Annotated in this window: 48 protein-coding genes and 1 pseudogene (2 of these 49 cut by a window edge); 25 read left to right on the plus strand and 24 right to left on the minus strand. The window is 65.0% G+C overall.

All coding sequences use genetic code 11. The features are described 5' to 3' along the window. Positions 1-243 carry the 3' portion of an alkaline phosphatase gene (locus tag QCE49_RS25515; RefSeq protein ID WP_250457932.1) on the plus strand. The gene continues 1,374 nt to the left of window position 1, outside the view, so the window shows 243 of its 1,617 coding nt (coding positions 1,375-1,617); the start codon falls outside the window, past its left edge; its stop codon occupies positions 241-243. Positions 244-250: 7 nt separating this feature from the next. Here QCE49_RS25515 and wrbA read toward each other — a convergent pair whose 3' ends face one another. Then, positions 251-853 carry an NAD(P)H:quinone oxidoreductase gene (wrbA, locus tag QCE49_RS25520; RefSeq protein WP_008354244.1) on the minus strand — a complete coding sequence of 201 codons (603 nt, stop codon included), beginning with the start codon at positions 851-853 and terminating at the stop codon, positions 251-253. Positions 854-1,012: 159 nt separating this feature from the next. On the opposite strand from wrbA, the gene QCE49_RS25525 reads away from it, so the two are divergent. Continuing rightward, entirely contained in the window at positions 1,013-1,651 is a 639-nt protein-coding gene (locus QCE49_RS25525; protein WP_175982348.1) for a LysE family translocator, read from the plus strand. A gap of 88 nt (positions 1,652-1,739) precedes the next feature. Beyond that, positions 1,740-3,026, plus strand: a complete 1,287-nt coding sequence (locus QCE49_RS25530; RefSeq protein ID WP_175982347.1) for an FUSC family protein — start codon at positions 1,740-1,742, stop codon at positions 3,024-3,026. A gap of 1 nt (position 3,027) precedes the next feature. On the opposite strand, the gene zwf is transcribed toward QCE49_RS25530, so the two are convergent. The 5 genes from zwf to QCE49_RS25555 all read right to left on the minus strand — a co-directional run bounded on the left by zwf (position 3,028) and on the right by QCE49_RS25555 (position 8,879). Next, complete coding sequence (gene zwf, locus QCE49_RS25535) at positions 3,028-4,503, minus strand: glucose-6-phosphate dehydrogenase (protein WP_033535836.1); 1,476 nt, start codon at positions 4,501-4,503, stop codon at positions 3,028-3,030. A 173-nt stretch (positions 4,504-4,676) separates the two neighbouring features. Continuing rightward, complete coding sequence (locus QCE49_RS25540) at positions 4,677-5,576, minus strand: LysR family transcriptional regulator (RefSeq protein ID WP_008354248.1); 900 nt, start codon at positions 5,574-5,576, stop codon at positions 4,677-4,679. Positions 5,577-5,645: 69 nt separating this feature from the next. After that, positions 5,646-7,730, minus strand: coding sequence for a pyridoxamine 5'-phosphate oxidase family protein (locus QCE49_RS25545; RefSeq protein ID WP_250457934.1), 2,085 nt, complete (start codon positions 7,728-7,730; stop codon positions 5,646-5,648). 61 nt (positions 7,731-7,791) lie between these two features. Next, positions 7,792-8,421, minus strand: a complete 630-nt coding sequence (locus tag QCE49_RS25550; RefSeq protein ID WP_008354250.1) for a glutathione S-transferase family protein — start codon at positions 8,419-8,421, stop codon at positions 7,792-7,794. Between the two features lie 155 nt (positions 8,422-8,576). Then, entirely contained in the window at positions 8,577-8,879 is a 303-nt protein-coding gene (locus QCE49_RS25555; RefSeq protein ID WP_008354251.1) for a hypothetical protein, read from the minus strand. 276 nt (positions 8,880-9,155) lie between these two features. Here QCE49_RS25555 and QCE49_RS25560 point away from each other — a divergent pair, with 276 nt between their 5' ends. After that, on the plus strand, positions 9,156-11,144 hold the full coding sequence (locus QCE49_RS25560) for an AI-2E family transporter (RefSeq protein ID WP_008354253.1): 1,989 nt from the start codon (positions 9,156-9,158) through the stop codon (positions 11,142-11,144). On the opposite strand, the gene QCE49_RS25565 is transcribed toward QCE49_RS25560, so the two are convergent. The 4 genes from QCE49_RS25565 to QCE49_RS25580 form a co-directional block, all read right to left on the minus strand. Then, positions 11,141-11,374 carry a hypothetical protein gene (locus tag QCE49_RS25565; protein WP_008354254.1) on the minus strand — a complete coding sequence of 78 codons (234 nt, stop codon included), beginning with the start codon at positions 11,372-11,374 and terminating at the stop codon, positions 11,141-11,143. The two genes, QCE49_RS25560 and QCE49_RS25565, sit on opposite strands and share 4 nt — an antisense overlap. Positions 11,375-11,418: 44 nt before the next feature. Beyond that, a complete protein-coding gene (locus tag QCE49_RS25570) occupies positions 11,419-12,978 on the minus strand; it encodes a PAS domain-containing methyl-accepting chemotaxis protein (protein WP_250440827.1) in 1,560 nt (519 codons plus the stop codon). A 154-nt stretch (positions 12,979-13,132) separates the two neighbouring features. After that, positions 13,133-13,927, minus strand: a complete 795-nt coding sequence (locus QCE49_RS25575) for a 3-hydroxybutyrate dehydrogenase (protein WP_008354256.1) — start codon at positions 13,925-13,927, stop codon at positions 13,133-13,135. Positions 13,928-14,670: 743 nt separating this feature from the next. Further along, complete coding sequence (locus QCE49_RS25580) at positions 14,671-16,071, minus strand: GntP family permease (protein ID WP_008354257.1); 1,401 nt, start codon at positions 16,069-16,071, stop codon at positions 14,671-14,673. 307 nt (positions 16,072-16,378) lie between these two features. Here QCE49_RS25580 and QCE49_RS34630 point away from each other — a divergent pair, with 307 nt between their 5' ends. The 3 genes from QCE49_RS34630 (at position 16,379) to QCE49_RS25590 (ending at position 18,193) form a co-directional block, all read left to right on the plus strand. After that, positions 16,379-16,894 carry a PAS domain-containing protein gene (locus tag QCE49_RS34630; protein ID WP_409017494.1) on the plus strand — a complete coding sequence of 172 codons (516 nt, stop codon included), beginning with the start codon at positions 16,379-16,381 and terminating at the stop codon, positions 16,892-16,894. 36 nt (positions 16,895-16,930) lie between these two features. Beyond that, the gene (locus tag QCE49_RS34635) at positions 16,931-17,833 is read left to right on the plus strand and encodes a sigma-54 interaction domain-containing protein (RefSeq protein WP_409017496.1); all 903 of its coding nucleotides are present in this window, start codon (positions 16,931-16,933) and stop codon (positions 17,831-17,833) included. Between the two features lie 93 nt (positions 17,834-17,926). After that, positions 17,927-18,193: a hypothetical protein gene (locus QCE49_RS25590; RefSeq protein WP_008354259.1), complete on the plus strand. Its 267-nt coding sequence runs from the start codon at positions 17,927-17,929 to the stop codon at positions 18,191-18,193. 4 nt (positions 18,194-18,197) lie between these two features. Here the strand turns inward: QCE49_RS25590 and QCE49_RS25595 are convergent, their stop codons facing one another. Beyond that, complete coding sequence (locus QCE49_RS25595) at positions 18,198-18,767, minus strand: lipocalin family protein (protein ID WP_008354260.1); 570 nt, start codon at positions 18,765-18,767, stop codon at positions 18,198-18,200. Positions 18,768-19,414: 647 nt separating this feature from the next. Then, the gene (locus QCE49_RS25600) at positions 19,415-19,654 is read right to left on the minus strand and encodes a DUF4148 domain-containing protein (protein ID WP_008354261.1); all 240 of its coding nucleotides are present in this window, start codon (positions 19,652-19,654) and stop codon (positions 19,415-19,417) included. A gap of 500 nt (positions 19,655-20,154) precedes the next feature. Between QCE49_RS25600 and QCE49_RS25605 the strand changes: the two genes are divergently transcribed. Next, on the plus strand, positions 20,155-20,706 hold the full coding sequence (locus QCE49_RS25605; RefSeq protein ID WP_008354262.1) for an NADPH-dependent FMN reductase: 552 nt from the start codon (positions 20,155-20,157) through the stop codon (positions 20,704-20,706). A gap of 65 nt (positions 20,707-20,771) precedes the next feature. On the opposite strand, the gene QCE49_RS25610 is transcribed toward QCE49_RS25605, so the two are convergent. After that, positions 20,772-22,145 (minus strand): hypothetical protein, encoded by a 1,374-nt coding sequence (locus QCE49_RS25610; RefSeq protein WP_250457942.1) that lies wholly within the window; start codon positions 22,143-22,145, stop codon positions 20,772-20,774. 178 nt (positions 22,146-22,323) lie between these two features. Further along, positions 22,324-24,582 carry a hybrid sensor histidine kinase/response regulator gene (locus QCE49_RS25615; RefSeq protein WP_175982388.1) on the minus strand — a complete coding sequence of 753 codons (2,259 nt, stop codon included), beginning with the start codon at positions 24,580-24,582 and terminating at the stop codon, positions 22,324-22,326. A 785-nt stretch (positions 24,583-25,367) separates the two neighbouring features. Between QCE49_RS25615 and QCE49_RS25620 the strand changes: the two genes are divergently transcribed. The 8 genes from QCE49_RS25620 (at position 25,368) to QCE49_RS25655 (ending at position 32,932) form a co-directional block, all read left to right on the plus strand. Further along, on the plus strand, positions 25,368-25,736 hold the full coding sequence (locus QCE49_RS25620) for a response regulator (RefSeq protein ID WP_008354266.1): 369 nt from the start codon (positions 25,368-25,370) through the stop codon (positions 25,734-25,736). Continuing rightward, complete coding sequence (locus QCE49_RS25625; protein WP_008354267.1) at positions 25,729-26,352, plus strand: chemotaxis protein CheC; 624 nt, start codon at positions 25,729-25,731, stop codon at positions 26,350-26,352. Before QCE49_RS25620 ends, QCE49_RS25625 begins: the two co-directional genes overlap by 8 nt. Before the next feature lie 3 nt (positions 26,353-26,355). Further along, positions 26,356-27,297: a diguanylate cyclase gene (locus QCE49_RS25630; protein ID WP_008354268.1), complete on the plus strand. Its 942-nt coding sequence runs from the start codon at positions 26,356-26,358 to the stop codon at positions 27,295-27,297. A 248-nt stretch (positions 27,298-27,545) separates the two neighbouring features. Continuing rightward, positions 27,546-28,394: a presqualene diphosphate synthase HpnD gene (gene hpnD / locus QCE49_RS25635; protein ID WP_250436266.1), complete on the plus strand. Its 849-nt coding sequence runs from the start codon at positions 27,546-27,548 to the stop codon at positions 28,392-28,394. Further along, positions 28,394-29,668 carry a hydroxysqualene dehydroxylase HpnE gene (hpnE, locus tag QCE49_RS25640; protein WP_250457949.1) on the plus strand — a complete coding sequence of 425 codons (1,275 nt, stop codon included), beginning with the start codon at positions 28,394-28,396 and terminating at the stop codon, positions 29,666-29,668. The genes hpnD and hpnE overlap by 1 nt, the downstream gene beginning before the upstream one ends. Beyond that, a complete protein-coding gene (gene shc, locus QCE49_RS25645; RefSeq protein ID WP_250457956.1) occupies positions 29,668-31,647 on the plus strand; it encodes a squalene--hopene cyclase in 1,980 nt (659 codons plus the stop codon). Before hpnE ends, shc begins: the two co-directional genes overlap by 1 nt. Before the next feature lie 26 nt (positions 31,648-31,673). Further along, entirely contained in the window at positions 31,674-32,330 is a 657-nt protein-coding gene (locus tag QCE49_RS25650) for a phosphorylase (protein ID WP_051079095.1), read from the plus strand. Between the two features lie 128 nt (positions 32,331-32,458). Next, on the plus strand, positions 32,459-32,932 hold the full coding sequence (locus QCE49_RS25655) for an acyl-CoA thioesterase (protein ID WP_250457958.1): 474 nt from the start codon (positions 32,459-32,461) through the stop codon (positions 32,930-32,932). A 44-nt stretch (positions 32,933-32,976) separates the two neighbouring features. Here the strand turns inward: QCE49_RS25655 and QCE49_RS25660 are convergent, their stop codons facing one another. Together QCE49_RS25660 and QCE49_RS25665 are read right to left on the minus strand one after the other, a co-directional pair. After that, complete coding sequence (locus QCE49_RS25660) at positions 32,977-33,951, minus strand: VacJ family lipoprotein (protein ID WP_175982338.1); 975 nt, start codon at positions 33,949-33,951, stop codon at positions 32,977-32,979. Further along, positions 33,948-36,608 carry an MMPL family transporter gene (locus tag QCE49_RS25665; protein ID WP_250457959.1) on the minus strand — a complete coding sequence of 887 codons (2,661 nt, stop codon included), beginning with the start codon at positions 36,606-36,608 and terminating at the stop codon, positions 33,948-33,950. Before QCE49_RS25665 ends, QCE49_RS25660 begins: the two co-directional genes overlap by 4 nt. Positions 36,609-36,821: 213 nt before the next feature. Between QCE49_RS25665 and QCE49_RS25670 the strand changes: the two genes are divergently transcribed. Continuing rightward, complete coding sequence (locus QCE49_RS25670; protein WP_175982336.1) at positions 36,822-37,439, plus strand: phospholipid-binding protein MlaC; 618 nt, start codon at positions 36,822-36,824, stop codon at positions 37,437-37,439. A gap of 27 nt (positions 37,440-37,466) precedes the next feature. Here QCE49_RS25670 and QCE49_RS25675 read toward each other — a convergent pair whose 3' ends face one another. Next, the gene (locus tag QCE49_RS25675; protein WP_008354278.1) at positions 37,467-38,105 is read right to left on the minus strand and encodes a response regulator transcription factor; all 639 of its coding nucleotides are present in this window, start codon (positions 38,103-38,105) and stop codon (positions 37,467-37,469) included. Continuing rightward, complete coding sequence (locus QCE49_RS25680; protein WP_008354279.1) at positions 38,095-39,522, minus strand: cache domain-containing protein; 1,428 nt, start codon at positions 39,520-39,522, stop codon at positions 38,095-38,097. Before QCE49_RS25680 ends, QCE49_RS25675 begins: the two co-directional genes overlap by 11 nt. A 195-nt stretch (positions 39,523-39,717) precedes the next feature. Between QCE49_RS25680 and QCE49_RS25685 the strand changes: the two genes are divergently transcribed. The 3 genes and pseudogenes from QCE49_RS25685 to QCE49_RS25695 all read left to right on the plus strand — a co-directional run. After that, positions 39,718-41,802: a carbon starvation CstA family protein gene (locus QCE49_RS25685; protein ID WP_008354280.1), complete on the plus strand. Its 2,085-nt coding sequence runs from the start codon at positions 39,718-39,720 to the stop codon at positions 41,800-41,802. A gap of 11 nt (positions 41,803-41,813) precedes the next feature. Further along, a complete protein-coding gene (locus tag QCE49_RS25690) occupies positions 41,814-42,008 on the plus strand; it encodes a YbdD/YjiX family protein (RefSeq protein ID WP_008354281.1) in 195 nt (64 codons plus the stop codon). A gap of 79 nt (positions 42,009-42,087) precedes the next feature. Next, positions 42,088-42,195: pseudogene (locus tag QCE49_RS25695) on the plus strand (PIN domain nuclease); the annotation flags it as partial. A gap of 66 nt (positions 42,196-42,261) precedes the next feature. Here QCE49_RS25695 and hpnH read toward each other — a convergent pair. Both hpnH and ispH read right to left on the minus strand, forming a co-directional pair. Next, positions 42,262-43,416 (minus strand): adenosyl-hopene transferase HpnH, encoded by a 1,155-nt coding sequence (gene hpnH / locus QCE49_RS25700; protein ID WP_008354282.1) that lies wholly within the window; start codon positions 43,414-43,416, stop codon positions 42,262-42,264. 13 nt (positions 43,417-43,429) lie between these two features. Beyond that, entirely contained in the window at positions 43,430-44,392 is a 963-nt protein-coding gene (ispH, locus tag QCE49_RS25705) for a 4-hydroxy-3-methylbut-2-enyl diphosphate reductase (protein WP_008354283.1), read from the minus strand. 431 nt (positions 44,393-44,823) lie between these two features. Here ispH and QCE49_RS25710 point away from each other — a divergent pair, with 431 nt between their 5' ends. After that, the gene (locus QCE49_RS25710; RefSeq protein ID WP_008354285.1) at positions 44,824-46,026 is read left to right on the plus strand and encodes a glycosyltransferase; all 1,203 of its coding nucleotides are present in this window, start codon (positions 44,824-44,826) and stop codon (positions 46,024-46,026) included. A gap of 10 nt (positions 46,027-46,036) precedes the next feature. Here the strand turns inward: QCE49_RS25710 and QCE49_RS25715 are convergent, their stop codons facing one another. The 4 genes from QCE49_RS25715 to hpnA all read right to left on the minus strand — a co-directional run bounded on the left by QCE49_RS25715 (position 46,037) and on the right by hpnA (position 51,822). Then, entirely contained in the window at positions 46,037-46,555 is a 519-nt protein-coding gene (locus QCE49_RS25715; protein ID WP_250457961.1) for a hypothetical protein, read from the minus strand. 104 nt (positions 46,556-46,659) lie between these two features. Further along, complete coding sequence (locus QCE49_RS25720; protein ID WP_250457963.1) at positions 46,660-48,171, minus strand: tetratricopeptide repeat protein; 1,512 nt, start codon at positions 48,169-48,171, stop codon at positions 46,660-46,662. A 149-nt stretch (positions 48,172-48,320) separates the two neighbouring features. After that, positions 48,321-50,567 carry an NADP-dependent isocitrate dehydrogenase gene (locus tag QCE49_RS25725; RefSeq protein WP_008354288.1) on the minus strand — a complete coding sequence of 749 codons (2,247 nt, stop codon included), beginning with the start codon at positions 50,565-50,567 and terminating at the stop codon, positions 48,321-48,323. A gap of 247 nt (positions 50,568-50,814) precedes the next feature. Further along, entirely contained in the window at positions 50,815-51,822 is a 1,008-nt protein-coding gene (gene hpnA, locus QCE49_RS25730) for a hopanoid-associated sugar epimerase (protein WP_250457965.1), read from the minus strand. Between the two features lie 161 nt (positions 51,823-51,983). Between hpnA and QCE49_RS25735 the strand changes: the two genes are divergently transcribed. The 4 genes in view from QCE49_RS25735 to QCE49_RS25750 are tightly spaced (at most 22 nt apart) and all read left to right on the plus strand, a layout consistent with a single transcriptional unit that may run on beyond the window. Continuing rightward, positions 51,984-55,154 carry a response regulator gene (locus QCE49_RS25735; RefSeq protein ID WP_309806571.1) on the plus strand — a complete coding sequence of 1,057 codons (3,171 nt, stop codon included), beginning with the start codon at positions 51,984-51,986 and terminating at the stop codon, positions 55,152-55,154. Continuing rightward, complete coding sequence (locus QCE49_RS25740) at positions 55,151-55,996, plus strand: protein-glutamate O-methyltransferase CheR (RefSeq protein WP_008354292.1); 846 nt, start codon at positions 55,151-55,153, stop codon at positions 55,994-55,996. Before QCE49_RS25735 ends, QCE49_RS25740 begins: the two co-directional genes overlap by 4 nt. A gap of 2 nt (positions 55,997-55,998) precedes the next feature. Further along, the gene (locus tag QCE49_RS25745; protein ID WP_008354293.1) at positions 55,999-56,595 is read left to right on the plus strand and encodes a chemotaxis protein CheB; all 597 of its coding nucleotides are present in this window, start codon (positions 55,999-56,001) and stop codon (positions 56,593-56,595) included. A gap of 22 nt (positions 56,596-56,617) precedes the next feature. Beyond that, positions 56,618-57,454 carry the 5' portion of a hybrid sensor histidine kinase/response regulator gene (locus QCE49_RS25750; RefSeq protein ID WP_175982330.1) on the plus strand. 303 nt of this gene lie beyond the right edge of the window, so only the first 837 of its 1,140 coding nucleotides appear in the window; the start codon lies at positions 56,618-56,620; its stop codon lies off the right edge, out of view.

Genomic DNA, 57,454 nt, shown 5'->3' on the forward strand with positions numbered 1-57,454 from the left:
GAATTCGTCGGCGGGCCGATCAACGCGGGCACGTTCGGCCCGAACGATCTCGACATGACGTTCGGTCCCGAACTGCGCTATGTCAGCGTGCCGAAGGACAATCCGCAGAACCGTTCGCCCGCGGCCATGCAGCAGTTCTATGGCCGAGCGAAGATCGATCCCGCGAGCCGCGCGCTGACGGTCTCGCTGCACGACCTCAACGGCAAGTCGCTGTACGAAGTGAAGCTCGACGTCGAGGCGTGAGCGTCGCTTAAGCGGCGAGCTTCGCGGCCAGCTCGGCGACGTGCTTGCCCTGATAACGCGCGATATCGAGTTCGTTCTGCGATGGCTGACGGCTGCCGTCGGACGAAGCGAGCGTCGTCGCGCCGTAGGGCGTGCCGCCGGACACCTCGCTCATGTTCGTGAGTCCCGCGCACGCATACGGCACGCCGACGATCACCATGCCGTGATGCAGCAGCGTCGTATGGAACGATGTGATCGTGGTTTCCTGTCCGCCGTGTTGCGAAGCCGTCGATGAAAACACGCTGCCGATCTTGCCGACGAGCGCGCCTTTCACCCAGAGCCCGCCCGTCTGATCGAGAAACGTGCGCATCTGGCCGGCCATGTTGCCGAAGCGCGTCGGCGTGCCGAAGATGATCGCGTCGTAGTCGGCGAGTTCGTCGACGGTCGCGACCGGCGCCTGCTGATCGAGCTTCACGCCGATCTTCGCGGCCTGATCGGCGGGAATCGTTTCGGGCACGCGTTTGAGCGTGACTTCCGTGCCCGCGACGCCGCGCGCGCCTTCGGCTATCGCTTGCGCCATCGTTTCTACGTGGCCGTACATCGAATAATAGAGAACCAGTACTTTCGCCATGATGTGTCCTTGTGAGAGGGGCTTGTGCGCATTCAAAGATAGCACCGGCGAGTGCGTGCGCAAGGAACTGGCCTGCCCGCAAAAATGCGAAGCGTTCATGGACGCGCGCGTCTGCCTTCGACGACACTGCCCGAAACCCGAACCGGAGACGCACACGCCATGAACGGCCACGCCTTGCTCAGCGCGAATCTGCTCATCGCTTATTCGGCGTATTTCGTCGGCACCGCGAGTCCCGGGCCGAGCAATCTCGCGATCATGTCGATCGCGAGCACGTCCGGGCGGCGCGCGGCCTTCGCGTTCGCGGCGGGCGTGATGTCCGGCTCCTTCTTCTGGGCGATGCTCGCCGCGCTCGGCCTCTCCGCCGCGCTGACGGCGTACTCGGGCTTTCTCGTCGGCGTGAAGATCTGCGGCGGGCTGTATCTGTTGTGGCTCGCGTTCAAGTCGGGACGCGCGGCGTTGAAGCCGCCGCTGCGCGCTTCGTCGGCGGATGCGCAAGGGCAGAGCGCGCGCAGGCTCTACGCGCGCGGCGCACTTCTGCATCTCACGAATCCGAAAGCGATTCTCGTGTGGATGTCCGTGGCGGCGCTCGGATCGTCGGCGGGGGAAGGGCCGGGACACATGCTCGTCGTCGTCGCGGGGTGCCTCTGCATCGGCGTATGCGTGTTCGGCGGCTATGCCGCGCTCTTCTCGATGGCCTCCGCGCGGCGCATGTACAAACGCATCCAGCGCGGCCTCGATGCATGTCTCGCGCTCGTGTTCGGCGCGGCGGGCCTGCGTCTGCTCACTTCGCGCGTGTAGCGGATTTGCCGCACTTTCGCGGTTCGGCTTTGCATCCGGACGATCGGCGGCTACGCTCAAGCCAGACGTCCGAACAATCGCGAGAACGATGCCGACCGACGATTCTTCCCGAAGCGCCCGCCCGATCCCGCACGAAACCGCCGCAGCCGCGTTCGTCCACATCGTCCGCGACGCCTTCGCCGCGCTCGGGCGCGAACTCGTCGCGATCAGGCCGACGCCCGCCCGTGCGCTCTTCGCCACGCAGGCGATGCTTTCCGTCGGACTTGCCGTCGCGCTCGCCTACGCTTTCCATTTGAGCAACATCTGGTGGGCCGCGATCAGCGGCTTCGCGGTGATGCAGTCGAAATTCTCGGCGTGCGCGCAACGCGGCGTGCATCGCGTGGTCGGGACGATCGCCGGCGCGCTGATCGGCGCGGTCGCCGGGCCGATCATCGGCGACGTGCCGTGGCTCTTCGTGCCGCTGCTCGGGGCGATCGTCGGGATGTCGGTGTATCGGGCGCTCGTTTCCGATGCGGGCTACGCGTGGGTGCTCGGCGGCGTGACCTCGCTCATGGTCACGTTCGAGGCGCATCGGCTCGAATCCGCGGCGGCGACGGCGTCGTTTGCGCTCTTGCGCGTCGCCGAAGTGATGGTCGGGACGGCCGCGTGCGTGGCCGTGTCGGCGCTTGTGCATGCGGGCGTGCAGCACTATCGCAAGTCGCGCGGCGCGCCGCCGGTGCCGCGCGCGCAGGCGGCATCCACCGTGGATCGCGTCGATGGCGTCAACGCGCAAACCGTCACCGTCATTCCTTCCGATGCCGCCCGCGCCGTGCAGGCGCTCGACGCGACGCACCTCGCGCGCGCCGAGCAGACCGCGCTCGCGATGCGCAAGCGGCTCGCGTGGCAAGGCGCATGGTCGGTGATGATCCTCGCGGCGATCGCGTATGCGTGGAATCTGCCGGGCTTCGCGCAGGCGATGGTGACGGCGGTTGCCGTGCTGATCTTGCCGACATCGGCGCTCGGCAAGCCGACGCGAAAGCCGATCGCCGAGCGCATGATTCAGCGTTTCATCGGCTGTCTGCTGGCGGGCGCGGCGAGTCTCGCGCTGTTGCCGCTACTCGGCGACAACGCGTTCGCCTGCATGATCGCGCTATGCGTGGGCGTGTGGATCGGCTGTCATGTGCAGACGGGCACGCAGGGCGCGAGCTATGTCGGACGGCAGTTCAGCATCGCGTTCATCATGGTGTTCGTGCAGGACCACCATTGGTCGTCGGACCCGATGCCCGCGCTGATGCGGCTCGAAGGCATTCTCGCGGGCATCGTGGTGTTGTCCGCGGTGATGGCCGCGGGCGCGGCGTGGGCCTCGAAACGGGGGCCGCACGCCGCGATGCGGTGAATCAGGCTTCTTCCGCCCAGGCGAGATTCTCGCGCGCCATCAACGCGCTCGAAGCGGCCGGGCCGAACGTTCCCGCCGTATAACCGCGCGGACGGTCGCCGAGTTCCTTCCAGCCGTTGAGAATCGGCTCCACCCAGGTCCATGCGGCTTCCAGTTCGTCGCGCCGCATGAAGTGCGTGAGGCGGCCGCGAATCACGTCGATGAGCAAGCGCTCGTACGCTTCCGCGCGCCGCTGCGTCATGGCCTGCTGCAGGTCGAGATTGAGCGTGACGGGCTGCATGTGCATGCCGCTGCCGGGTTCCTTCGCCATCATCTGGAGTTGGATCGATTCTTCCGGCTGCAGCGTGATCGTCAGGCGGTTGCCGTAATGACGCGGGCCTTCGGGGATGATCGAGAACGGCAGGTCCGCGAAGTCGATGACGATCTCCGAGCGGCGATTCTGCATGCGCTTGCCCGTGCGCAGGAAGAACGGCACGTTGGCCCAGCGCCAGTTGTTGATATGCGCGCGCAGCGCCACGAAGGTTTCCGCGCGGCTGTCGGCGGGCACGTTCTGCTCTTCGAGATAACCCTTCACCGCCTCGCCGCCGACCGCGCCCGCCGTGTACTGGCCGCGCACGGTGTCGCGTGCGATATCGGCGACGGTCATCGGCCGCAGCGACTTCAGCACCTTCAGCTTTTCGTCGCGCACGGCGTCCGGATCGAGCGAGACGGGCGGCTCCATCGCGACAATGCAAAGCAGTTGCAGCAAGTGGTTCTGCACCATGTCGCGCAATGCGCCGGTGTGATCGTAGAAGCCCGCGCGGCTGCCGACGCCCACCGTCTCCGACACCGTGATCTGCACGCTCTTGATGTACGGCGCCTGCCACAGCGGGCCGAAGATCGCGTTGCCGAAGCGCAGCACCATCAGGTTCTGCACGGTTTCCTTGCCGAGATAATGGTCGATGCGATAGATCTGCTCTTCCTTGAAGTGCTTGCCGACCGCATCGTTGATGGCGCGCGCCGATGCGAGATCGTGGCCGAGCGGCTTTTCAAGCACGACGCGGGCGTTTTCGTCGAGAATGCCGGCGTTATCGAGGTTGGTGCAGATCGTCACGAACAGTTCCGGCGACGTCGACAGATACAGCACGCGCTGCGAGCCAGGACGCACGGCCTGTGCGAGACGCTCGAAATCGCCGGGATTCTCGACGTCGATGCGCACGTAATCGAAGAGCGCGAGAAATTTGTCCCACGACTGGGCATCGAAAACCTTGGAATCGATGAAAGGGCGCGCCTGCTCTTCCATGAAATTCTTGAGGTAATCCTCGCGCGTCCAGTCCTTGCGGCCGATGGCGAGAATGCGCGTGTCCGCGGGCAGGTTGCAGTGCGTGTGCGCCATGTAGAGCGCCGGCAGCAGCTTGCGCGCCGCCAGGTCTCCGCCGCCGCCGAAGATGATCATGTCGAGCGGGCGTTCATTCACGGGAGAAGTTGGATTCGTCATGGTGCGTGAGCCGGTAAGGGTCAGATAAGCCGAAAGCGCGGCGATCGAAGCGATCGTTCGAGACAGCTATGTTGCATGTTTTGCCGGCATTTTGCACGGCAGTCGTGCTAACGGCCGTTCGATTCGGCGAGCGATGGACGATTTGTCACCGAAGACGTGTTTGTTTAACGCGCTCAGCGCAACGATTCGTTCGCGCGCAGCGTCGTCACGGCGAGGTCGAGAAATGCGCGGACTTTCTGCGTGACGTGACGCCCTTCGCGATGCACGAGATGGATCGGCAGGGGCGGCGTCTCGAACTCCGGCAGCACGATTGCGAGACGCCCGTCGGCAACGTGTTGCGCGATCTGATACGACAGGAGCCGCGCGATGCCGAAATCCGCGAGCGCGGCGGCGATGGCCGAGTCGTTGGTGGTCGTCGTCAGGCGAGGATGCGAGCGCACGAGAAACTGCCGCTCGCCGTCGGAGAGACGCCATTCCGGGGGCGTCGACGAACCCGTCGACGCAATCACGACATGCTCTGCGAGATCGTCCGGATGACGTGGCGTGCCGTGCTTCGCGAGATAAGCGGGCGAGGCGCACAGCACGCGCCGCACGCGCCCGACGTTGATCGCCTGCAACGACGAGTCCGGCAATTGCGCAATCCGCACCGCCACGTCGATGCCTTCATCGACGAGATTCACCACGCGATCGACGAACCAGCAGCTTGCGTCCGCTTCGGGATAACGGCCCAGATAATCGAGGACGATCGGCGTGACGTGCAGGCGGCCGAACATCACCGGCGCGGTGATCGAAAGCAGTCCGCGCGGCGAGGAATGCGTGCCGGTCGCGGAAAGTTCGGCGTTATCGATTTCGCCGAGAATGCGGCGGCAGTCCTCGAAATAGCCGCTGCCGGCGTCGGTGAGACGCACGACGCGTGTGGTGCGCGTGAGCAGGCGCACGCCGAGATGTTCTTCGAGTTCCGTCACGACGCGGCTCACGACCGACGGCGACACGTCGAGCTTGCGCGCCGCCGATGCGAAGCCGCCGGTTTCGACCACCGTGACGAAGGTCGTCATTGCCTGTAAACGGTCCATGGGAAAGCACGAGACATGCAGGCTTGAGATGCCGTGCATTCTCACGGATATGCGCGCGGGGCACAATCGTTACAGATCGAGTTCGAGCGTGTCTCCATCGGCGGCGGGCATCGCGCAGCAGATCAGCGCTTCGTCATCGCCGACATGAAACGCCGGCTCGCTTTCATACGACACCGCGCCTTTCGCGATGCGCGTCCGGCATGTGCCGCAAGTGCCGCCGCGGCAGTTGAACTCGGGCGACAGACCGCTCGCTTCGGCGAGTTCCAGCAAGGTGCCGCTGCCCGGCTGCCATTGCGCGCTCGCGCCCGACTTCAGGAATTCGATCTTCACGGACTCGGTCGCGGCGGGACGCATCGGCTTGACGTCGGCGCCGCGATCCGCCGTGCGCTTGAGCGCCGATGGACCGAACGCTTCCGCATGCACGCGCGCATCGGCGACATTGAGCGCGCGCAGGCCATCGTAGATCGACTGCATGAACGCGCCCGGCCCGCACAGATAGAAGTCGTAGTCGTTGAAGGGCAGACGGCTCGTCAGCAGATCGATGTCGATGCGCCCGGACACGTCGTAATCGCGGTCCATTTGCGCGCCGTTCGTGTCGCTGAGCACGCGGATCACGGTCACCGCGCCGCCCGCGCTCTGCGCGAGCGCATCGATTTCGCGCGAGAACGCGCGGCTCGCGAGCGAATGCGCCGACACGATCATCCACACCGGCCGCACGCGGCGCTTCCTCAAGCCTTCGTAGACGATGTGCCGCAACATCGCGAGCATCGGCGTGATGCCGACGCCCGCCGCCATCAGCACGGTGGGACGCTGCTCGAACGGATCGATCGTGAAGTCTCCGGCGGGCGCGCGCGCCTCGATGACGTCGCCCGCTTTCAGCGTGTCGTGCAGATGCGCCGACACGCGCCCGTCGCGCTTCACGCTGATGCGATACACGCCGTCCGACGGCGCGACCGACAGCGTGTACGTGCGAATCTGCGGTTTCGCCTCGCCCGGCAGCGTCACGCGCATCGGCAGATGCTGACCGGCCTTGTGCGGAACGATGCCCGCGCCATCGGCGGGTTCGAGATGGAACGAGCGGATCGCATCGCTCTCATCGACGATTCTGCTCACGCGAAACGCGCGCCACACGTTCGCGAGCGTGGACGCCTTCAGGCGCTCGGCCACTTGCGTCCAGTCGCCGGTCATCAGCGAATTGGGCGATGCGCCGTCGCTGCGCGCTTTCCATCGCAAGGGCAGCGCCTCGGCGCGATACACGATGCGGCGCGGCGTGAAGCGCCACAGCCGTTCCGCGCCCTGAAATGCGGCGGTTTCGGGCGAGTCGAGCAGCACTTCCGCGTCGCCCGCGAGCTGCAGCATGTCGCCGGTTTCGAAGTCCGCGAACACGAGTCCCGCGCGAGCGTTCACGAGAATGTTGCCGAGCGTGTTGAAGAAGAGATTGCCGGCGAAATCGGGAATCGTGAGCGAGCCGTCGTCCGACAGACGCACGAAACCCGGTTTGCCGCCGCGATGCGACACGTCCACTTGCCGATGCCCGTCCTCGCGATCGAAATACGACGCGACGAAGAACGTATCCGCGTTCGCGATCATCGCTTTTGCGCGCGGCGAAAGGGCGTCGGATTCGAGCGGCTCGACCGGCGACGGCAAGGAAGGATCGCGCACGAACTCGAAATCGCGCAACTGGATGTACTGCGGGCAATTGCCGAAGCTCTGTTCGACGGCCACGTCGAACGCGAGGTTCGCGCCATCGCGATGAATCACGCCGTTCATCCGATTGCGGCGGCGCGTGTGCATTTCGATGCCGAGCAGGCCGATCGACGCGCCATCGTGCATGCCGGCGTCGGCGGGATCGAGCGGATCGCGGGCGGGGCTCATCGACAGCGTTTTGGCATCGGTCGCGTGCATGAAGCCGGGATGCCCGGCGAGCAGCGTTGCCCACGGATCGCCGCGTTCATCGACGGAACCGGCCACGATGAACGGCAGTTGCCCGAAGAACTGGCGATGCTGATCCGGCATGTAATCGCGCACGACGCGCCGGCCGACGCCGTCCATGCGCTCGTCGACGCCGAAAGCCTTCTGAATGGCGAGTTCGCCGCGATGCCACGGCGAGGGCGTGGCGACCTGTTTGACATTGCCAAGCGCGGAAGCGGACATGATCGTATGCCTCTTCGATTCGGGCGCGGCGGCACGGCGCGAGCCGGCCGCCGCGCTCACTTTACGCCGCGAGACCCGCGGCCGTCTTTTGGAACGGAACGAAACCCTTCAGCGCTTCGACGCGCTTCAGCCACGCGTTCACGTTCGCGTAGGCGGAAAGGTCGACGTTGCCTTCGGGCGCGCTCGAGATATAGCTGTAGAGCGCGACATCCGCGATGGTCGGGTGCGCGGCGGCGGTCTCGTCGATATCGGCGATCCAGTCGCGATTCGCCAGTTCCGCGTCGAGCACCTTGAGGACGTTGTGCGCGCGGGCGATGACTTCGTTCGCGTCGAACTTCGCGCCGAACACGGTGATGAGACGCGCGGCGGCGGGACCGAACGCGATCTGCCCGGCCGCGACGGAGAGCCAGCGCTGCACGGCGGCGGCTTCGGCGGGCGTTTCGGGCAGCCACTTCGTGTTGCCGGCTTTTTTCGCGAGATAGACGAGGATCGCGTTCGAATCGGCGATGACCGTGTCGCCATCGACGAGCACGGGAATCTGGCCGAAGCGGTTCAGCTTCAGATAGTCGGGCGTCTTGTGCGCGGCGGCGGCGAGATCGACGAACGCTTCTTCGTGTTCGACGCCCAGCAGATTCAGGAAGAGACGCGCGCGGTGCGAGTGCCCGGACAGCGGATGGTGATAGATCTTCACGGCAGATTCCCTGATTCGGTTGATGGCCGGGAGACGTCCCGTCCTGTGAATCGAGTATCGGTTCTTGCCGCGATGAGGAGAATCCCGTCGATTTCAAATCACCATTCTCGAAACGAGAATGGTGAGCGCGCTTTCGGTGCGCGGACCCACGTCATTTATTCGCCGCGCGGCACGTTCGCCTTGTTGCCGGCGAGCGGCGAACCGTATCCGCCGCTGTTGGCGTTGTTCGGCAGGCCGTTGACGAGCTGCGCGCGCGGATCGCTCGGATTGAGATTGAGCTCGCCGGCCTGCGCGTTGCCGTGCGTCGGGTATTGACTGCCGAGCGGCGCGTTCGGCATGAGCTTGGTGCTGTTTTGCGGCGCGTACATGTCGGTTTCGGCGCTCGGATGAAGCTGCGCGAACGCCGATGTGACGGCGAATGCTGATATGACTACGACTGAAGCGCGGATCGCGTTCATGGCGGACTCCAATGCAGAGCGTGATTCAGTGTAGTCCGCGCGCCGGTGCATTGGCCGATCACCCTTCTTACAACCAGACCAGCGTTTGTTCCGGCGCGCTCGCCCCCGTATTGCCTCACCATTGAACCGATCGCAGCCGAATTTGAATCCCGGAGGCGCTCACCTTATTCGCGGCGAACGGCTTATCGACGGCACGCGTCTTGCATAATGCAACGTTGCTCCGGCCTGCGCACTGGCCGTTCCACGCCGACCACACACTAAAAGCGAGCCGTTTCCATGCCGCAAGCACCCGGGCCGCGCCGGCCACCCGCGAAGATCCTGCCGCCGGAAGCGCCCGGCGTGCGCGCGCTGGCGTCGCTCGTGACAGGCGTCATCGTCATTTGCGCGCTGTACTTCGGCCGCGCGGTGATGATCCCGATCATCCTCGCGATTCTGCTGAGCTTTCTGCTCGCGCCGTTCGTCGATTTCCTGCGGCGGCTGCGCTTCGGGCAAGTGCCTTCCGTGATCGTCGCCGTAGTGGTCGCGCTGTCGGTGCTGACGGCGGTCGGCGCGCTGATCGGCGCTCAGGTCGCGCAGCTCGCGGGCGATCTGCCGAAGTATCAGGTCGCCGTCGAGCGCAAGATCGATTCCGTGCAGAAGATGACTGTCGGCCGCGCCGATGAGTTTCTCGGCCGCGCATCGCGCGCGCTGAAGCGGATTTCGCCCGCGCGCGAGCAGGAGCCGAAGAACGAGGACAATCCGGCCGCTTCGCCGATCGACCAGCCGATGCCCGTCGAAGTGCACGAGCCCACGCCGACGCCGCTGGAACTCGCGCAGCGCTTTCTGTCGCCGATCATCAGTCCGCTGGAAACCACCGGCATCGTGCTCGTGGTCGCGGTGTTCATCCTGCTTCAGCGCGAAGATCTGCGCGACCGGCTGATACGGCTTTTCGGCTCGCGCGACCTGCATCGGGCGACCACCGCGATGGACGAAGCCGCGCGGCGCCTGTCGCGCTACTTCCTCGCGCAGCTCGGCATCAACGTGGGCGTGGGCATCGTCATTTCGATCGGGCTCGCGATCATCGGCGTGCCGGGCGCGCTGCTCTTCGGCGTGATGACCGCGCTTCTGCGCTTTGTGCCGTATGTCGGAACGTGGATCGCGGCGATCGTCGCGGTCGTGTTCGCGGCGGCCGTCGGTCCCGGCTGGGCGATGCTCGTGTGGACCATCGTGCTCTTCGGCGTGACGGACATCGTCGCGGGTCAAGTCGTCGAGCCGCTGCTGTACGGGCATAGCACGGGCCTGTCGCCGTTCGCGGTGATCGTCGCGGCGATTTTCTGGAGCTGGATCTGGGGGCCGATCGGCCTCGTGCTCTCGACGCCGCTCACGCTCTGCCTCGTGATTCTCGGCCGCCATGTCGATCGCCTCGAATTTCTCGACGTGCTGTTCGGCGACCGGCCCGCGCTCACGCCCGCCGAGAACTTCTATCAGCGCCTGCTCGCGAACGATCCCGACGAGGCGCTCGTGCAGGCCGAGACGTTGCTCAAGGAACGCTCTCTGATCGCGTATTACGACGATGTCGCGCTCGAAGGCTTGCGCTACGCGCATAACGACGTGCTGCGCGGCGTCGTCACGGCGGATCAGTTGCGGCGCATCAACGAGTCGGCGCTCGACATCATCGAAGGGCTGGAGGATGCGGAGGACACGGCCGTCACCGTCGCGCCGAAAGAGGACTTGCCCGCGAGTTTCGAATCGCCCGACGACGGGCCGCGCATCGCGCCCGAGACGCCGCCCGCGCGCTTCGATGCGCAGAAGGAAGGCCACACGGCGTCGGTGCTCTGCATCGCGGGGAGAAGCGAGCTCGACGATCTCGCGGCGACCATCGCCGTGCAGCTGTTTCGCAAGCACGGCCTGTACGCGGACCTCGCGGGCTACGAGCGCTTTTCGCGCGGACGCTTCGGCGAGGTCGATCTCGCCGGCGTGACGATCATCTGCGTCGTGTCGTTCGATGCCGCCGAGTCGCCGCCGTATCTGCGCAACCTGCTGCGGCGTCTGCATCAGCGCGCGCCGTCGGCGGAACTGATCGTCGGCTTGATCTTCCCCGAAAGTTCGCTGCAAGGCGAAGTGCTCGTGCGTACGAGTTCGGCGGCGGTGTCGTTCAGGGAGCTGGTCGAAGCGTGCGTGGCCGCCGCGCGCCGCCAGTCCGCCGACGGCGTGCCGTGGGCGGGCCTCAACGACGCCGGCGATGAAACCGCGCTGAACGGCCCGCGCGAGAACGTGGCGATTTAGCGGTTGCCGTCGAACAGATCGTTGAGCATGGTGTCGAAGGCGGCTTGCGCGTCTTCGAGTTCCTGAAGCGCGGCGTCGAAGGTCTGCAGCGCCATCTGCGAAGGCCGGCCGTCGCCTTCGGGCGGAAACTGCTTTTGCAGCGCCAGGAAAGCGGACTGAACCTGGCGCGTCGCGTTGACGATACGTTCCATCGCTCGCGCTTCTTCCGTGCGATTGTTCTCAGCGGTCATCGGAGACACTCCTCGTGGGCAATGTCCGATAGTACCAAGCGATCCTAAGCCTTCGCCACGGTAAAGAGGCGCACGGCTTCGTCGAGCACGACCGCGCGTTCCGCGAGGCGCTGCGCGGTGGCCGCCGCCTGCTCGACGAGCGCGGCGTTCTGCTGGGTCGAATCGTCGAGATGCGCGACCGCCTGATTCACCTGCGCGATGCCCTCGGCCTGCTCGCCGCTCGCCTTCGCGACTTCCATGATGATCGCCGATACGCGGTTCACCGCTTCGTCGATGGCGCGCATCTGGCTCGTCGTGCGCGCGACGAGGCTCGTGCCTTCCGCGATCTGCGCGACGCTCGTCGCGACGACGCCTTCGATTTCCTTCGCCGATGCCGCGCAGCGCTGCGCCAGATTGCGCACTTCGGTCGCGACGACCGCGAACGAGCGGCCCGCTTCGCCCGCGCGCGCCGCCTCGACGGCCGCGTTGAGCGCGAGGATGTTGGTCTGGAACGCGATGCCGTCGATGACATCGGTGATGTCCGCGATGCGCCGCGACGCCGCCGTGATGCCCGCCATCGTCTGCTCGACCTGGCTCGCGATGCGCCCGCCGTCGTCCGCCGCGGCCTGCGCTTCCTTGACGACTTCCAGCGCGCGCACGGTGGCGTCGGCGTTGCCTTGCACGGTCGTCGTGAGCTGATCCATCGTCGCGGCCGTCTGTTCGAGCGATGCCGCCTGCATCTCCGTGCGGCGCGACAAGTCCGTGTTGCCGCTCGAAATCTCGTTGGCGGCCTCGAGCATGCCGCCGATCTGGCCGCGCACGTCGAAGACGATCGCCGCGAGATTCGCCTTCAACTGCCCGAGCGCGCGCTGCACGTCGCCGAGATCGTCGTGACGCGCATCGGGCATGTCGGCGGTCAGATCGCCCGCGGCCATGCGCGCCGCGAAACCGGACATCGTGCGGACGGGCGCATCGACCTGACGCGAAAGCGCGAGCCAGCCCACGAAGCTCGCAACGGAACTCACGCCGAGCGCGATCCAGAAGGGCAGCGGCGGCGCGCCGCGCCATCCTGCCAGCGCCGCGACCAGCATGCTGACGGGCACGGCGGCGAAAGCCGTGGCGAGACGCGAACTCACCGGCAGGTTCGCGAGCGCCGCGAGCTTGCCCGCGATGCCGTTCTTCACGAGCGCGCCGCGCACGAGGCGTCGCGACGCGTTGCCGGCCTTGATCTGCGCGTAGAGCGCGGTGGCGTCGCGGACTTCATCGCGCGTCGGCTTCACGCGCACGGAGAGATAGCCGACGACCTTGCCGTGGTCCATCACCGGCGTGACGTTCGCGCGCACCCAGTAGTGATCGCCGTTCTTGCGGCGATTCTTGACGAGCGCGGTCCACGAGCGGCCGGCGCGCACGGTCGACCAGAGATCGGCGAACGCTTCGCGCGGCATGTCGGGATGCCGGATGAGGTTGTGCGGCTGGCCGACCAGCTCGTCGCGCGAGAAGCCCGACACCGACACGAAAGCCGGATTGCAGTACTGGATGTTGCCGGAAAGGTCGGTGGCGGAGACGAGCATCGCCGAGGCGGGGAATTCGAACTCTTGCTGGGTTACGGGCTGGTTATTGCGCATGGTGTCCTTGATTCTTCTTCGCGTCGCGCGCCGCTTTTCGAAGGCGGCGCGCGTCTTATTACAAGGACATAACGGCGATTGGCCCCACAATCTTTAGGGGAATCCGACTGAAACGCTCAAGTGTGGCGATTTGTCGCCGATAGGGGCGCGTTAGTTACTGCGCGCTCCATCCGCCGTCGATTTGCAGCGCCGAGCCGCGCATTTCGCTGGCGGCATCGGAGCAGAGGAACACGGCCATATCGCCGATCTGCTGCGCCGTCACGAATTGCGCGGACGGCTGTTTGTCGCCGAGCAGCTTGGCGCGGGCCGCGTCCGGCGTGAGCGAGTCGCGGGCGGCGAGATCGTCGATCTGTTTCTGCACGAGCGGCGTGAGCACGAAGCCTGGGCAGATTGCGTTGACGGTCACGCCGGTGCGGGCGTTTTCGAGCGCGGCGACTTTGGTCAGGCCGAGAATGCCGTGTTTCGCGGCGACGTACGCCGATTTGCCCGCCGAGCCGACGAGCCCGTGCACCGACGCGATATTGATGACGCGGCCCCAGTTGCGCGCGCGCATTTGCGGCAGCGCGACGCGCATCGTGTGGAACGCCGAGCTGAGGTTAATCGCGATGATCGCGTCCCAGCGATCGACCGGGAATTCGTCGATGGTCGCGACGTGCTGTATGCCGGCGTTGTTGACGAGGACATCGACGGCGCCGAATTGCTCGTTTGCGAAGGCGATCATCGCTTCGATTTCTTCGGGCTTCGTCATGTCGGCGGGATGGTGGACCGCTTTCACGCCGGTGGCTTCGATCTGCTTCAGCGCGCCTTCGATATCGCCGAAACCGTTGAGCACGAGATTCGCGCCTGCCTGTGCGAGTGCCGTCGCGATGCCGAGGCCGATGCCGCTCGTCGAGCCGGTGACCAATGCCGTCTTGCCGGCGAGCGCTTTGTTCAATGCGGTTTGGGTCATATGCGGGTTTTTTCCTTCTTTCCGGAGTTTTGATCGGGTTCTGCGGAGTTTGGTGTGTTGGCTTGCTGTGCGTAAATTAGGGTTTTTTCTTTTTTTCGCCGGATCCCGTATTCGTGTCGGTCTATTGGCACTGCCCCTGTGCGGGGCGGCACTCACTTTCTTTGCTGCTGCAAAGAAAGTAAGCAAAGAAAGCAGCTACTGATACGCCCGCGGTCACACGCAATTTGGGTAGTCCTCTCGTCCATCGTGGGCTGCCTAAAGAGTGCCCTCAAACACCTAATCGGGCTTGGCTCGCGCACGGTCTGTAACATCGCACCACATAACAAACTGGTTCAGCACGAAATAGCTCCAGCCCGCTTCGCGGCCGACCGGTCAAGCGGGGATGCATGCGCTTCTTCACTAACGCCTCCATCTCACTGCACTTGCCTTACGTTGGTTTCCCTTGCGGACCCGGCGGCAGCGCGTAGCGCTGTGCCGAAGCCATTTCGTGCTGAACCAGCGTTCTCAACGGTTTCGGGCGGCAGACCGTGCGCGAGCCAAGCCCGGTTAGTCCTTCGAGGGCACTCTTTAGGCGAGTGCCGCCTAGGACGAGAGTACTACCCAACGTGCGTGTGACCGCGGGCTTGAAAAGCTGCTTTCTTTGCCTACTTTCTTTGCAGCAGCAAAGAAAGTAGGTGCCGCCCCGCACAGGGGCAACGCTAATAGACCACTAAGAAAACGGGATCCGGCATAAACCGAAAAAATCAAACAATGCCGGTCGCGTAATAAACCGCGATAACAAAGAACACGGCCAAAGTCTTGATGATGGTCACAGCGAAAATATCGCGATAAGACTCGCGATGCGTGAGCCCGGTCACGGCCAGAAGAGTAATAACAGCACCGTTATGCGGCAGCGTATCCATACCACCGGAGGCCATAGCCACAACGCGATGCAGCACTTCCAAAGGAATATGTGCAGCTTGAGCGCCAGCGATAAACGTATCCGACATGGCAGCAAGCGCGATACTCATCCCGCCGGAAGCAGACCCCGTAATCCCCGCGAGTGACGAAACGGAGATAGCCGCATTGACGAGCGGATTGGGAATGCTCTTGAGCGCATCGCTGACCACGAGAAACCCTGGCAAAGCCGCGATCACACCACCGAAGCCATATTCGGAAGCCGTGTTCATCGCCGCGAGGAGCGCCCCCGCAACGGCCGCCCGCGTCCCCACCGCGAACCGCTCCTTCACGCGCGAAAACGCGGTCAGCAGAACGAGCACGATGCCAAGCAGCAACGCACCTTCCACCGCCCAGATCGCGACGACGGTTTTGACAGCCGTCGTGACAGGCGCATGCACGCCCGGCAGCACTTCCGGCGGCACGGTATAGCTCGCGCCATACCACGTCGGAATCCACTTCGTCAGCGCGAAGTTGGCAACGCCGACGAGAATCAGCGGCGCGATCGCGAGCATCGGATTGGGCAGCGACGTCGATTCCACACGCTCCGGCTCATTCACGAGCGACGTGCCGTAGCCTTCGCCCTTGGCCATCGCCGAGCGCCGGCGCCATTCGAGAAACGCCAGGCCGACGACGATAATGAACAGCGAACCGATCACGCCCAGCCACGGCGCGGCCCAGCCAGTCGTCTTGAAGAACGTCGTCGGGATGATGTTCTGAATCTGCGGCGTGCCCGGCAGCGAATCCATCGTGAACGAGAAAGCGCCCAGCGCAATCGCGCCCGGCATCAGACGCTTCGGAATATTGCTCTGCCGATACATCTCAGCCGCGAACGGATACACCGCGAACACGACGACGAACAGCGACACGCCGCCATAGGTGAGCAACGCGCACACCGCGACGATCACCGCATTCACGCGCGACTTGCCGATGTATCGAATGGCTGCGGCGACGATCGACTCCGAGAATCCCGACAGCTCGATGACCTTGCCGAACACCGCGCCGAGCAGAAACACAGGAAAGTAGAGCTTCACGAAGCCGACCATCTTCTCCATGAAGATGCCGGAGAAAACGGGCGCGACGGCAGCGGGATCGGTGAGGAGGACGGCCGCGAGCGCGGCGATCGGCGCAAAAAGAATGACGCTGTAGCCGCGATAGGCGGCGAGCATCAGGAACGCCAGGGCGGCGAGCACGATGATGAACGACATTGAGTCTCCGTGATGGTTGTTCTTTGAAACTGTCAGCGCGCCTCTTCTGGAAGCGCTGCCGGCGCATGGATAACGCACCGCGCGTGCAAAATGCACTTTCCGTGCCAGTGTGCTGAAACTCAGGCGCGACAGGCATCAGGGGAAGATGACATCGCAAGGTTTCAGGAAAATGTCTCCAAACGGAGACATCCTCGTCTATCGAAACAGCTGCATACAGCATTGAGAACTAGTGCAGATGCGGATAGCGGGCGCGTCTCCGGATTGAGATAGTCGTCTCGATATGGAGAAAACGGAGACTTTGGGCGCCATGCGCAACGACTGGATCAACGTGCCGGCGGACTACAGCGACGTGATGCGCCGCGCGATGGAGTCGCTTTTCAAGACCTTCGAGAATCTGAGCGAAGGCACCTTCATCGTCGACGCGGACGCGCGCGTCGTGTGGATCAACAAACGCTACGCGGCGCGCTTCGGCTTCGACGATCCGCTCGACGCGATCGGACTCGACTGCGAAGCGGTGATTCCGAACAGCCTGATGCGCGAGGTCGTCGCGACCGGCAAGCCGATTCTGCTCGACGTGCTGGAAACGGATCGCGAGCCGCTCGTCGTCACGCGTCTGCCGCTAAAGGACGACTCCGGCGCGACGGTCGGCGCGATCGGCTTCGCGCTCTTCGACGAGATGAAGGCGCTCACGCCGCTGTTCGCGCATTACTCGCGCGTGCAGCAGGAACTGATCGCGACGCGCCAGTCGCTTGCGCAGGCGCGGCGCGCGAAGTATACGTTTTCGAGCTTCGTCGGCCCGAGCCCGGGCCGTCTCGAAGTGTAACGTCAGGCGCGGCGCGCGGCGCTCGGCGGTGCGCCCGTGCTTCTGCTCGGCGAAACCGGCACCGGCAAGGAACTGCTCGCGCATTCGATCCACGGCGCGTCGACGCGCGCGGGTAAGCCGCTCGTGACCGTCAACGTCGCGGCGATCCCCGACACGCTGCTCGAAGTCGAGTTCTTCGGCGCGGCGGCGGGCGCGTACACGGGCGCGGAGCGGAAAGGGCGCGTCGGCAAGTTCGAACTCGCCGATGGCGGCACGCTTTTCCTCGACGAAATCGGCGATATGCCGCTGCCGCTTCAGGGCAAGCTGCTGCGCGTGCTGCAGGACAAGGAGTTCGAGCCGCTCGGCTCGAATCGCATCGTGCGCGCGGATGTCCGCATCATCGCGGCGACCTCCGCCGATCTGCCCGCGCTCGTCGCGGCGGGACGCTTTCGCGCGGACCTGTTCTATCGGCTGAACGTGCTGACGATCCACGCGCCGCCGTTGCGCGACCGGCTCGCCGATATCGAAGCGCTCGCTTACGCGATCCTCGAAGACCTGTCCGCCGATACGCGGCCGGGGCACGTCGGCCATTTCGTGCTGCATAAAGATGGCCTGCAACTGCTCGAGGCGTATTCCTGGCCCGGCAATGTCCGCGAACTGCGCAACACGCTCGAACGCGCGTTGATGCTGTCCGAAACCGAGCACATCGACGCCCGCGCGCTCTCCGCGTTCATCGATGCGGGGCGAGTGGCGATCGCGGCGCAGGCCGAACCCATCGCCCAGGAAGGCGACGAGCCGCCGAACGTGTCGTACGCCGACGCGATGGCCGATTTCGAGCGGCGCTTTCTCTCGGATGCGTTGCGCGCGAGCGGCGGTCGGGTCGCGGATGCGGCGGAGAAAATCGGCATCGGACGGGCGACGTTGTACAAGAAGATCGCGGCGCTCGGCATCGCCGTCTGACGCACTTTTGCGAACAGGCGAATTGTCGCGAAAGCTTCGCGTGGCATACTCCCGAAATCGAAAAATAACGACCAAGAATCAAAGGGGTAGCGGATGAAAAGCGCGACGGAACTCGGCAGAAAACTCGGCCTTTCGATCATGCTGGCGGGCAGCGCGTGGGCGCTCGCCGGATGCAGCAGCGCGCCGCCGCTTTTCTCCGCCGACGGACGTCCGACGCAACAGATTCAATGCCCCGCCTACGGCGGATGGCGCAATTGCACGGACAACGCGAAGGCGCTCTGTCCGAACGGCTACGACGTGCTTGGCCAGTCGACCGAGAACAATCAGAACTCGCTGCTCGTCGCTTGCAAGGCAAGCTGAAAAGTCAGCCTTGCTGCGTTTCGCGCAGCATCGTGACGTCGTAACCGAGCGCGCGCGTGCGCTCGATCAGCGTGCGACGCAACTCCGCCGAAGGCTTCGCCTCGCGCGTCAAAATCCACAGATAACGCCCGGTCGGTTCGCCGACGATGGACCACGTGTAATCGTCGGCGTGATCGAGAATCCAGTAGTCGCCGACGTAGAACGGACCGAAGAACGACACCTTCAGCTTCGTCCCATTCGATCCGGGGACGATCTTCGCGCGTCCTTCCGCCGACCGGTACGGACCGCTCAGCCCGCCTTGCCTGCACGCGTTGACGACGGATACGAGCCCGTCCTCGCGACGCGCGTAGTTCGCCGTGACGGCTTCGCAATTGCGCTCGAAGCGATTTTCGTAACGCGCGAACTCGTGCCAGTGACCGAGATAGCGATCGATGTCGACTGCCTTCGACGGTTCGGGCACGTTGTCGTTGCCGCTTGGGCGCGCCCCGTTCGACGCGCATGCAGCCAGCGTCGCGACGCCTCCGATCAGAGCCAGCGCCGCAGCGCCGTATGCCCAAGGTCTTTTGATGGTCATGTTGCCGGGGTGGGTGAGAAGTACGAGGGCTGACAGAGCAGCAAGTGCCGTTCCGTCCGCCGAGTGGCTCCCGAATTTCCTCACCTCAAGGCGTATCCATGACGCGGGTAAATAACCGCGGGAAGCGCAAGTAGCTGTGCCGACTGGGTTTAATTCCTGGGCCGCGGCCTGACGACAAGGCCTTTTCCTGACTCCCGAATCTGCTCACCTTTAGCGGAGCGCGTCGCGTAGCCGAAGCCGGCGCGTTTCGAAACGATGACCGGGCGGCTCGAAGTACATGCCGCGCCGCATCGTGGTCAAGCAAGTCGAATGCGTTAAAGAACAACGGCTTGGGTGGTCCACTTAAGAATGTGACTGAGCTGCCGAATTGCTTCGCGATCCCGATGATCCGGCTATAAGTGAGGCGCGGCTGTATCGGCTGGCTCACCGTGGGGAGGCTCCCGAAACGTCTCACCTTTTCCCTCGGAGCTCACCATCATGCTGCCGGTCTTCGGTCTCATCATCGCGGGCTACGCGTACTGAACGCGGCTTTGCTCTGACCGCGAAAAAAAAGCCCGGCGCGGGGGCACCGGGCGAACCACCTTCATTCCGACGGTGGAGGAGGGCCAGTTCAGACTGCTTCCTCTGATTATCGAAATCGCTGCTGTTCAGTGCGCGCTGGAACCGTCGCGCACGCCGGCCTGAAGCTGTGCGTGCCGTTCCTGATAAGGACGCAATTGCGGATAGCTCAGCGCGTTGACCGCATCCAGATCGCCCGCGCGACGCGCGCTCTGTAGCTCCGCTTTCACTTCGGCGCGGGTCTTGCCCACAGGCGTCGATTGCGCAAAAGCGGGCGCGGTGGCGAGAAGCGCCGACAAAACGAGACCGCCGATCAATGAGCTTTTCATTTGAATCTCCTGGATGCGTGTGCGTCGGGGCCGACGCGTGAGAGGCAGTCTAGGAGGATTCCTATTGGACAAAAATACTGATTGAGCCAACACATTGTTGTTCAGAGTGGATGAATGCGCGCCCGCGATGGCAAGTAATCGCTCACTTAATGCGGAGATTTTTACGCGATCAGCAAGGATGCGTTCCGATTCGTACGACCTTTTTGCGCGACTTGGGGCGCTTTGTTTCGTGGTTGAATCAGAAAATTATCGGAATGAAAGTTACTCTCGACTTATCCACAGAAACTGTGGATAACCATGGGGATAGCTCACTGTGAACCGCGTAGTGGCGCGGCGCGAGGTACATTGCTCGATTCATCGCAAAAATAGTCCCGATTGACTGCGCGCATTGAAGACGGCCGACCCGCGATGCGCCTATCATGTGCACGCGCGTCGTCGCGAGGACGGCGTTGTCCGGAACGCTTCATCCGCCTTTTCATACCTTTGACGGGGAAGATCTCATGGCCTTAAAGATCGCGGTGGTCGTCGGCAGTCTGCGACAGGGTTCGTTCAACAAGCAGCTCGCGCATGCGCTGGTGTCGCTCGCGCCGGGCGATTTCTCGTTCGAGTTTCTCGACATCGGTAGCCTGCCGTTGTACAGCCAGGACTACGACAGCGACTTTCCCGAAGCCGCGCGCACGTTCAAGCAGAAGATCGCCGAAGCAAACGGCCTCTTGATCGTCACGCCGGAATACAACCGCTCGATTCCCGGTGTGCTGAAGAACGCGCTCGACTGGGGCTCGCGTCCGTGGGGACAAAGCGCGTGGGGCGGCAAGCCGGGCGCGATCATCGGGACGTCGGTCGGGGCGATCGGCACGGCGATCGCGCAGTCGCATCTGCGCGGCGTGTGCGCGTACCTCGACATCGTGCTGATGAATCAGCCGGAGATGTACATCAAGCACGACGAAAAGCGCATCGACGAAAACGGCAATATCGTGAGCGAAGACACGCGCAAATATCTGCAGACGTTCATGGACAAGTACGTCGCATGGGTGCGGGATCGGGCGGCCTGAGCGCTCACCGTTCACACGAAAAAACGGCCCGCGCAAGCGGGCCGTTGTCGTGAGCGGCTCGGAACTCAGACGTGATGATGTCCCGTCACACGATCCCAGCCGTGACGAATCGCCGCCTTGAAGCGTTCCCACGTATCGCCTTCGGGGTGCTTGCTCTCCCAGTCGCGGCGCGTTTCGTATTCCATCTGATCGTCCCAGGTGCGGCTGCGGAATCGATCGTCGTTGCCGAGCGTCGCGCCGTAGCGATACGCGCCCTGATAGTCCTCGTAAGGCTCGCCCGTCGCCGAATACTTCGATGCGTAATCGGCGCGGAAGTCGTCTTCGTACTCCATGAATTCATTGGGCACGTTTTGCGGATTTCCGATGGGTCCGACCGGACCGCCCGCCTGCGTTCCCGCCGAAGCGACAACCGGATCGGGCGACGATCCCGCCGCGCGCGCCGCGCCCGCCTGAGACGGCGTCGCGGGTTCGTCGAGCGGGCTCAACGGTTCGACGGAGCGCCATTCGGACGCCGTGTCGGTACGCACGCCGGGCAACGGAGCGCGCTCGGGCGGCACCGCGCCGGTCGTGCGCAGCGGATCGCGGCCCGCGATGGCGTCGCGCTCCGATAGCGAATCGCCCGCGAGTTCGGTGCGCGCCGCGAGCGGATCGGCGGGCGTCCCGGCGAGCGGATCGGCGAGCGGATCGGCGAGCGGATCGGCGCCGGTCGTCGCGTACGAATCCCGGCCCGTGACCGGGTCGCGACCGGCGAGCGGATCGCGGGCGGTGCGTTCGGCGTCGCTCGTCATCGACTGGGATTGGGACTGCGATTGCGACATGCCGCCGCGCGGCATCAGCGGATCGTCGGCGGGATCGCTGACGTAATCGCGCGGCGTCAGCGCGGCCGGATCGCCGACATCGGCGTGCGGATAAGCCCGCGCACGCGACGGCGTCTGGTCGGGATCGTTCACCGGCTCGCGTCCCGGCACCGCGCTGCCGCGTCCGAGGCCCAGTTCGTCGAGCACCGAATGATCGCGGTCATCGGCGGCCGCCGCGGACGTGCCGTGTTCGAGCGTCGTCCAGCTTGCCGCGCGTTCATCGATATCGATCGCGCCCTGATCGGACAGCGTCGCGCGCGCGATGTCGGCCTGCTCGACGCTCGGCGTTTCGACGGCGACGAGGATCGCACCGCGCCGCACGGCCTCGGAATAGTGCGCGACTTCCGGCGGCTGATCGCGTCCGCCGAAGAGCATGCTGAAGAAGCGCTCGATGTTGGCGAGCACGCCCGGCTCCTGATGCGTGACGGCATCGGGCATGTCGGACGGCGCGGCTGCATCGTCGCGCTTGGGATTGGCCTGCAGTTCGATATCCGCGCGCAGGAAGCCGGCGGCGATCAGGGCCGAGCGCGCGTCCTCGGCCTGCGCATAGGTGTCGAAAACTCCGATGACGGTGTGTCGCATGTACGCCTCCTGCGGATGGGCGAATTCCGAAAATCGGCGACGTCGGTCGCCGCGCATGTCGGCATTCACGCAACTCGCGTGCCGGATGCGCGTGAACCGGCGCGAGCGGCACGGCGCGGGAAAAGGAGCCGGCGCTTTTACAAACGCGCGTGCAAAAGTCGATTGCAGCGCGGGCGGTTCAGCGATCGACCGAACGCGCCGCGCGCAGATCGGAAGGCGTCGCGCCGTCGCGGATCGCGCGCAGGAGCGCGTCGAGCAGCGCGATGTCGAACGGCTTGGACAGCACGCGCGCGCCGACCTGCCGCGCGCGGTCGAGCTCTTCCGCGTAACCCGTGACGAGGATCACCGGAATGCGCGGGTGAAAGCGCTGCATCATTTCGGCGAGATCGATGCCGTTCATCTGCCCCGGCATGTGAATGTCGGAGAGCACGACATCGAACGGAAAACCGGCCGATGCGTCGGCGCGCGCGGCTTCGAGCATCGTCGCGGCGGCATCGGCGTTGAAGAGGTAGGTGACGTGGTGGCCCATCATCGTGAGCAGCGCTTCGGTGCCGGCGGCGACTTCCTCGTTGTCCTCGACGAGCAGCACGCGCAAGCCGTCCGCTTCCTGCGACGCCGCTTGTTCGTGCTTCGCGGCCGCGCCGGGCGCCGCCGCCGTCGCGCGCGGCAGGTACAGACGCACGGCGGTGCCCGCGCCGATCGCGCTGTCGATGGTCGCGAGCCCGCCCGCGCGCTCGCAGAACGCGAACACCTGCGGCAGGCCGAGGCCCGTGCCCATGCCTTTCGGCTTGGTCGTGAAAAGCGGTTCGAACGCGCGCCCGAGCACTTCGGCGCTCATGCCGAAGCCGTTGTCTTCGAGCGTGATCTGCACGAATTCGCCGGTGATCGGAAAGCCGTCCTCGTGGCGAAAGCGCACGTTGCCGGCGCGCACGGTGAAGGTGCCGCCGTTGGGCATCGCGTCGCGCGCGTTCACCGCGACGTTGATGAGCGCGAGCTCCAGTTCCGCCGGATCGACGCGGATCGCCCACACCTCCGGCGCGACTTCGACGCTGAGCGCAACCTTCGCGCCGAGCGATGCGCGCAGCAACTCGCGCCCCGCCGGCACCCATTTGCCGATCGCGATGATCTCGCTGCGCAACGGCTGTTTGCGCGCGACGCCGAGCAGTTGCCGCGTGAGCGACTGGCCGCTTTTCAGCGCGCGTTCCATCGCCGTGAGTTCGCGATCGAGGCCGGGCGCGCCGCGCCGCCGCGCGATCTGCACGTTGGTCGAGACGATCATCAGCAGATTGTTGAAGTCGTGCGCGACGCTGCCGACGAGATTGCCGAGCGCCTCCATCTTGCGCGCCTGCCGATACGCCGATTCGATCGAGCGGCGCATCGACGCTTCGGCCTGCCAGCGCTCCCACGCTTCCTCTTCGGTCGCGAGGCGCCGCAACGACTGCGCGATTACGCCCCACAGCACGACGCACGGCGCGAAGATCGAGAGCGCGAGCACGCTCAGATGCTTCCACCATGCCGACCAGATCGTCGCGATCGGATAGCCGCTCGATACATAGGCCGGATACCCGCCGACGCGCCGGAACGCGACGATCTTCAGCTGATCGTCCAGCCCCGAAACCATCCTGACGACGCCGCTTCGGCCGCCCGCGCGGTACGCCTCGCGCAGCGGCGAGCTGGCCGCGAGCGCCATGCGATCGGCCGGGCGCGGCGGATACCACGCGAGCACTTCGCCGTCCGCGCGCGTCAGACCGAGCGACACGCTCGGGTTATCGCCGATCAGCTCGCGATAGAACGCGCTGAAATACGATGGGCGCAGCGCGATCGTCACCATGCCGTCGAACGCGCCCGCCGGCGTGCGCCGCGCGATCGCCGTGTTGAACACCTGCTCGCCGGCGACGCGGCCGACCATCACGCGCGAAATCCGCTGGCTCTGGCCGGCGCGCAGGCCGCCGAAATCGTCGCGCTCGGCAACGGAGATGTCGGGCGTCGGCCAGATGCGGCTCGTCGCGAGCAGCTTGCCGTCGGCGCCGAACACGGATGCCGCCGCAACTTGCTGATAGGAGCCGCTGATCGCCTTGAGGCGCTGATGGATCGTGGCGCTTTCGCGGCGGATCGCGGCGGCGTCGAGGCCGTCGAGCAGATCGACGATGCGCTCGTTGAGCGTCACGTTCAGATCGAAGACTTTCAGCGCGTGTTCTTCCGCGACGCGGGCGTTGCGCGCGACCAGATCGGAGGCGTCGGCGACGCGCGCGTGGTAATCGGTGTATGCGGTGATGGCGACGTACACGCACGGCAGCACGACCGCCGCGACCAGCAACGCATAGAGCGTGAGGCGCTGCGCGGCGAAGTTGCGCTCGGGCACCACCGGAAAAGGCGGTTCCTCCTGCCACGACTGCGCGGCGGGAACGGCGTCGGACTCCTCACGTTGCAGCGTCATTTTTGGCAGCGAATTGGAAAACTTACTCATGGCCCGTACCTTTCGTACGCGGTAGCGGGCGTGGACGGTGCAACCGCAACTAGGACGCACGAAGCATGCCGGATCGGCGCGATTCAGCCTTCCCGGCCGTCGAACGAAGCTTGCACGCGGCGCGCAGTTAGCGAGATTCTTGGAAGCGCAAACGTACACAAAAGCATGGACTGACAGCGCATCGGAACACATCGAGCAGAATTCACCCGTATCGAACCTTATTTCATCATATTAATTCTCGCTTGGCGCCTCATCGAGTTGCTTTGACATTCTGATAATCAGACAATGCAATCCTCCGATCCGAAACGCCGCTGAGAGCGTCGGCCGGGGAATACAAGCAGCCTCCCGGCGCGCGTCGGGGCGAAGTACCGCTTGCCCGGCAGATGCGGGCAGGCAGCGCGACCGAGCGAGGAGAAAAAGGCCAAGGTCCGGGATCTCCGGATCACGCACGGGGCAGGCAACATGACGCCGATCGAGAGCCAGCATCCATCGCGCACTGGGCGCGCGCTGATTACACAGCGCCCGCCCGCCGCGTGGCGCGCCGACGTCGACAGGCGACGCGCCTGGCTCATCGCCGCCGACCTGCATCACCGACAGCGCCCGCATTCCCGCCGGGCCCAAGGGCTCACGCCGGTTCTTCCGTGAACATCGCTATAAAGATCGCTGCGCGGATGCCGTAATCCATACGAGAGCCCGCCGTGTCCGTCGACACGACCGTTCTCCGCCCGAAAACAGCCTAAAAGATCCTGCCGACCATGCCGTTGCCGATTGTCATTGCCGATGATTCACTGCTCGCGCGCAAGGTGCTGACGCGCGCGCTGCCCCCGGACTGGGACGTCGAGATCTCCTACGCGACCAACGGGCGCGAGGCGCTCGAGCACTATCGGGCCGGCCGCGCCTCGGTGATGTTCCTCGATCTGACGATGCCCGACATGACGGGCTATCAGGTTCTCGACGCCTTGCAGCACGAAGATCTGAATACGTTCGTGATCGTGGTATCCGCCGATGTGCAGCCGATGGCCCAGGAACGCGTACGCGCGCTCGGCGCGATCGCCTTCCTGCCGAAGCCGGTGACGCCCGAAGCGCTGCGCCCCGTATTGAAGGAGTACGGTCTCCATGCTTGAAACCGCCCTCAACGAAGATCAGCGCGACGCGCTGCAGGAAGTGGCCAACATGGCGATGGGCCAGGCCGCGACGCGTCTTTCGAAGCTGCTCGGCACCTTCATCGAGCTGTCGGTGCCGCGCGTGCGCGTCGTGAGCGTGGCGGAGGCATCCGCGGCGCTTTCGGAGATGACCGGCATCACCGATACCGTTACCGCCGTGCGCCAGGGCTTCCGCTCGGACATCAAGGGCGAGGCGATCGTGCTCTGCAAGAGCGGCAGCGTCGATCAGCTGTGCGCGCTCGTCGACGATCCCTACACGAAGTCCACGTACACGACGACGACGCGCACCGAGCTCGTCTTCGATATCGCGACGGTGCTGATGGGCGCGTGCGTGTCGTGCATTCTCGACCGCCTTGGCCGTTCGCCGATTTTTTCGCCGCCCGGCATGCTCGGCTCGGACATCGGGCTCGACGAGGTCTTTCAGCCCGCGATGCTCGCGTGGAAGACGGCGCTCCTGCTCGAAGTGAATTTCGCGCTCGAAGACCACAGTTTTCGCGCGCATCTCGTGATGCTGATGGCCGAGGACGCGATCGCGCATCTGAGCGAAGCGCTCGATGCGCTGCTGTCGAGCCTCTGACGAATGGAAGACCTGCGCCATCTGCTGAGCGAGCTGGTGATCGAGCGTGTCGGATTCGGCATCTTCGTGCTCGATCGCGACCTCAACGTGCTGATGTGGAACCGCTTCATGCAGGACCACAGCGGCAAGACGGCCGAGCAAGTGATCGGCAAATCGATTTTCGCGAGCTTTCCGGAACTGCCGCGCGTGTGGTTCACGCGCAAGGTCGAAAGCGTGTTCCAGCTCGGCAGCTTCGCGTTCAGTTCGTGGGAGCAGCGCCCGTATCTCTTCAAGTTCGACCACGACCGGCCGATCACCGGCGGCGTCGATTACATGCAGCAGGACTGCACGTTCATGCCGCTCACGCTGGAGGGGGACGTGCGCGCCGTCTGCGTGACGATTTCCGACGTGACGCACGCGAGCATGATGCAGCGCGCCCGCGACGAAGCCGTCGCGAAACTGCAGGAATTCGCGGACCGCGACGGCTTGACCGGCATCGCGAACCGGCGCTATTTCGAGCTGCGATTGCGCGACGAATTCCAGCGCTGGCATCGCTACGGCGGCGAACTGTCGATGCTGCTCTTCGATCTCGACCATTTCAAACGCATCAACGACGATCGCGGCCACCTCGTCGGCGATACGGTCCTGCGCGTGATGGCCGAGCGCGTCGCCAAAGCCGTGCGCGTCCAGGACGTGTTCGGGCGTTTTGGCGGCGAGGAATTCGCGCTGCTCTTGCCGTGCACGAATTTCGACGACGCGATGATCGTCGCGGAGAAAGTGCGGAGGGAGATCGGCGAGACGCCCGTCGACGTGCAGAACGCGCGCGTGCCCGTGACGGCGAGCGTCGGCGTGGCGCGTGCGCGTACCGGCGTGACGTCGTCGTACGAAGCGCTCATCAACGAGGCGGATGCGGCGCTTTACACGGCCAAGCGCGAAGGGCGCAATCGCTCGGTGGGATTTGCCTGAAAACGCGCCTGAATCCGCCCCTGAAACCGCGCCCGATGCGCCGCGCCATGCTCCGCGCGGCTCCGGCGCAATCGGGCAAAGTATTGATATACTCTTTGCCGCTTCCGGCGCAGTCGCAGCCGGCTCGCGCCGGCTTTCTTCCTTGATCGTCCCGCTCAGCGCCAGGTGGTTCCGCGCGCGCCGGGCCGCGTCGGGTCCGGCGCCCGATCTCTTAATTTGCCCGTGGGGGCGCCACAGCGGAGTTCGTCTTGGCCGTTTCCAACATCATCGCTGATGATCCTGCCCCCGACGCCGCGAAAACGTCGTCGGGAAGCTCGTTTTATCTCGCGATGCGTATCCTTCCGGCTGCGCAGCGCGACGCGATGTACCAGATTTACGCGTTCTGCCGCGCGGTCGACGACATCGCCGACGAAGGCACGCTGCCGCGCCGCGAGCGCGCGCTCGCGCTCGACCAGTGGCGCGAGGACATCGATGCGTGCTACGCCGGCGCGCCGAAGAAATCGCTCGAAGCGCTCACGCAGCACATCCAGGCTTTCCGGCTTTCCCGCGACGACTTCCACGCCGTGATCGACGGCATGGCGATGGACGCCGCCGGCGATATCGTCGCACCCGACGAAGCCACGCTCGACCTCTATTGCGACCGCGTGGCGAGCGCCGTCGGCCGGCTGTCGGTGAGGATCTTCGGGATGCACGAGGACGCCGGCCGGCGGCTCGCGCATCATCTCGGGCGCGCGCTGCAACTCACCAACATCCTGCGCGACATCGACGAAGACGCCGAAATCGGCCGCGTGTATCTGCCGCGCGAGTTGCTCGCGCGCGAAGGCATTTCGACGAGCGATCCGGCGAGCATCGTCGGCGACGCACGCCTGCCGCGCGTGTGCGCCGTGCTGGCCGAGCGCGCGAAGGGCCACTACGCGCAGTCCGACGCGATCATGGCGGCTTCGCCGCGATCGCAGGTGCGCGCGCCGCGCATCATGTCGGCGGCGTATCGCACCGTGCTCGACGCCAATCTCAAACGCGGTTTCGACCTGCCGCGCACGCGCGTGCGGACGCCGCGCTCGCGCCTGCTGTGGATCGTGGCGCGCAATCTGATCTGATGTCCCGGCGGGTTTTCGTCGTCGGAGCGGGCATCGCCGGTCTTGCCGCCGCGGTCGAGGCGCAACGGCGCGGCGCGCGCGTCGTGCTGCTCGACGCCGCGCCTCACGCGGGCGGACGCTGCCGCTCTTTCTTCGATACGAAGCTCGGCGTCACGCTCGACAACGGCAATCATCTGCTGCTTTCGGGCTACCAATCGACGATGGCGTACCTGCGCGCGATCGGCGCAACCGATACGCTGATCGGCCCGACGCAGCCCGACTATCCTTTTTTCGATGTCGCGAGCGGCGACGCGTGGACGATCCGCATGTCGTCCGGACGCCTGCCGCGCTGGATCTTCGATGCCGACGCGCGCGTGCCCGGCACGCAGCCGGCCGACTACCTGCCGTTTCTGCCGCTCCTGTGGGCGAAACCGGGCCGCACGGTCGAAGAATGCGTGCGGCGCAAGGATCGCGTATGGACCCTGCTCGCGCGCCCGCTCTTGCGCGCGATGCTCAACGCCGATCCGTCCGAGGCGAGCGCGGAACTCGCGGCCGGCCTGCTGCGCGAAACCGTCGCGCAAGGCGGCCAGGCGTGCCGTCCGCTCATCGCGAGAAGCGGGTTGTCGCACGCGTTCGTCGAGCCCGCGCTGCGGCTCTTGCAGTACGGCGGCGCGGAGATCCGGCTCGGCTCGCGCGTCGCGGCCGTCGGGGTATCCGGCACGGATTCGACGGAGCGTGTAAGCTCGCTCGCTTTCGACGGCGCGGACCCGCTGACGCTCGCGCCCGGCGACGGCGTGGTGCTCGCCGTGCCGCCCGATGGGGCCCGGCGCCTCGTGCCGGGGTTGAGCGCGCCGGACGCATCGCGTGCGATCGTCACCGTGCATTTTGCCGTCGATGCACCCGTGGGCTTCGAGCCGCTGACGTGTCTCGTCAACGGCATGTCGGACCGGCTTTTCGCGGCCGACGGACGGCTCTCGGTCACGCTGTCGAGCGCCGGCCAATGGCTCGCGACGCCGCACGAAGAGCTCGCGCAGGCGGTCTGGCGCGAAGCGGCGAAGGCCGTGCGGATGCCCGCCGTGCCGACGCCGCCCTGGCAAGTCGTCGTCGATGAACATGCGACGTTTGCCGCCGTGCCGGCGCAGGAAGGCTTGCGGGCCGCCACGCGCACCCGCTGGCGCAATTTCACGCTCGCGGGCGACTGGACGGCGACCGGCCTGCCCGCGACGATCGAAGGCGCGATCCGCTCCGGCCAGAAGGCCGCGGATGCGCTGTTGAATCAATCGATGGAACGCTGATGAACGATTTATCCCTTTCGGCCGTGGGCGCGCAGGTTTCGGGCGCGCCGCTCGACGCCGCCGTCAACCACGCCACCGATGCGCTGCTCGCGGCGCAACATCCGGAAGGCTACTGGCTCTACGAACTCGAAGCGGACGCAACGATTCCCGCCGAATACGTGCTGCTCGTCCACTATCTCGGCGAGACCGCCGACGAAAAGCTCGAAGCGAAGATCGGCCGCTATCTGCGCCGCATTCAGCGCGAGGACGGCGGCTGGCCGCTTTTCACCGACGGCGCGATGGATGTCTCCGCGACCGTGAAGGCGTATTTCGCGCTGAAGATGATCGGCGATTCGCCCGACGCACCGCACATGGAGCGCGCCCGCGCAGCAATCCTCGCCGCGGGCGGCGCGGAGAAAGTGAACGTGTTCACGCGTATCCTGCTCGCGCTGTTCGGCGTCGTGTCGTGGCGCGCGGTGCCGATGATGCCCGTCGAGATCATGCGTCTGCCGATGTGGTTCCCGTTCCATCTGTCGAAGGTGTCGTACTGGGCGCGCACGGTGATCGTGCCGATGCTCGTGCTCAACGCCAAGCGCCCGCGCGCCCGCAATCCGCGCGGCGTGCGTATCGACGAAGTGTTCACGAACCCGCCGGTCAATACCGGGATGCCGTCGCGCGCCGGGCACCAGAGCCGCGGCTGGTTCGCCTTTTTCCGCGTGGTCGATTCGATTCTGCGCGTCGCCGATCCGCTTCTGCCGAAAGCCGGCCGCGAACGCGCGATCGATGAAGCCGTGCGTTTCGTCGACGAGCGGCTGAACGGCGAGGACGGCCTCGGCGCGATTTTCCCGGCGATGGCCAACTCGGTGATGATGTACGACGTGCTCGGCTATCCGCCCGAGCATCCGAACCGCGCGATCGCGCGCAAGTCGCTCGACAAGCTGCTCGTCATCGACCCGGCCGACGACGGCGAAGCGTATTGCCAGCCGTGTCTGTCGCCGGTGTGGGACACGTCGCTCGCGGCGCACGCGCTGCTCGAAACCGGCGTGCCGAAGGCGCGCGCGGCGGTCCGGCGCGGCCTCGACTGGCTGGTGCCGCTGCAGATTCTCGACGTGCGCGGCGACTGGGTTTCGCGCCGCCCGGACGTGCGGCCCGGCGGCTGGGCGTTCCAGTTCGCGAACCCGCACTATCCGGATGTCGACGACACCGCCGTCGTCGCGATGGCGATGGAACGCGCCGATCGCGAAAACGGCACGGCGCTGTACGGCGAGTCGATTGCGCGCGCGCGCGAATGGGCCGTCGGCATGCAGAGCAGCGACGGCGGCTGGGGCGCGTTCGAGCCCGAAAACACGCAGTTTTACCTGAACAACATCCCGTTCTCGGATCACGGCGCGCTGCTCGATCCGCCGACCGTCGACGTTTCCGCGCGCTGCCTGTCGATGCTCGCGCAACTCGGCGAGACGTCGTTGAACAGCGAGCCGGCGCGTCGCGCGTTCGAGTACATCGTGCGAGATCAGGAGCGCGACGGAAGCTGGTACGGGCGCTGGGGCATGAATTTCATCTACGGCACCTGGTCGGCGATGTCCGCGCTGAACGCGGCGGGCGTCGCGCCGACGGACACGCGCATGAAGCGCGCGGCGGACTGGCTCATCGGCATCCAGAACGACGACGGCGGCTGGGGCGAGGACGGCGACAGCTACAAGCTCGACTATCGCGGTTATGAGCAGGCGCCGAGCACCGCGTCGCAGACGGCGTGGGCGCTGCTCGGGCTGATGGCGGCCGGTCTCGTCGAGCATCCGGCGGTCGCGCGCGGCGTCGGCTATCTGCTGAAGACGCAGCAAAAGCACGGCCTGTGGGATGAAACGCGCTTCACCGCGACCGGTTTTCCGCGCGTGTTCTATCTGCGATACCACGGCTATCGCAAGTTCTTCCCGCTGTGGGCGCTCGCGCGCTATCGCAATCTGACGCGCGACGGGCTCACGCGCGTGACGGCGGCGATGTGAACGCGCCCGTCGTCGCCGTGACCGGCATGGCGTTCGAGGCGAAGATCGTGCGCGGACGCGGCGTCGATGTCGTATTCGCGGCGCGCGCCGATCTGCTCGAGCGCGCGCTGTCCGATGCGCTCACGCGCGGCTGTTCGGGAATCGTCAGCTTCGGCACGGCGGGCGGGCTCGCACCGGATCTGAAGCCGGGCGCGCTGATCGTCGCCGACAGCGTGTGCGGTCCTTTCGGCGAGCTGCATACCGATGCGGCGTGGTCGGCGCGCATCGTCGATGCGTTCGCGGGCACGCCCGTCGAGCGCGTCACGCGGCGCGGCAAGACGGCTGGCGTCACGGCGCCCGTCAAGACCGAGGCGGAAAAGCGCTCGCTGCATTCGTCGACGGGCGCGCTGGCCGTCGATATGGAATCGCATATCGCCGGGGCCATCGCGACGGCGCGCGGCTTGCCGTTCGCAGTGTGCCGCGCCGTGGTCGATCCCGCGTGGCGAACGTTGCCGACCGCCGCGACGGCCGGTTTGCGCGATGACGGCACGACGGCGATCGGTCCGATTTTGCGCGAATTGGTCCGCGATCCGGCGCAGTTGGGCGCGCTTCTGCGCCTTGCATCCGATGCCCGCGCCGCCCGCGCGACGCTCGTGCAGGCGCGGCACGCGATGGAATCGGCGCGGGCGTTGGCGGTGGCATAACGCTTCGGTCTCATCCCTTGCTTTCTGCGGGTTAACCCTCATCTCGGTATAATCAGGGAAAACCCTGATCGAGCGCGCGTCTACAGGAACTCCGCGACGCGCGCAGCAATGAAAGCGAGGTACCGCAAATGAATTTCCACACCCGTAAATGGGTCAAGCCCGAAGACCTGAACCCGAACGGCACGCTCTTCGGCGGCAGCCTGTTGCGCTGGATCGACGAAGAAGCCGCGATCTACGCCATCTCGCAGCTGGGCAATCAGCGCGTCGTGACCAAGTTCATGTCGGAAATCAACTTCGTGAGCTCGGCGCGGCAGGGCGACATCATCGAACTCGGCATCACCGCGACGCAATTCGGCCGCACGTCGATCACACTGCGCGCCGAAGTGCGCAACAAGATCACGCGAAAAAGCATTCTGACCGTCGAGAAGATGGTGTTCGTCAATCTGAACGAACAGGGCGAGCCCGCGCCGCACGGCCGGACGCAAATTCGCTACGCGGATGAATTGTTCGAAGCCTATCGCCGCGATCAGGGCGTCGTCGAAGCGCCGAAAGTGTCGGGCGACGACTTGCTCGAAGAAGTCACGGAAGAAGCCGCACACTAAAGAGAAAACGGGCGCCGAAGCGCCCGTTTCGTTTTACGAGCTCGTCACTTCGCAGGCTGCGCTGCGGGATCGTCGTACTGCGGCAATCCCTGCGCCTTGCTCGAACTCGGCGACGGCTGAGTCTTCGGCGCATTCTCTTCCGGCGCAGGCGATTTCCCGCCGACGCCACCGGCCGGCGATGCCGCCGCGCCCGGATCCACATACGTCGGCAAGCCTTGCTCCGTGCTGCCGCCGCCGGTTTCGCCCGGCGCGCTCGCGCCTTCGGGCGCCGATGCGCCTTCGTCGCCGTAGTCGGGCAGCGAGCTCGCGCCGCCGCCCGTCAGCAAATACTGACGCCGCTGCGTATACGCGTCGCGCACGAACGCGTATTTGTCGAGGGCGGCAGCGGAAAGCAGATCGGTCGCGCCGATCAGGTCGGCCCGCGCGCTCACGAAGTTCAGGCCGAAGAGCGGCCAGCGAATCTCCGCATCGGAATAGCTCAACGGATTCACGCGCCAGTCGACGAGCCACGTCGTCGAGTCGCGGAACGAGCTCGGGCCGAGCAGCGGCAGCACCAAATACGGTCCCGATGGCATGCCGTAGTGCCCGAGCGTCAGCCCGAAATCCTGATGATGCTTCGGCAGACCCGCCGGCGATGCGATATCGATCAGACCGCCGATGCCGAATACCGAGTTCATCGCGATACGCATCAGATCTTGCGTCGCATCGGTGATCTTCAACTGCAGCAGGTTGTTCGCGAAGTTGGAGAAATCGCCGAGATTCGAGAAGAAGTTGCTGACGGCCGTGCGGAACGGGCTCGGCGTGTAATCGACGTAGAACTGCGCGACCGGCTTGGCGACATAGGTATCGAGCGTGTCGTTGAACGTGAAGATCTTGCGGTTCATCGGTTCGAGCGGATCCTTCGGATTGCGATCCGGGCCGGTCGCGCATCCCGTCGTCGCGAGCGCGCCCACAATCGCGAGACTCAAGCCCAATTTACGCACAGCACGAGCGGTCAAAGCCGTCGATCCCGACTTCATTCTTCAATTCCTCTTAGGTTGTCATGTCGTTGCGCCGCCCTGAGCTTCGCGCGCGCCGCCGCGCGCACCTTGCGCGGCTTGCCCATCAATACCGGCTGAAAGACCACCGCGCCGATCAGCGTGCAAAAGAGCGACAGCGCCAGCAGCCGTCCCATGCTGGACGTGCCCGGATGATGGGAAAACCACAGGCTGCCGAATGCGGTCGCGGTCGTGGCCGCACTGAACATAACGGCATGCGTGAGACTGGACTGAAGCAGCCGGGTCTGGCCGGAACGCCACGCCATCACGAAATAGATCTTGAAGGCGACGCCGACGCCCAGCATCAGCGGCAACGCGATGATGTTCGCGAAGTTGAGCGGCATCCTGAAGACGACGCACAATTCCAGCGTGACGATCGCGGAAACGAGCAACGGTACCAAAGTTCTCAGAACGTCGCCAAAACGGCGCAGCGCGATCCACAGCAGCACCGCGATCGCGATCAGCGAATAGAGCGCCGCCTGCTCGAACGCTTTGATGATCGTTTCCGCCGAATGACGCACGGAGATCGGCCCGCCGATCGCGTTCGGCTCGGCTTTCTGCACGGCATCGGCGAAGTGCGCGAGCAGCGCGTCGTCGTTGGGATCGACGCCAGGCGGAATCTTCGGCGCGACATCGACGAGCGCCTGGCCGTTCGGCGTCACGAACGACGCGACCATGTGCGGCGGCAGCGTTTCGCGCGTGATCTCCGCCGGCGTGAGCAGCGCGCGCAATTGCGCGAGCGCGATACGCAGCGGCTCGGCCATCGCATGCTCGGCGCGATCGCGCGTCGCGGCGTCGGCTTGCGCCAGCTTCGCGAGCGTTTCGGACAGATGCTTCGCTTCCTTATCGCCCGGACCGGGATGCTCGTCGGCGGCGAGCGAGAGCTGGCTCGATACGCGCTTCAACGCCGCCACGCGCACGGCGTCCGTCACGGGCGAGGCCGTCTGCTGATCGAGCGCGGGCAAAAGCTGATCGGCGGCGGCCTTGATCAGTTCGAGCTTCTTCGGCTGATCGCCGGGAATGAGCGACGAGAGCGTCGTGGCGCTGCCGACTTCCGGCAGCTTCTTCAGCTTCGCGGCGATGGCATCCGCATCGGCGAGCGAGGGCGCGAGCACGGCGACGTCGTTCACCGCGCCTTCCGGCGAGTCCTGCAGCGAGATGAGCGTCGCCATCGACTCGGTGTGCGGATCCTTCAGATGCAGCGGATTGAAGTCGAATCGCAGATTGAAGAGCAGCGGCAGCGCGCCGATCACGATGACGAGCGTGCCAATCAGCACCGGCTTGCGATGCCTGTCGAGGAACTCGTCGACGGGCGCAAGAATCGGAAAGCCCGGCGATTGCGCTTCGCCCGGCGGCGCGAACACCTTGATGAGCGCGGGCAGCAGCGTCATGTTGGTGGCATACGCGACGAACATGCCGACGCCCGCGATCAGCCCCAGCTCCGACACGCCGCGATACGCGGTCGGCAGAAACGAGAAGAAGCTCGCGGCGGTCGCGGCGGCGGCGAGCGTGAGCGGCACCGCGACATGGCGCGCGGTTTCCGCCAGCGACACATCGAGCCGCTTGTGCTTGTAGCGCTCTTCGCGATACTTCACGCCGAACTGGATGCCGAAGTCCACGCCGAGTCCGACGAAGAGCACCATGAACGCGACCGAGATCATGTTGAGCGCGTGGACCATCATGAGTCCGAGCGCCGCCGTGATCGCGAGCCCGACGAAAAGCGTGATGAACACCGCGAGGATCATGCGCTTGGAACGCAGCGCGACCCAGAGGATCATCAGCACGACGAGGAAGGTCAGCACGCCGTTGAGCACGGCGCCGTCCTGCACGGACGCGAACTCTTCGTCGGCGAGCGGCTGCGCGCCCGTCAGATGCAGCGTCGCGCCGTACTTCTTGTCGATGCCGAGTTCCGCCGCCTTCGCGCGAATCTCTTCCGAGGTGCCCGCCGCCGCCTTCAGCGCGTTGAAGTTCAACTCCGGCAACACGGTGACAAACGCGCGCCCGGGCGCATCGTTCGGCGATGAATCCGCGAGGCCGCGCCATGAGAACGCCGCCGGCTGATTCGCCAGCACGCGATCGAGCACGGTCGCGCTCTTGCCGAGCAAGCCGGCCATCTGGCCGAGATTGACCTGTCCGAGCGTCAGCGGCAGGTTGAGCGTGGTGTTGAGCGTCTGCGCGAGGCCGGTGAGCGTCGGGTCGTGCGCGAGCGTATTGATGAGCGGACGCGCCTGCACGAGCTGTTTCGTGACCTGCTCGACCTCCTCCGTCGGGAGATAAAGCAGTCCGTTGTGCTCGAAGAACTCGCCGCCCGCCGGTTGCGACACCGACCTGAAGCGCTCCGGCTCTTTCGCGAGCGCGGCGGCGAGCGCGCTTGCGGCGGCATCGGCGAATTCCTGCGCGGGCGCCTGAACGACGATCAGCAATGCCGCGCCGCGCTGCGGAAACGCTTCCTCGATGGCCTTGCTGCGCGCGGCCCACTCCGGCTCCGTCTCGATCAGCTGGCTGACGTCGGTGCTGATCTTGAAGTGATGGACGACATAAATCGTGGACAGCACGCCGAGCAGCAGCGAAACGGCGATAATCCACGCCGGCCGGCGAATGGCGAGGGTGACGAAGCGAGTAATGTTGGACGTCAGCATGAAGACGTTACCTGGAGTGCCTGTTATTTTTGCGCGCGCGAGCGCGTGAATCGCATGATGCCGCGCAAGTATACCGGGCGCACTGAACGGTCCGTCCTTGAACTGTTACGCTGGCAAGGTGTCGATATACTGACTCGCAGCCGCCTGGCCGCTCCTGCAACGTCCGAAGGCCGCACTACCCGCGCCACCAAACCTGATTAGAGAACGGGTGCCATGAAACGCTATCTGTCTATTTGCTTCGCTTTCCTCCTTGCCTCGATGTCTTTCACAGGCGAGGCATTCGCACAAACGAGTCCCGATGCCGTCGTCAAGAATGCCGTCGAAGGCACGGTCAAGGCCATGAAGGCCGACCCGCAGGCGCGCGGCGGCGACATGGCGAAGATCACGCAACTCGTCGAGACGCGTTTCCTGCCCGCCACCGACTTCCAGCGCACGACGCGCATCGCGGTCGGCAAGGCGTGGGCGACCGCCACGCCCGAGCAGCAGAAGCAGCTTTACGACCAGTTCCAGACGCTGCTGGTCCGCACCTACGCGGCATCGCTCGCGCAGCTCCGCGATCAGGACGTGACCTTCAAGTTCGACGCGCCCAACGTCGACGCCAACGCGAAGGACACCGTCGTCGAATCACATGTCATTTCCACGGGCGGCGACAATCCGGTGCGCTATCGCCTGCAGAAGACACCGCAGGGCTGGAAAATCTATGACATCGACATGATGGGCGCATGGCTCATCCAGGTCTATCAGCAACAATTCGTCGGTCAGCTGCAAAAGGGCGGCGTCGACGGTCTCATCAAGTTCCTTTCCGAGCATAACGCCCGTTCCGCGGGCTGATCGCTCTCTGTCGGGCCGGGCCGGGCTTCAGGTGCGGCGGTGCTCCACCGCGAATTTGATGAGTTCGGCCTGTCCGTCGATATCCAGTTTGCGCTTCATGTTCTGTCGATGCGTTTCCACCGTCCGCACCGACAGCCCATGCTGCTGCGCAATCTGCTTGCTCGATAAGCCTTCGGCGAGCGCATCCAGAATGTCGAGTTCGCGCGGCGTCAGGCGTTCGAGCGGCGTCTGCATCGACTGTGCCTGGATCATGCGCGCGGCCAGCCCGGCACTGAAAAACGTCTTGCCGGCGAGCACCGCGCCGATCGCCTGAATGATCTCGGCGGCGGGCGAATCCTTCAGCACGTAGCCGCTCGCGCCCGCGCGCACCGCCTGCTTCACGTATTCCACGTTGTCGTGCATCGACAGCATCAGCACGCGGATACCCGGATGCCGCTCGTGGAACAGCGCCGCGAGTTCGATTCCGCTCATGCCGGCCATGCCGACGTCCATTAGCGCGAGATCGGGCGGATTCGCTTCGTCGGCGGCGAGCGCGAGCGCTTCCTTCGCGTTGCCGGCCTCGCCGATCACGCGCAGATGCGGCACGGAGTCGAGCCGCGCGCGCAAGCCGTCGCGCACGAGCGGATGGTCGTCGACCAGAATGATGCGGGCGATTTCAGCGCTCATCGGTATGTCCTTGAAGATTCGGTGCGGCGAGCGGCAGCGGTACGCGCGCCACGATCGACGTGCGGCCCGGCTGCGAGTCGATCGCGAGCGTGCCGCCGAGCGTGTCGAGCCGCTCGCGCATGTTGCGCAGGCCGATGCCGCTCGCCGGATCGGAAAACGCGTCGTGCGCGTCGAAGCCGCGGCCGTTGTCGGTGATGTCGAGCGTGACGGCGTGCGTCGCGATATCGAGCGTGACCGCCGCGCGCGAAGCCTGCGCGTGCCGCGCGACGTTGGTCAGCGCTTCCTGCGCGATGCGGAAGAGCACGGTATTGACGGGATCGGGCAGCGTCGCGCGTTGCGGTGCACAAGGCTTGCCCTCGGCGGTCGCTTCGAAGCGCACTTCGGGGCCGTCCTGTCCGTCGAATTCGCGCGCGAGCTGTTCGAGCGCGGCGGCGAGGCCGAGATCGTCGAGCATCGCGGGACGTAGCGCGTGCGAGATGCGGCGCACTTCGCGCAGCGTGCCGGAAAGGCGTCCGAGGCTCGTCGCGAGCGCGGCTTCGGCGGTCGGTTCGCGCGCCGCGCTCCGTTCGAAACGCGCCAGCGCCGATTCGAGCAGCAGCTTCACGGAGACGAGCATCTGGCTGATGCCGTCGTGCAATTCGCGCGATAGCCGCGCGCGTTCCTGTTCCTGCGAATCGACGACTTGCCGCGCGAGGCGCTTCAACTTCGCGTCCGCGCTGCGGTGCTCGCTGATGTTGAGCACCGCGCCGCACACCGCGATGATCGCGAGCCCGAAAAGCGCGATCGCGCCGATCCACATGAGCGTGCGGCGGATATTCCCGGCTGCCTGCGAATCGATGCGCGCGAGCGTCGTCTCGACATCTTCCAGATAGATGCCCGTGCCCATCATCCAGCCCCAGCGTTCGAGCGGCACGACATAGCCGAGCTTCGGCGCGATCAGTCCGGTCGACGGACGCCGCCACACGTAGCGCACATAGCCGCCGCCTTTCGACGCCTGTTGAATCAGCTCCTGGATGGTCAGCGCGCCGTTCGGATCGCGCATGAGCCAGAGATCGCGTCCGACGAGATCCGGCTGGCGCGGATGCATCAGCGACGTGCCGCGCATCGTGTAGACGAAAAAGTAGCCGTCCTGCCCGAAGTCGAGACGTTGAAGCGCATCGAGCGCGAGGCGGCGGCGTTCGTCGTTGCTGCGCGGATCGTCGGCGGGTGCGTCGTAATAAGGCGCGATCGCGCTCGTCGCAATCTCGACGTAATGGCGCAGTTCGATCTCCTTGCTCGACAGGTACGCGGCCTGCGTCGTGTCGTGCTGCGCTGCTGCGAGCGCTTGCGCCTGCTGGCGCACGCCGTAGGTGATGCCGCCGATCGCAAGCGCGAACGGCACGATCGCGAGCAGGAAGATCTTTGCCTTGAGATTCATCGATACAGGGTGTTCACATTCGAAGCCGCGGCGCGCCGCTTGCTGGAAACACAGGGTTTTCCGCTACGTGAAGCCACGTAGCGCGCATAAGTAGTTATGCGCTTGTAAGCGCCCGGGCGAAAGCGAATACTACCGCCCAATGCGCTATCACGGCGCAATCATCGGCCCGGAAGGGTCAATAACTAAGGAGACGCCATGAATCGGGCTTCCGGATTCCTGGTCTGGATCGCGCTCGCGCTACTGGGCGCGTTCGCATTCGGCACCATCGCGCTCGCGCACGGCGAGCGGATCAGCGCACTATGGATCGTCATCGCGGCGGTCTGCGTCTATCTCATCGCTTACCGCTTCTACTCACGCTTCATCGCGACGAAAGTGCTGCAGCTCGACGGCCTGCGCATGACGCCGGCCGTTCGTCACAACGACGGTCTCGACTACGTGCCGACCAACAAGTACGTGCTGTTCGGCCATCACTTCGCGGCGATCGCGGGCGCGGGTCCGCTCGTCGGCCCGGTGCTGGCGGCGCAGATGGGCTACACGCCCGGCATGCTGTGGATTCTCGCGGGCGTGGTGTTCGCGGGCGCGGTGCAGGACTTCGTGGTCCTGTTCATCTCGACGCGCCGCGATGGCCGCTCGCTCGGCGATCTCATCAAGATGGAACTCGGCACCGTGCCCGGCGTGATCGCGCTGTTCGGCGCGTTCCTCATCATGGTGATCATTCTCGCGGTGCTCGCGCTGATCGTCGTGAAGGCGCTGACGAATTCGCCGTGGGGCACGTTCACGGTTGCCGCGACGATTCCGATCGCGCTCTTCATGGGTGTCTATACGCGCTACATTCGCCCGGGACGCATCGGCGAGGTGTCGATCATCGGCTTCGTCGGTCTGATGCTCGCGATCGTGTACGGCGGACAAGTCGCCGAATCCGCGACGCTCGCGCCGTACTTCACGTTCACCGGCGTGCAGCTCGTGTGGATTCTGATCGGCTACGGTTTCGTGGCGTCGGTGCTGCCGGTATGGCTGCTGCTCGCGCCGCGCGATTATCTGTCGACGTTCCTCAAGATCGGCACGATCCTCGGCCTCGCGATCGGGATTCTCATCGTCGCGCCCGAACTGAAGATGCCGGCCTTCACGAAGTTCGTCGATGGCACGGGTCCCGTGTGGTCGGGCAATCTGTTCCCGTTCCTCTTCATCACGATCGCATGTGGCGCGGTGTCGGGCTTCCACGCGCTGATCTCGTCGGGCACGACGCCCAAGATGATCGACAACGAAGTCAACATGCGCTTCATCGGCTACGGCGCGATGCTGATGGAATCGTTCGTCGCGATCATGGCGCTCGTCGCCGCGTGCGTGATCGAACCGGGCGTCTACTTCGCGATGAACAGCCCGGCCGCGCTGCTCGGCTCGACGCCCGAAGCGGTCGCGCAGACCGTCTCGGGCTGGGGCTTCGTGCTGACGCCCGACATGCTGACGTCGACGGCGAAGGCGGTCGGCGAGACGACCATCGTCGCGCGTGCCGGCGGCGCGCCGACGCTCGCGGTCGGCATGGCGCACATTCTTCATCAGGTGATCGGCGGCCCGGCGATGATGGCGTTCTGGTATCACTTCGCCATTCTGTTCGAGGCGCTGTTCATCCTCACCGCCGTCGATGCGGGCACGCGCGCCGGCCGCTTCATGCTGCAAGACTTGCTCGGCACGTTCCACCCGGCGCTGCGCCGCACGGAATCGCTGCCGGCCAACCTCGTCGCGACGGGCCTGTGCGTCGCCGCGTGGGGCTACTTCCTGTATCAGGGCGTGGTCGATCCGTTCGGCGGCATCAACACGCTGTGGCCGCTCTTCGGCATCTCGAATCAGATGCTCGCGGGCATCGCGCTGATGCTCGGCACCGTGGTGCTGTTCAAGATGAAGCGCGAACGCTATGCGTGGGTCACGCTCGTGCCGACTGCGTGGCTGCTCATCTGCACGTTGACGGCCGGCTGGCAGAAGATTTTCGATGCGAATCCGAAGGTCGGCTTCCTCGCGCACGCCGGCAAGCTGAAGGACGCCTACGACGCGGGCAAGGTGATGGCGCCGGCGAAGTCGCTCGCGGAAATGCAGCGCATCATCTTCAACGATTACGTCGATGCGGCGCTTGCCGGCCTGTTCATCTTCGTGGTGTTGAGCATCGCGGTATATGGCGTGCTGGCCGTGCTGCGGGCGCGTCGCGAAGCGAAGCCGACCGTGCGCGAAACGCCGTTCGAAGCGATGCCTTCCGGCGCTTCCACCGCGGTGCGCGCGGGCCACTAAGGAGTCGAGCGATGTTCAGCGATCTTCGGCAGGCAGGACGGTATCTCGGCCAGACGATGCGTCTGATGGTCGGGATGCCCGATTACGACGCATATGTCACGCACATGCAGACGACGCATCCCGACAAGCCGGTGATGAGCTACGCGGAGTTCTTCCGCGAGCGGCAGGAGGCGAGGTACGGGTCGGGAGCGGGGAAGTGCTGCTGAGTTGATGCTGCTGGGTGGTGATTGAAGATAACGCGACGGTGAGAGCCGTCGCGTTTTTTTTGGGCGCTGCGCGAGGTGCGATCCAGCCGACCGCATGATAGTCGCGACGGCGCGTTCGCTATCCGCTCCGCTGGTGACCAAGGACCGGCAGATTCTAAGCTACGAACACGTCACGACGATTCGGTAGCAGAGAAAACAAAAAGGGCGAATGACCCAAGCCATTCGCCCTTTCCACGCTCCGTTCAACCGAAGCTCAATTCACCGCCGCCGCCGTCTTCGCGCCCTTGTTCTTCTGCGCGCGGCCGATCTCTTCCAGCTTGATCTCGACGTGCTTCGAGAACACGTACTCGGCCGGACGCTGCTTGTCGATCGGCAGATCCTTCGCGAACGCGCCCGTCGTGCGCGGGCCCGACAGCGCGATCTTCGCGGCCTTCAGCGGATGCGCCACCGTGTCCATCACGGCGGTCGCCTCGAAGCCGCAGTGGACCATGCAGTCCGCGCACTTCTCGTACTTGCCCGTGCCGTACTTGTCCCAGTCGGTGGTTTCCATCAGTTCCTTGAAGGTCTTCACGTAACCTTCGCCGACCAGATAGCACGGCTTCTGCCAGCCGAACACCGTGCGCGCCGGGTTGCCCCACGGCGTGCATTGATACGTCTGGTTGCCCGCGAGGAAATCGAGGAACAGCGTCGACTGGCTGAACGACCAGTTCTTGCCGTTGTTGCCGCGCTTGAAGATTTCGCGGAACAGGTTCTTCGTCTTTTCGCGATTCAGGAAGTGCTGCTGATCCGGCGCGCGCTCGTAGGCATAGCCCGGCGAAACCGTGATGCCGTCCACGCCGATCGGACCGAGCGTGTCGAAGAACTTCGCGACGCGTTCCGGCTCCGCATCGTTGAACAGCGTGCAGTTGATGTTCACGCGGAACCCGCGGCGCTTCGCTTCCTTGATGGCCGCGACAGCCTTGTCGTACGTGCCCGGCTGCGAAACCGAGTGATCGTGCGCCTCGCGATCGCCGTCGAGATGCACGGACCAGACGAAGTACGGGCTCGGCTCGTAATCGTCCATCTTCTTTTCCATCAGGAGCGCGTTCGTGCAGAGATACACGAACTTCTTGCGCGCCATGATGCCCTTCACGATCTGCGGCATTTCCTTGTGCAGCAGCGGCTCGCCGCCCGCGATCGACACGACCGGCGCGCCGCATTCGTCGACGGCTTCGAGGCATTCCTGCAGCGACAGACGCTGGTTCAGGATCGGATCCGGATAGTCGATCTTGCCGCAGCCGTTACAGGCGAGATTGCAGCGGAACAGCGGTTCCAGCATCAGCGCGAGCGGGTAACGCTTGGTGCCCGTCAGGTGTTGCTTGAAGATATAGGCGCCAACGCGGGCCTTCTGGAGCATCGGGATAGACAATTGTGTCCTCTCCTTATTCTTCGCGAACCGCGGCTGCCGCAACGGCGGCGACCGGCTGAGTGAGCTTCGCGGGGAGTTTGAATTCGACCTTTTCCTCGCGGCCGTTCATCGTCGTGACTTCGACGTGTCCGAACGCGCGCAGGGCATCGATCACATGTTTGACCATTTCCTCGGGCGCCGAAGCGCCCGCGGTGATGCCGACCGTTTGCACGTCGGCAAACCATTCCGGCTTGATCTCCGAACCGTCCGCGACGAGATAGCTCGGAACGCCGCTCTCGGCGCCGATTTCCCGCAGGCGGTTCGAATTGGAACTGTTGGTGGCGCCGACCACGAGCAGCACATCGACTTGCGTGCTCAGCTCGCGCACGGCGGCCTGGCGATTCTGAGTCGCGTAGCAGATGTCGCGCGTGTCCGGGCCGACGATATCCGTGAAGCGGCGCTGCAAGGCATCGATGATGCCGCGCGTGTCGTCCACGGAAAGCGTCGTCTGCGTGACATAGGCGACGGGCGTATCGGGCGCGAGCGTCATTGTCGCGACTTCGGCTTCGCTCTGCACCAGCACGACGACGCCGGGAATCTGCCCGATCGTGCCTTCGACTTCCGGATGACCCGCATGGCCGATCAGAATGAGCGTGCGCCCCTGCGATACATACTGGCGGCCCTGCACATGAACCTTGGTGACGAGCGGGCAGGTCGCGTCGAGCACGTCGAGCCCGCGCGTCCGCGCATCTTTCTCGACGCTCTGCGCGACGCCGTGCGCGCTGAAAATCGCGACCGCGCCGTGCGGCACTTCATCGAGTTCTTCGACGAACTTTGCGCCCTTGCTGCGCAGGTTGTCGACCACATGACGGTTATGAACGATCTCGTGACGCACATAAACCGGTGCGCCATGCCGTTCGAGGGCCCGATCGACGATTTCGATCGCACGGACCACGCCCGCACAAAAGCCGCGGGGTTGAGCAAGGATGATACGCATATTCGAACGAACTCCGACTGGCGCGGGTCTCGGGTTAGCCGGCGCGAAGCTCGCACTTTCCCGAAGACCTGGCCACGAACGACGCTCGGAAGCGTCAGGAAGGCCGGGGAAAGCAGACCGGAAAAAAAGACACGGTGGGGTCGGTCTGCGCGCCGAAGTTGACCGCGTATTCTAACGCGTTCCCTTTTTGGGTGCTCAATGCCCGCTTCACTTCGCGACGCGCTTCGGCACACGCAAATACGGCGATTTTGAGAACCCAGTAAACTGTCGGACGCTTCGGACCGCATGGCGGCGAGATCCGCGCCACGCGCCCTTGCCGCGCGGCCTCGCGGACCGGCTCGCCGCGCTGTTTCCCTGGTGTATTTTTCGCGCAACGCCGGGTCCATCGCGCGCATCGGCTGCGCCACTGTTTTCAAGCTAATCGTTTACTCATGCTATTAATCGCCTGGCTGTCTTTCTTGATCTGGATCGTGCTGCTGTTCGCCCGCGGCGGATTCTGGCGCGCGCAACCCGCGCCGGCGCTATCCGATACGACGATCCACGCCGTCGGCAACGCCGAGATCGCGCGCCGCGGCGCATGGCCCGCGCTCGTCGCCGTCGTGCCTGCGCGCAACGAAGCCGACGTCATCGGCCGCGCGGTCGGCTCGCTGCTCAAGCAGGACTATGCGGGCGCGTTCCATGTGATCGTCGTCGATGACCACAGCACCGACGGCACCGCGAACGTCGCGCTCGCCGCCGCCCGCGATCTCGGCCTCGAAGACCGTCTGACGATCCTGACCGCGCAGCCGCTGCCGCCGGGCTGGTCGGGCAAGGTGTGGGCGCAGTCGCAGGGCATCGGCGCGATCGACAAGCTCGGCCTGCCCGCGGAATTCCTGCTGCTCACGGACGCGGACATCCACCATCCGGCCGATGCCGCCACGCAACTCGTCGCGCGCACGATTCTCGAAGACCGCGATCTGGTCTCGCTGATGGTCCGTCTGCGCTGCGATTCCCTTTGGGAAAAGGCGCTGATTCCGGCGTTCGTCTTCTTCTTCGCGAAGCTTTATCCGTTCGAATGGGTCAACGACGCGAAGAAGGCGACCGCCGGCGCGGCAGGCGGCTGCATGCTGGTGCGCCGTTCGGCGCTCGTGGAGGCGGGCGGGATCGAATCGATCCGGCAGGAACTGATCGACGATTGCAGTCTCGCCGCGCGCATCAAGCATCGCGCGGGCCGCAACGACGCGCGCCCGATCCGCCTCGATCTCGCCGAGCACAGCGTGTCGCTGCGTCCGTACGATAGCTGGCGGGACATCTGGAACATGATCGCGCGCACGGCGTTCACGCAATTGCGCTATTCGCCTCTGCTGCTTGCCGGCACCGTGCTCGGCATGGCGGTGATCTATCTCGCGCCGCCGGTGCTCGCGCTGGCATACGGCGCGAGCGCGTGGCCCGCATGCGCCGCGTGGGCGCTGATGTGCATCGCCTATGGTCCGATGCTGCGCTATTACCGCAGATCGCTGTTGTGGGCGCCGCTCCTGCCGCTCGTCGCGTTGTTCTACGTCAGCGCGACGATCGGCTCGGCCGTGCGGTACTGGAGCGGGAAGGGCGGGCAATGGAAGGCGCGCGTGCAGGCGCCGACGCAGGAAGGTTCGTAAACGCGGCTTCTCACTTCTTCGTCAACATGGCATACAGCTCGATGACCATGTTCGGCGAGAACGTGAACGGCACCCAGCCGTGCCCGGCGTGGCGCAAGACCAGCAGGCGGTCGCCGTTCGCGTATTTCTGCGTCGCCATGACGGGATTCTTCGTGGCGGCGAAGCGCCATCCCGGTGCAATGCCCGCAGGCTGATCCGGCGACATCGACGCGCGCACGTTCGACAATTCCTCGATCAGTTCCGACACACCTTCCGGGCTCAGCTTCGCCGTCTTGCCCGCGATCGTCATTTCGACCGCATCGCGCTCCGGGCGCGACACGACGAGCGTCGGGGGCTCGTTCAGCGCGGGCGGTTCGGCGGGCGCGTCGGCATCGACCGGTTCGCGCACATCGCGCAAAGCGGGCGGTTCGTCCGATACGGCGGGCGGAGCGGCAGGCGAGCCGGCGGATGAGCGCGCAGATGCGGCAGCGGTCTGAAGGAGCGTATCGAGGCTCGACTCCAGCGCGCCGAGCTGGTCTTGTAGATTCATGCGAGTGTGTCTGTAACGTGCGTGCTAGCAGTGAGGCCCCGATTCTACCCGCTGGACTTCTCCGATACCGCCACACCTTGTAACGAAATGCACGCAACCGTGTGTCAGACGACGCGCTCGCCGAGGTTTTCGAGTTCGGTGCGCACGCGCGTCAGCACGTCGGTCCAGTCGCCGCGCTTCGTCTGCGTGAAGAGGCGCATGTCCGGATACCACGGCGTGTCGTCGCGATCGCGCAGCCACCGCCAGCAGCCCGCGAAGCGATTCAGCAGCCAGACGCGCTTGCCCATTGCGGCGGCGAGATGCGCGACCGACGTATCGACCGCGATCACGAGATCGAGTCCGTCGATGAGCGCGGCCGTGTCCGCGAAGTCGCCGACGCCGTCCATCCAGTCGGCGATCTGGCCGGCGAACGCGGGCGGCAGTTGCTTGTCGGCGTGCTCGGCCTTTTGCAGGCTGATCCATCGCACGCCGCGATACGAGAGCAGCGGCGCGAGCGTTTCCGGTGCGATGCTGCGCCGTTTGTCGCCGCGCGAATGCGTGTGGCCGCCCGCCCAGACGAGACCGACCGCCGGCATCGAGCGCTCGCCGATTCGTTCCGCCCAGAAACGCGCGCGTTGGGGATCGGCGCGCAGATAGGGCGTCGGCGCGGGAATATTGCCGATGCGCGTGCCGAAACACATCGGCAAGGACATCAGCGGGCAATGGTGCGTCCACATGGACAGATCGACGGCGTCTCCGTCGACGAGAACGATGTTCGGCCAGCGCGCGCACAGCGATTCTTCGAAGAGCCGCCGCAGCGGCGCCGGACAGACATAGCCGACGCGCGCGAAGCGTTCCAGCGCCATCGGCAGGTAGCGGCAGAATTGCAGCGCATCGCCGAAGCCTTGTTCGTGCAGCACGAGCAGGCTCGCGCCGGCGGGAAGCGGGCCGCCGCGCCAGAGCGGAATCGGCAACTCGGGCGCGCGTGCGCCGAGCGTCTGACCGTCCGTCTGAAAGCTTGCCCAACGGTGCTCGAAATGCGGCCACGCTTCGTCGTAGCGTCCCGCCGCGAGCAGCGCATGGCCGAGATTGCTGTGCGCTTCGAGGTTGTCCGGATCGAGCGCGATGGCGGCTTTCGTATGCTCGATTGCCGAGTCGAGATCGCCCAGACGGTTGAGTACCGCGCCCAGATTGTTATGCGATGCCGCGTGATCCGGCCGATGCCCGAGCGCTCGCCGATAACTCTGCGCCGCCGCTTCCATCTGCTCGTCGAGTTGCAGCGCAAGTCCGAGGTTGAACCAAAGCAGGGCGATGTCGCCGTAATCCGGAAAGCGCTCATCGGCGATGCGCAGTCCGAGGCGCGCGCTTTGCGCCGCGGCCGGGAAGTCGCGCAGGTGCAGCTGCGTCACGCAAAGCGAGTTGCAAAAGCCCGGATGCGCGGAAAGTTCGATGGCGCGTGTGAGCCACGTTCGCGCGTCTTCCGGCTTGCGCAGCGCCAGCGCGATCAGGCCGCGCAGATGAAGCGCATCGGCGTTGCGCGGATTCTCGGCGATGGCTTCATCGGCCAATTCGACGGCGATGCCAAACGCGTGCTCCGCATAAGCTCGACTGGCGCGCTGGATGAGATCGTTCTGCATGAGGTTTCCTGTCGGGGCGGACAGTGTATGCAGAGGCGAACCGGCGTCTGTAAAGATCGTTGGATGCGGCGCGCGCAAAAAAAACCGGCATGCCCGAAGGCGATGCCGGTTTCATCACCGAAGCGCGAAAGAACGCGCTCCAGCCCAACTTACTTCGCGCGCACCTGTTCGAGCGCGGCATTGAACGTCTTGCTCGGACGCATCACGGCTTCGAGCTTCTTCTCGTCCGGCTTGTAGTAGCCGCCGATATCCACCGCATTGCCCTGCACGGCGGCGAGTTCATCGACGATCTTCTGCTCGTTCTCGGCCAGCGTCTTTGCGAGCGGCGCGAACTGCTCGGCGAGCGCCTTGTCTTCCGACTGCGACGCGAGTTCCTGCGCCCAGTACATCGCGAGATAGAACTGGCTGCCGCGATTGTCGAGCTGGCCGGTCTTCGGCGACGGGCTCTTGTTGTTGTCGAGCAGCTTGCCGGTGGCCGAATCGAGCGCCTTCGCGACGAGCTTCGCACGCGCGTTGTCGTTCTTGATGCCGAGCTCTTCCAGCGACACCGCCAGCGCGAGGAATTCGCCGAGCGAGTCCCAGCGCAGATGGTTTTCCTGCACGAGCTGCTGAACATGCTTCGGCGCCGAGCCGCCCGCGCCCGTTTCGTACAGGCCGCCGCCCGCCATCAGCGGAACGATGGAAAGCATCTTCGCGCTCGTGCCGAGTTCCATGATCGGGAACAGGTCGGTGAGGTAGTCGCGCAGGATGTTGCCCGTGACCGAGATCGTGTCCATGCCGCGGATCACGCGTTCGAGCGTGTAACGCATCGCGCGCACTTGCGACATGATCTGGATGTCGAGGCCGGTCGTGTCGTAATCCTTCAGGTACGTCTCGACCTTCTTGATGAGTTCGGCTTCGTGCGGACGATACGGGTCGAGCCAGAACACGGCCGGCGTGCCCGAGTTCTTCACGCGCGTGACGGCGAGCTTCACCCAGTCGCGGATCGGCGCGTCCTTCACGAGGCACATGCGCCAGATGTCGCCCTTCTCGACTTCCTGCGTCAGCCCTTCGAGGACTTCGCCCGTCGCGTTGTCGACGATGCGCGCCGTGCCGTCTTCCGCGATCTCGAACGTCTTGTCGTGCGAGCCGTACTCTTCCGCCTTTTGCGCCATCAGGCCGACGTTCGGCACCGTGCCCATCGTCTTCGGATCGAACGCGCCGTTGGTCTTGCAGAAGTTGATGATTTCCTGATAGATGCGCGCGAACGTGCTTTCCGGAATCAGGCACTTCGTGTCTTGCGGACGGCCGTCGGCGCCCCACATCTTGCCGCCCGCGCGGATCATCGCGGGCATGGATGCGTCGACGATCACGTCGTTCGGCGCGTGCAGGTTCGAGATGCCCTTGGCCGAATCGACCATGGCGAGCGCCGGGCGCTTCTCGTGGCACGCGTGCATGTCGCGGATGACTTCATCGCGTTGCGATTCCGGCAGTGCTTCGATCTTCGTGTACAGATCGACGAGACCGTTGTTCACGTTGATGCCGAGTTCTTCGAAGAGCTTGCCGTGCTTGGCGAACGCGTCCTTGTAGAACACCTTCACGGCGTGGCCGAAGACGATCGGGTGCGAGACCTTCATCATGGTCGCCTTGACGTGCAGCGACAGCATGACGCCCGTGTCGAACGCATCCTGCATCTGGTCTTCGTAGAACTCGACGAGCGCCTTCTTGCTCATGAACATGCTGTCGACGATCTCGCCTTCCTGCAGCTTGACCTTCGGCTTCAGCACGATGGTTTCGCCGCGCTTCGTCACGAGTTCCATGCGCACTTCGCGGGCTTTATCGTTCGTGATCGACTTTTCGCCGTGATAGAAGTCGCCGTGTTTCATGTGCGCGACGTGCGTGCGCGACGCCATGCTCCACTCGCCCATGCTGTGCGGATGCTTCTTCGCGTAGTTCTTCACGGCGAGCGGCGCGCGGCGGTCCGAGTTGCCTTCGCGCAACACCGGGTTCACGGCCGAGCCGAGGCACTTGCCATAGCGCGCGCGGATGGCCTTTTCTTCGTCGTTCTTCGGCTCTTCGGGATAGTCGGGCAGCTTGTAGCCCTTGCTTTGCAGTTCCTTGATCGCGCTCGTCAGCTGATGCAGCGACGCGCTGATGTTCGGCAGCTTGATGATGTTGGTGTCGGCGTCCTGCGTGAGTTCGCCGAGCTTCGCGAGGTTGTCGGGGACCTTTTGCTCGTCGGTCAGGAATTCGGGGAATTCGCCGAGGATGCGGGCCGCGACGGAGATGTCGCTCGTCTCGACGTTGACGCCCGCCGGCGCGGTGAAGGCACGGATGATCGGCAGAAAGGCGCTGGTCGCGAGCAGCGGAGCTTCGTCGGTCAGGGTGTAGATGATGGTGGGTTGCTGATTACTCATCGCTTGTCTCGACATCCGAAAACAGGTTGGAAAAAACCGCCGGCCTCGTCACCCCTCCGGCAACAAACCGCTATTCTGCCTGATTTTGCAGGGCGCGCGTGTGAATTTCGGCTTGCGAAATTGGCCAAAACGGGCGTTTTTCTTGCGAATTCAATGACTTAATTTTTTTCGAGTCTTATACAAGAGTTGCTGTCTTCCGGCCGCGTCGCGATGGCCGGAACGTTTCACGGAATGATTTGGCGCTTCATCAAGCGAGATACCCGTTCTCCCGGAACCAGTCCAGCGCGTCCTTCAGACCTTGCGCGTACGGCCGCGCGGCGTAGCCCAGCTCGCGCTCCGCCTTCGCCGACGTGAAGTACATCTTGTTCTTCGACATGCGCAGCGCGTCGACGGTCACGAACGGCTCCTTTCCGCTCACTTTCGCGAACAGCTCCGCGCCGATCGCGAGCGGATAAAGCGGCCCGCGCGGCAGCTTGATGGTCGGCGGCTTGCGCCCGACGAATCCGGCGATGTCCGCCAACATCTGCTGCAAGGGCAGATTCTCGCCGCCCAGGATATATCGCTCGCCGATCTTGCCGCGTTCGAGCGCGAGAAAGTGCCCGTTCGCGACATCGTCGACGTGCACGAGATTGAGGCCCGTATCGACGAACGCGGGGATCTTGCCGGTCGCCGCTTCGACGATGATGCGCCCGGTCGGTGTCGGGCGCACGTCGCGCGGGCCGATCGGCGTCGACGGATTCACGATCACCGCCGGCAGCGCGTTCTGCGCGACCATGCGCTCGACCGCGCGCTCCGCGAGCACCTTGCTGCGCTTGTATGCGCCGATGGTGCTCTGCGCATCCGACGGCTTCGTCTCGTCGACGATCGCGCCCGAGCTCGTCACCTTGAGCGTCGCGACGCTGCTGGTATAAACGATGCGCTCGACACCTTCGGACAGCGCCGCGCGCATCGTCGCTTCGGTGCCTTCGAGATTCGCGCGTTCGATTTCGGCCGGATCCGGCGCCCAGATGCGGTAATCGGCGGCGACGTGAAACAGGAAGCGGCAGCCCTTGAGCGCGGCGCGCATGGACGCTTCGTCGCGCATGTCGCCGACGACGATCTCCGCGTCCAGCGATTCGACGTTCTTGCGCGGGCTGGTCTTGCGCACGAGCACGCGCACGTCGAAACCGCGTTCGATGGCGAGCCGCGCGACCGCGGAACCGACGAACCCCGAAGCACCCGTGACGAGCACGCGAGAGCCGGAAAAATCAGTCATTCTTACCTCGTTGAAAACGTCCGCGCGGCCTCGATTGTAACGATTGCCGCGCCGAAAAAAGGCTGCAAAGCCCGATGTGACAAGGGCTTGCGGCTCATGCTATGGTCCTCGCCTGCCGCGGCCGCGAGGACCGCGCAAAACATGGACACAACCGGTAAGCGATGCCTCAAGACACTCGAAACCTAAGCGCCTGGATTTACCTCGCAATCGCAATCACGCTCGCCGTGGTGTTCTGCATCGACGTGCTCACGCCGATCCGCATCGCGATCTGGGTGTTCTACGTGCTGCCCGTCGTGCTCTGCGTCTGGGCCGACCGCCCCGCCGTGCCGATCGTCACGGCGGGCGTCTCGACCGTGCTGACGCTCGCAGGATACGCACTCGCCGCCACCGATCCGAACACGAGCCGCGACGTGCTGCAGATCAACCGCGCAATGGGCATCGTCGTCATGCTCGCGCTCGCAGCGGTGGCGCATCTGTATATCAAATCGCGGCTCGCCGTACAACGCACGACCTGGCTGCAACAGGGCATCGTGCAACTCGCGCAGAAATTGCGCGGCGAGCAGTCTCCGGCTTCGATCGGCGTGAGCATCCTGCGTTCGATCATTCCGTACGTGAATGCAAAAGTCGGCGTCGTCTACGCGCTCGAAGGCGATGCGCTCGTGCGGGTCGCGTCGTGGGCGCTGCCGGACGATGCCAGCGCGCCAGCGAGGATACCGCGCGGCCAGGGACTCGTCGGACAGGCAGTCGAAGAGGCGCGCGTGCTCGAATTGCGCGACGCGTCCGCGCACTATCTGAAGGCCGGTTCGGCGCTGGGATCGGCGGCGGCGTCGCGCGTCGTGATCGCGCCGCTTCTCGCCGATGGCGACGTCGTGGGCGCGATCGAACTCGGCTTCGTCGGCAACGAAGGCCGTTTCGACGATACCCGCGCGCTGCTCGACATGGCCTCGGAACCGATCGGCATGGCGCTGCGTTCGTCGCGGTATCGCGCGCGTCTCGTCGAACTGCTCGAAGAAACGCAGCGCCAGAGCGAGGAATTGCAGGTCCAGCAGGAAGAGTTGCGCGTGTCGAACGAGGAACTGGAGGAGCGCGGCCGCGCGCTGCAGGATTCGCAGGCGCGTCTCGAACAGCAGCAGGCCGAGCTCGAACAGACCAACGTGCAGCTCGAAGAGCACACGCAACATCTGGAGCGGCAAAAGTCCGAGCTGATGCAGGCGCAGCAGGAACTGACCGCGAACGCGCTGGAAATGGAGCGCGCGAGCCAGTACAAGTCGGAGTTCCTCGCGAACATGTCGCACGAACTGCGCACGCCGCTCAACAGTTCGCTGATCCTCGCGAAACTCTTGCAGGACAACAAGCAAGGCAACCTGACCGAGGAACAGGTGCGCTTCGCCGCGACGATCCATTCGTCGAACAGCGATCTGCTTTCACTCATCAACGACATTCTCGATTTGTCCAAGGTCGAGGCCGGACAGATGGACGTGCAGTTCGCGCACACATCCGTCGATGCGATCCTGCAGACGTTGCAGCAATCGTTCGCGCCCATCGCGGGGAACAAGGGCGTCGAATTCGTCACCGCGCACGGCGAGAACGTGCCGCAATACTTCGTCACCGACAGCCAGCGGCTCTTGCAGGTGCTGCGCAATCTGCTGTCGAACGCATTCAAGTTCACCGAGCGCGGCCGCGTGACGGTCGCGGTCGAGCGCGCCGGCGACAACGCGCTGCGTTTCGATGTGCGCGACACGGGCATCGGCATCGCGCGCGACAAGCAAGAGATGATCTTCCAGGCGTTCCAGCAAGCCGACGGCACCACGAGCCGCAAATACGGCGGCAGCGGCCTCGGATTGTCGATTTCGCGCGAGTTTTCGCGACTGCTCGGCGGATCGGTGTCCGTGTCGAGCGAACTGGGGCAGGGCAGCGTGTTTTCGGTGACGCTGCCGATCGCGGCGCACGAAGGCACCGTCACCGCGAAGCTCGATACGATCGGTCACATGCGGAAAGCGCAGCCCATGGCCGCGCCCGCGCCCGCACCTGCGCCTGCACCTGCGCCTGCACCTGCGCCTGCGCCTGCGCCTGCGCCGGTACAGCCGATGCCGGCGCCCATGGTCAGTCCGGAGCCGCTCGGCATCGCCGACGACCGCGCCGACCGCAAGCGTCCGGATCGCGTGATTCTCGTCATCGAGGACGATCAGCCGTTCGCGCGCATCCTCTACGATCTCGCGCACGAACTCGATTTCGACTGCGTGCACGCGGCGACCGCCACGCAAGGCGTCGAGCTCGCGCGTTCGCTGCAGCCGAACGGCATTCTGCTCGATATCGGCCTGCCGGATCAGTCGGGCCTCACCGTGCTCGAATGGCTCAAGCACGATCCGCTCACGCGTCACATTCCGATTCACATCGTCTCCGCGACCGATCACGCCGATGTCGCGCTGCATCTCGGCGCGATCGGCTACACGCTGAAGCCGAGCGCGCGCGAAGAACTGGCGCACGCGATCCGCAAGCTCGAAGCGCGCTCGTCGCAGGGCATGCGCCGCGTGCTCGTCGTCGAGGACGATCCGGCGTTGCGTCAGAGCATTCACGCGCTGCTCGCGAGCGACACGGTGGGCATCGTCGAGGCAGGATCGATCGCGGAGGCCATCGAGGAGATGCAGCGCGTGCCGTTCGATTGCGTCGTGATGGATCTCGCGCTGCCCGACGGCTCCGGTTACGAACTGCTCGAACGCGTGTCGACGAGCGGCGGGCACGCGTCGCCGCCGGTCATCGTCTATACGGGACGCCTGCTGTCGCAGGAAGAAGAGCAGCGCCTGCGCCGCTATTCGAAATCGATCATCATCAAGGGAGCGAAATCGCCGGAGCGTCTGCTCGACGAAGTGACGCTGTTCCTGCATAGCGTGGAAAGCGCGCTGCCGCCGGAGCAGCAGCGCATGCTGCGCGCGGCGCGTCAGCGCGACGACGTGTTCGAAGGCCGCACGATCCTGCTCGCCGAAGACGACGTGCGCAACATCTTCGCGCTGTCGCGCGTGATCGAGCCGCTCGGCGCCACGCTCGAGATCGCGCGCAACGGACGCGAAGCGCTCGAAGCGCTCGCGCGCCGCAACGATATCGACCTCGTGCTGATGGACATCATGATGCCCGAAATGGACGGCCTGATCGCGATGACCGAAATCCGCAAGCGCACGGAGCACGCGCGTCTGCCGATCATCGCGCTGACGGCGAAAGCGATGCCGAGCGATCGCGAGAAATGTCTCGAGGCAGGTGCGGACGATTACATATCGAAACCCATCGACGTGGATAAGCTCGTGTCTTTATGTCGGGTTTGGTTGCGGCAGCGATGAACATGGCGAACGACGGCAGTCACGACGAAGAAGCGACGTTCGACATCGAACTGAAGCTGATTCTGGAAGCGATCTACCTGCGCTATCAGCACGACTTCCGGCATTACTCGATGAGTTCGCTGAGAAGACGCCTCGCGCAAGCCGTGAACGATCTCGGCCTGCCGACGCTCTCGCATTTGCAGGAGCGCATTCTGCGCGATCCGGCGCTGTTCGCGCGGCTGTTCCAGTACCTCACGGTGCAGGTGAGCGAGATGTTCCGCGATCCGCACTACTTTCGCGCGATTCGCGAGCAGGTCGTGCCGATTCTGCAGACGTATCCGTCGATCAAGGTCTGGGTCGCGGGATGCAGCACCGGCGAGGAATTGTGGTCGCTCGCCGTGCTCTTCGCCGAAGAGAAGATCGCGGATCGCACCGTGTTCTACGCGACCGACATCAACGCCGAAGCGCTGCGTCAGGCCGAGAGCGGCATCTATCCGCTGGAACGCATGGCGAGCTTCAGTCAGAACTATCTGGCGGCGGGCGGCAAGCGTTCGCTGTCGGACTACTATCACGCCGCGTACGGCGCGGCGAAGTTCTCGCAGACGCTCAAGTCGCGCGTCGTGTTCGCGGATCACAGTCTCGCGACCGACAGCGTGTTTCTCGAAGCGCATCTCGTGTCGTGCCGCAATGTGCTGATCTATTTCGATCGCGCGTTGCAGGATCGCGCGCTCGGTTTGTTCAGCGATTCGCTCGTGCGGCGCGGATTTCTCGGGCTCGGCAGCAAGGAAAGCCTGCGCTTTTCCACCTATGCAGACCGCTTCGCGGATTTCAATGCGCGCGAGCGGCTTTACCAGAAGGTGTGACGATGTTCGACGCGCATCGCATCGGAGCAGTCGTGATCGGCGCATCGGCGGGCGGCGTCGAGGCGCTCAATCATCTGTTGCCCGCGCTGCCGAAGACGTTCGTGCTGCCCGTGCTGATCGTCGTGCATGTGCGGCAAGGACAGCCGAGCCTCTTGCCGGGATTGTTCGCGTCGCGCTGCGAACTGGCCGTCGAAGAGCCGTTCGACAAGGACGAGATCGCGCCCGGCACCGTGTATTTCGCGCCGCCGGGATATCACATGCTCGTCGAGGCGGAAGGCGGCGCGGCGCCGGCGATCGCGCTGTCGGTCGATCCGCCGGTGCGCTTCTCGCGGCCATCGGTGGACGTGCTGTTCGAATCGGCGGCGCATGCGTATGGCGAACGTCTGCTCGGCATCGTGCTCTCCGGCGCGAACGACGACGGCGCCCGCGGCGCGCGCGCGATCCGCGAGGCGGGCGGCGCGTGCTGGGCGCAGAACCCGGAGACGGCCTCGGCCCCGGCCATGCCGCTCGCGGCGATCGCTGAGGACGCGGTGAACGAAGTACTGACGCTCGATGAAATGGCGTTGCGGCTGTCGCAATGCATCGGCCGGCAGCCATGAAAAGAAGGCAAGGAGTCACCAGATGACGCAACCCATCCACGTGCTGATCGTCGATGACATTCGCAACAACATCACCGCGCTCGAAGCGTCGCTCGCGCGGCCGGATCTGTCGGTGCTGAAGGCCGAGTCGGGCCCCGCCGCGCTGGAGCTGCTGCTCAAGCACGAAGTCGCGCTCGCGATCCTCGACGTCAACATGCCGGGCATGGACGGCTTCGAGCTCGCCGAACTGATGCGCGGCAGCCCGCGCACCGCGCACGTGCCGATCATCTTTCTCACGGCGACGGCGCAGGACGCGAGCCGCACGTTTCGCGGCTATGAAGCGGGCGCGGTGGATTTTCTCTACAAGCCCTTCGATTCGCGCATCCTCAATTCGAAGGTCGATGTCTTCATTCAGATGGAGCGTCAGAAGCAGCAACTCGCGACGCAGCTCGCGACCGTGCAGCAACTGCTCGATGCGAACGAAATGCTGATGGCCGTGCTCGGTCACGATCTGCGCACGCCGCTTTCCGCGGTCATCGCGTCGGCGGAATATCTCGCGCGTTTCGTGCAGGACGAGAACGTGGCGAACATCGGCACGCGCATCAAGTCGAGCGGCATGCGCATGGTGCGGATGGTCGATCAGTTGCTGAACCTTGCGCGTCTGCGTGGCGGGCGCGTGACGCTGCAGCCGCGCGCCGTCGAGTTGATGACGCTCGCGAAGAATATCGTCGATGAATACGAGGCGCGCGTCGGCAAGGGGCGCATCTTCGTGCTGCGTCAGGGCGACACGCTCTTGCAGGGCGACGGCGATCTGCTGTCGCAGGTGTTCTCGAATCTCATCGGCAACGCGCTGCAGCACGGTCACGAAGGCTCGGCGATT

The sequence above is a fragment of the Caballeronia sp. LZ008 genome, from assembly GCF_031451435.1.
In the GTDB taxonomy this organism is placed as follows: domain Bacteria; phylum Pseudomonadota; class Gammaproteobacteria; order Burkholderiales; family Burkholderiaceae; genus Caballeronia; species Caballeronia zhejiangensis.

What these genes read in the sequence shown, in the direction of transcription:
- wrbA (WP_008354244.1), bottom strand. Translation starts at nt 853, where the DNA reads ATGGCGAAAGTACTGGTTCTCTATTATTCGATGTACGGCCACGTAGAA.
- QCE49_RS25525 (WP_175982348.1), top strand. Translation starts at nt 1,013, where the DNA reads ATGAACGGCCACGCCTTGCTCAGCGCGAATCTGCTCATCGCTTATTCG.
- QCE49_RS25530 (WP_175982347.1), top strand. Translation starts at nt 1,740, where the DNA reads ATGCCGACCGACGATTCTTCCCGAAGCGCCCGCCCGATCCCGCACGAA.
- zwf (WP_033535836.1), bottom strand. Translation starts at nt 4,503, where the DNA reads ATGACGAATCCAACTTCTCCCGTGAATGAACGCCCGCTCGACATGATC.
- QCE49_RS25540 (WP_008354248.1), bottom strand. Translation starts at nt 5,576, where the DNA reads ATGGACCGTTTACAGGCAATGACGACCTTCGTCACGGTGGTCGAAACC.
- QCE49_RS25545 (WP_250457934.1), bottom strand. Translation starts at nt 7,730, where the DNA reads ATGTCCGCTTCCGCGCTTGGCAATGTCAAACAGGTCGCCACGCCCTCG.
- QCE49_RS25555 (WP_008354251.1), bottom strand. Translation starts at nt 8,879, where the DNA reads ATGAACGCGATCCGCGCTTCAGTCGTAGTCATATCAGCATTCGCCGTC.
- QCE49_RS25560 (WP_008354253.1), top strand. Translation starts at nt 9,156, where the DNA reads ATGCCGCAAGCACCCGGGCCGCGCCGGCCACCCGCGAAGATCCTGCCG.
- QCE49_RS25565 (WP_008354254.1), bottom strand. Translation starts at nt 11,374, where the DNA reads ATGACCGCTGAGAACAATCGCACGGAAGAAGCGCGAGCGATGGAACGT.
- QCE49_RS25570 (WP_250440827.1), bottom strand. Translation starts at nt 12,978, where the DNA reads ATGCGCAATAACCAGCCCGTAACCCAGCAAGAGTTCGAATTCCCCGCC.
- QCE49_RS25575 (WP_008354256.1), bottom strand. Translation starts at nt 13,927, where the DNA reads ATGACCCAAACCGCATTGAACAAAGCGCTCGCCGGCAAGACGGCATTG.
- QCE49_RS25580 (WP_008354257.1), bottom strand. Translation starts at nt 16,071, where the DNA reads ATGTCGTTCATCATCGTGCTCGCCGCCCTGGCGTTCCTGATGCTCGCC.
- QCE49_RS34630 (WP_409017494.1), top strand. Translation starts at nt 16,379, where the DNA reads ATGCGCAACGACTGGATCAACGTGCCGGCGGACTACAGCGACGTGATG.
- QCE49_RS25590 (WP_008354259.1), top strand. Translation starts at nt 17,927, where the DNA reads ATGAAAAGCGCGACGGAACTCGGCAGAAAACTCGGCCTTTCGATCATG.
- QCE49_RS25595 (WP_008354260.1), bottom strand. Translation starts at nt 18,767, where the DNA reads ATGACCATCAAAAGACCTTGGGCATACGGCGCTGCGGCGCTGGCTCTG.
- QCE49_RS25600 (WP_008354261.1), bottom strand. Translation starts at nt 19,654, where the DNA reads ATGAAAAGCTCATTGATCGGCGGTCTCGTTTTGTCGGCGCTTCTCGCC.
- QCE49_RS25605 (WP_008354262.1), top strand. Translation starts at nt 20,155, where the DNA reads ATGGCCTTAAAGATCGCGGTGGTCGTCGGCAGTCTGCGACAGGGTTCG.
- QCE49_RS25610 (WP_250457942.1), bottom strand. Translation starts at nt 22,145, where the DNA reads ATGCGACACACCGTCATCGGAGTTTTCGACACCTATGCGCAGGCCGAG.
- QCE49_RS25615 (WP_175982388.1), bottom strand. Translation starts at nt 24,582, where the DNA reads ATGACGCTGCAACGTGAGGAGTCCGACGCCGTTCCCGCCGCGCAGTCG.
- QCE49_RS25620 (WP_008354266.1), top strand. Translation starts at nt 25,368, where the DNA reads ATGCCGTTGCCGATTGTCATTGCCGATGATTCACTGCTCGCGCGCAAG.
- QCE49_RS25625 (WP_008354267.1), top strand. Translation starts at nt 25,729, where the DNA reads ATGCTTGAAACCGCCCTCAACGAAGATCAGCGCGACGCGCTGCAGGAA.
- QCE49_RS25630 (WP_008354268.1), top strand. Translation starts at nt 26,356, where the DNA reads ATGGAAGACCTGCGCCATCTGCTGAGCGAGCTGGTGATCGAGCGTGTC.
- hpnE (WP_250457949.1), top strand. Translation starts at nt 28,394, where the DNA reads ATGTCCCGGCGGGTTTTCGTCGTCGGAGCGGGCATCGCCGGTCTTGCC.
- shc (WP_250457956.1), top strand. Translation starts at nt 29,668, where the DNA reads ATGAACGATTTATCCCTTTCGGCCGTGGGCGCGCAGGTTTCGGGCGCG.
- QCE49_RS25650 (WP_051079095.1), top strand. Translation starts at nt 31,674, where the DNA reads ATGGCGTTCGAGGCGAAGATCGTGCGCGGACGCGGCGTCGATGTCGTA.
- QCE49_RS25655 (WP_250457958.1), top strand. Translation starts at nt 32,459, where the DNA reads ATGAATTTCCACACCCGTAAATGGGTCAAGCCCGAAGACCTGAACCCG.
- QCE49_RS25660 (WP_175982338.1), bottom strand. Translation starts at nt 33,951, where the DNA reads ATGAAGTCGGGATCGACGGCTTTGACCGCTCGTGCTGTGCGTAAATTG.
- QCE49_RS25665 (WP_250457959.1), bottom strand. Translation starts at nt 36,608, where the DNA reads ATGCTGACGTCCAACATTACTCGCTTCGTCACCCTCGCCATTCGCCGG.
- QCE49_RS25670 (WP_175982336.1), top strand. Translation starts at nt 36,822, where the DNA reads ATGAAACGCTATCTGTCTATTTGCTTCGCTTTCCTCCTTGCCTCGATG.
- QCE49_RS25675 (WP_008354278.1), bottom strand. Translation starts at nt 38,105, where the DNA reads ATGAGCGCTGAAATCGCCCGCATCATTCTGGTCGACGACCATCCGCTC.
- QCE49_RS25680 (WP_008354279.1), bottom strand. Translation starts at nt 39,522, where the DNA reads ATGAATCTCAAGGCAAAGATCTTCCTGCTCGCGATCGTGCCGTTCGCG.
- QCE49_RS25685 (WP_008354280.1), top strand. Translation starts at nt 39,718, where the DNA reads ATGAATCGGGCTTCCGGATTCCTGGTCTGGATCGCGCTCGCGCTACTG.
- QCE49_RS25690 (WP_008354281.1), top strand. Translation starts at nt 41,814, where the DNA reads ATGTTCAGCGATCTTCGGCAGGCAGGACGGTATCTCGGCCAGACGATG.
- ispH (WP_008354283.1), bottom strand. Translation starts at nt 44,392, where the DNA reads ATGCGTATCATCCTTGCTCAACCCCGCGGCTTTTGTGCGGGCGTGGTC.
- QCE49_RS25710 (WP_008354285.1), top strand. Translation starts at nt 44,824, where the DNA reads ATGCTATTAATCGCCTGGCTGTCTTTCTTGATCTGGATCGTGCTGCTG.
- QCE49_RS25715 (WP_250457961.1), bottom strand. Translation starts at nt 46,555, where the DNA reads ATGAATCTACAAGACCAGCTCGGCGCGCTGGAGTCGAGCCTCGATACG.
- QCE49_RS25720 (WP_250457963.1), bottom strand. Translation starts at nt 48,171, where the DNA reads ATGCAGAACGATCTCATCCAGCGCGCCAGTCGAGCTTATGCGGAGCAC.
- QCE49_RS25725 (WP_008354288.1), bottom strand. Translation starts at nt 50,567, where the DNA reads ATGAGTAATCAGCAACCCACCATCATCTACACCCTGACCGACGAAGCT.
- hpnA (WP_250457965.1), bottom strand. Translation starts at nt 51,822, where the DNA reads ATGACTGATTTTTCCGGCTCTCGCGTGCTCGTCACGGGTGCTTCGGGG.
- QCE49_RS25735 (WP_309806571.1), top strand. Translation starts at nt 51,984, where the DNA reads ATGCCTCAAGACACTCGAAACCTAAGCGCCTGGATTTACCTCGCAATC.
- QCE49_RS25740 (WP_008354292.1), top strand. Translation starts at nt 55,151, where the DNA reads ATGAACATGGCGAACGACGGCAGTCACGACGAAGAAGCGACGTTCGAC.
- QCE49_RS25745 (WP_008354293.1), top strand. Translation starts at nt 55,999, where the DNA reads ATGTTCGACGCGCATCGCATCGGAGCAGTCGTGATCGGCGCATCGGCG.